Annotated in this window: 55 protein-coding genes (1 of these 55 running past the window's edge); 23 read left to right on the top strand and 32 right to left on the bottom strand. The window is 60.0% G+C overall.

From position 1 onward, the window contains the following. From ACTJLA_RS23020 to ACTJLA_RS23010, 3 genes are all read right to left on the bottom strand, one after another. A protein-coding gene (locus ACTJLA_RS23020; protein ID WP_314544014.1) for an efflux RND transporter permease subunit crosses the window boundary here: on the bottom strand, positions 1-1,152 show its start. Its footprint begins 2,025 nt before the window's first position; only the first 1,152 of its 3,177 coding nucleotides appear in the window; it begins with the start codon at positions 1,150-1,152; its stop codon lies off the left edge, out of view. After that, on the bottom strand, positions 1,149-2,315 hold the full coding sequence (locus ACTJLA_RS23015; RefSeq protein WP_314544017.1) for an efflux RND transporter periplasmic adaptor subunit: 1,167 nt from the start codon (positions 2,313-2,315) through the stop codon (positions 1,149-1,151). The genes ACTJLA_RS23020 and ACTJLA_RS23015 overlap by 4 nt, the downstream gene beginning before the upstream one ends. 317 nt (positions 2,316-2,632) lie before the next feature. Further along, positions 2,633-3,070: a DUF3995 domain-containing protein gene (locus ACTJLA_RS23010; RefSeq protein WP_034125683.1), complete on the bottom strand. Its 438-nt coding sequence runs from the start codon at positions 3,068-3,070 to the stop codon at positions 2,633-2,635. A gap of 93 nt (positions 3,071-3,163) precedes the next feature. On the opposite strand from ACTJLA_RS23010, the gene ACTJLA_RS23005 reads away from it, so the two are divergent. After that, on the top strand, positions 3,164-3,553 hold the full coding sequence (locus tag ACTJLA_RS23005; RefSeq protein ID WP_034125684.1) for a DUF2946 domain-containing protein: 390 nt from the start codon (positions 3,164-3,166) through the stop codon (positions 3,551-3,553). Positions 3,554-3,644: 91 nt separating this feature from the next. Next, a complete protein-coding gene (locus tag ACTJLA_RS23000; protein WP_314544024.1) occupies positions 3,645-5,771 on the top strand; it encodes a TonB-dependent receptor in 2,127 nt (708 codons plus the stop codon). A gap of 157 nt (positions 5,772-5,928) precedes the next feature. Here ACTJLA_RS23000 and ACTJLA_RS22995 read toward each other — a convergent pair whose 3' ends face one another. Further along, on the bottom strand, positions 5,929-6,936 hold the full coding sequence (locus tag ACTJLA_RS22995) for an ABC transporter substrate-binding protein (RefSeq protein WP_314544026.1): 1,008 nt from the start codon (positions 6,934-6,936) through the stop codon (positions 5,929-5,931). Between the two features lie 131 nt (positions 6,937-7,067). After that, positions 7,068-7,517 carry a hypothetical protein gene (locus ACTJLA_RS22990; RefSeq protein ID WP_052199932.1) on the bottom strand — a complete coding sequence of 150 codons (450 nt, stop codon included), beginning with the start codon at positions 7,515-7,517 and terminating at the stop codon, positions 7,068-7,070. A gap of 394 nt (positions 7,518-7,911) precedes the next feature. Between ACTJLA_RS22990 and ACTJLA_RS22985 the strand changes: the two genes are divergently transcribed. The 3 genes from ACTJLA_RS22985 to ACTJLA_RS22975 all read left to right on the top strand — a co-directional run bounded on the left by ACTJLA_RS22985 (position 7,912) and on the right by ACTJLA_RS22975 (position 8,839). Then, positions 7,912-8,187 carry a hypothetical protein gene (locus tag ACTJLA_RS22985; RefSeq protein WP_032872432.1) on the top strand — a complete coding sequence of 92 codons (276 nt, stop codon included), beginning with the start codon at positions 7,912-7,914 and terminating at the stop codon, positions 8,185-8,187. Positions 8,188-8,297: 110 nt separating this feature from the next. Further along, positions 8,298-8,528 (top strand): hypothetical protein, encoded by a 231-nt coding sequence (locus ACTJLA_RS22980; RefSeq protein WP_034125688.1) that lies wholly within the window; start codon positions 8,298-8,300, stop codon positions 8,526-8,528. 68 nt (positions 8,529-8,596) lie between these two features. Continuing rightward, positions 8,597-8,839, top strand: coding sequence for a DUF2789 domain-containing protein (locus ACTJLA_RS22975; RefSeq protein WP_034125689.1), 243 nt, complete (start codon positions 8,597-8,599; stop codon positions 8,837-8,839). Here ACTJLA_RS22975 and ACTJLA_RS22970 read toward each other — a convergent pair whose 3' ends face one another. The 13 genes from ACTJLA_RS22970 to ACTJLA_RS22910 all read right to left on the bottom strand — a co-directional run bounded on the left by ACTJLA_RS22970 (position 8,840) and on the right by ACTJLA_RS22910 (position 22,877). After that, complete coding sequence (locus tag ACTJLA_RS22970) at positions 8,840-9,043, bottom strand: hypothetical protein (RefSeq protein WP_034125690.1); 204 nt, start codon at positions 9,041-9,043, stop codon at positions 8,840-8,842. Between the two features lie 157 nt (positions 9,044-9,200). Continuing rightward, entirely contained in the window at positions 9,201-9,605 is a 405-nt protein-coding gene (locus tag ACTJLA_RS22965; RefSeq protein WP_003191666.1) for a TraR/DksA family transcriptional regulator, read from the bottom strand. A gap of 435 nt (positions 9,606-10,040) precedes the next feature. After that, a complete protein-coding gene (locus ACTJLA_RS22960) occupies positions 10,041-11,063 on the bottom strand; it encodes an ABC transporter permease (RefSeq protein ID WP_003191668.1) in 1,023 nt (340 codons plus the stop codon). A gap of 26 nt (positions 11,064-11,089) precedes the next feature. Beyond that, positions 11,090-12,643: a sugar ABC transporter ATP-binding protein gene (locus ACTJLA_RS22955; RefSeq protein ID WP_054897785.1), complete on the bottom strand. Its 1,554-nt coding sequence runs from the start codon at positions 12,641-12,643 to the stop codon at positions 11,090-11,092. 64 nt (positions 12,644-12,707) lie between these two features. Then, complete coding sequence (locus ACTJLA_RS22950; RefSeq protein ID WP_057977503.1) at positions 12,708-13,643, bottom strand: sugar ABC transporter substrate-binding protein; 936 nt, start codon at positions 13,641-13,643, stop codon at positions 12,708-12,710. Positions 13,644-13,692: 49 nt separating this feature from the next. Further along, a complete protein-coding gene (locus tag ACTJLA_RS22945) occupies positions 13,693-13,869 on the bottom strand; it encodes a hypothetical protein (RefSeq protein ID WP_177333557.1) in 177 nt (58 codons plus the stop codon). Between the two features lie 126 nt (positions 13,870-13,995). Beyond that, positions 13,996-15,024: a Gfo/Idh/MocA family protein gene (locus ACTJLA_RS22940; protein ID WP_054897784.1), complete on the bottom strand. Its 1,029-nt coding sequence runs from the start codon at positions 15,022-15,024 to the stop codon at positions 13,996-13,998. A 150-nt stretch (positions 15,025-15,174) separates the two neighbouring features. Then, a complete protein-coding gene (locus ACTJLA_RS22935; protein WP_054918515.1) occupies positions 15,175-16,185 on the bottom strand; it encodes a Gfo/Idh/MocA family protein in 1,011 nt (336 codons plus the stop codon). 19 nt (positions 16,186-16,204) lie between these two features. Next, positions 16,205-18,136: a 3D-(3,5/4)-trihydroxycyclohexane-1,2-dione acylhydrolase (decyclizing) gene (gene iolD / locus ACTJLA_RS22930; protein ID WP_440842189.1), complete on the bottom strand. Its 1,932-nt coding sequence runs from the start codon at positions 18,134-18,136 to the stop codon at positions 16,205-16,207. 143 nt (positions 18,137-18,279) lie between these two features. Beyond that, positions 18,280-19,101 carry a TIM barrel protein gene (locus ACTJLA_RS22925; RefSeq protein WP_314544044.1) on the bottom strand — a complete coding sequence of 274 codons (822 nt, stop codon included), beginning with the start codon at positions 19,099-19,101 and terminating at the stop codon, positions 18,280-18,282. 26 nt (positions 19,102-19,127) lie between these two features. Further along, positions 19,128-19,916, bottom strand: a complete 789-nt coding sequence (iolB, locus tag ACTJLA_RS22920; protein WP_054897780.1) for a 5-deoxy-glucuronate isomerase — start codon at positions 19,914-19,916, stop codon at positions 19,128-19,130. A 3-nt stretch (positions 19,917-19,919) separates the two neighbouring features. Next, on the bottom strand, positions 19,920-20,807 hold the full coding sequence (gene iolE, locus ACTJLA_RS22915) for a myo-inosose-2 dehydratase (protein ID WP_314544050.1): 888 nt from the start codon (positions 20,805-20,807) through the stop codon (positions 19,920-19,922). Between the two features lie 132 nt (positions 20,808-20,939). Beyond that, positions 20,940-22,877, bottom strand: a complete 1,938-nt coding sequence (locus ACTJLA_RS22910) for a bifunctional 5-dehydro-2-deoxygluconokinase/5-dehydro-2-deoxyphosphogluconate aldolase (RefSeq protein ID WP_314544052.1) — start codon at positions 22,875-22,877, stop codon at positions 20,940-20,942. A 284-nt stretch (positions 22,878-23,161) separates the two neighbouring features. Here ACTJLA_RS22910 and ACTJLA_RS22905 point away from each other — a divergent pair, with 284 nt between their 5' ends. Beyond that, positions 23,162-24,070 carry a MurR/RpiR family transcriptional regulator gene (locus tag ACTJLA_RS22905; RefSeq protein WP_005787722.1) on the top strand — a complete coding sequence of 303 codons (909 nt, stop codon included), beginning with the start codon at positions 23,162-23,164 and terminating at the stop codon, positions 24,068-24,070. Between the two features lie 192 nt (positions 24,071-24,262). On the opposite strand, the gene ACTJLA_RS22900 is transcribed toward ACTJLA_RS22905, so the two are convergent. Next, positions 24,263-25,168 (bottom strand): hypothetical protein, encoded by a 906-nt coding sequence (locus ACTJLA_RS22900; protein WP_314544058.1) that lies wholly within the window; start codon positions 25,166-25,168, stop codon positions 24,263-24,265. A gap of 360 nt (positions 25,169-25,528) precedes the next feature. Between ACTJLA_RS22900 and ACTJLA_RS22895 the strand changes: the two genes are divergently transcribed. Both ACTJLA_RS22895 and ACTJLA_RS22890 read left to right on the top strand, forming a co-directional pair. Continuing rightward, positions 25,529-26,212 (top strand): response regulator transcription factor, encoded by a 684-nt coding sequence (locus tag ACTJLA_RS22895; RefSeq protein ID WP_003191687.1) that lies wholly within the window; start codon positions 25,529-25,531, stop codon positions 26,210-26,212. Beyond that, positions 26,190-27,581: a sensor histidine kinase gene (locus tag ACTJLA_RS22890; RefSeq protein ID WP_034125702.1), complete on the top strand. Its 1,392-nt coding sequence runs from the start codon at positions 26,190-26,192 to the stop codon at positions 27,579-27,581. The genes ACTJLA_RS22895 and ACTJLA_RS22890 overlap by 23 nt, the downstream gene beginning before the upstream one ends. A 123-nt stretch (positions 27,582-27,704) precedes the next feature. Here the strand turns inward: ACTJLA_RS22890 and ACTJLA_RS22885 are convergent, their stop codons facing one another. Then, complete coding sequence (locus ACTJLA_RS22885) at positions 27,705-29,306, bottom strand: L,D-transpeptidase family protein (RefSeq protein WP_314544063.1); 1,602 nt, start codon at positions 29,304-29,306, stop codon at positions 27,705-27,707. A 39-nt stretch (positions 29,307-29,345) separates the two neighbouring features. Here ACTJLA_RS22885 and ACTJLA_RS22880 point away from each other — a divergent pair, with 39 nt between their 5' ends. Beyond that, positions 29,346-30,074, top strand: a complete 729-nt coding sequence (locus tag ACTJLA_RS22880) for a murein L,D-transpeptidase catalytic domain family protein (RefSeq protein ID WP_019817186.1) — start codon at positions 29,346-29,348, stop codon at positions 30,072-30,074. Positions 30,075-30,104: 30 nt separating this feature from the next. Continuing rightward, on the top strand, positions 30,105-30,851 hold the full coding sequence (locus ACTJLA_RS22875) for a creatininase family protein (protein ID WP_020301789.1): 747 nt from the start codon (positions 30,105-30,107) through the stop codon (positions 30,849-30,851). A gap of 171 nt (positions 30,852-31,022) precedes the next feature. Here the strand turns inward: ACTJLA_RS22875 and ACTJLA_RS22870 are convergent, their stop codons facing one another. Then, positions 31,023-31,364 (bottom strand): hypothetical protein, encoded by a 342-nt coding sequence (locus tag ACTJLA_RS22870; protein WP_034125705.1) that lies wholly within the window; start codon positions 31,362-31,364, stop codon positions 31,023-31,025. Between the two features lie 46 nt (positions 31,365-31,410). Further along, positions 31,411-32,055, bottom strand: a complete 645-nt coding sequence (locus ACTJLA_RS22865) for a hypothetical protein (protein ID WP_054897774.1) — start codon at positions 32,053-32,055, stop codon at positions 31,411-31,413. A gap of 138 nt (positions 32,056-32,193) precedes the next feature. Between ACTJLA_RS22865 and ACTJLA_RS22860 the strand changes: the two genes are divergently transcribed. Further along, complete coding sequence (locus ACTJLA_RS22860; protein ID WP_034125707.1) at positions 32,194-32,478, top strand: hypothetical protein; 285 nt, start codon at positions 32,194-32,196, stop codon at positions 32,476-32,478. Here ACTJLA_RS22860 and yfcF read toward each other — a convergent pair. After that, a complete protein-coding gene (gene yfcF / locus ACTJLA_RS22855) occupies positions 32,437-33,069 on the bottom strand; it encodes a glutathione transferase (protein WP_057977483.1) in 633 nt (210 codons plus the stop codon). The genes ACTJLA_RS22860 and yfcF overlap by 42 nt on opposite strands. 146 nt (positions 33,070-33,215) lie before the next feature. Between yfcF and ACTJLA_RS22850 the strand changes: the two genes are divergently transcribed. Next, positions 33,216-34,655 carry a hypothetical protein gene (locus ACTJLA_RS22850; RefSeq protein WP_314544082.1) on the top strand — a complete coding sequence of 480 codons (1,440 nt, stop codon included), beginning with the start codon at positions 33,216-33,218 and terminating at the stop codon, positions 34,653-34,655. Here the strand turns inward: ACTJLA_RS22850 and ACTJLA_RS22845 are convergent. Then, positions 34,652-35,194, bottom strand: a complete 543-nt coding sequence (locus ACTJLA_RS22845) for a DUF924 family protein (RefSeq protein ID WP_054897772.1) — start codon at positions 35,192-35,194, stop codon at positions 34,652-34,654. The genes ACTJLA_RS22850 and ACTJLA_RS22845 overlap by 4 nt on opposite strands. A 71-nt stretch (positions 35,195-35,265) precedes the next feature. Here ACTJLA_RS22845 and ACTJLA_RS22840 point away from each other — a divergent pair, with 71 nt between their 5' ends. Beyond that, entirely contained in the window at positions 35,266-36,420 is a 1,155-nt protein-coding gene (locus ACTJLA_RS22840; protein WP_054897771.1) for a DUF1624 domain-containing protein, read from the top strand. 77 nt (positions 36,421-36,497) lie between these two features. On the opposite strand, the gene metE is transcribed toward ACTJLA_RS22840, so the two are convergent. Then, on the bottom strand, positions 36,498-38,840 hold the full coding sequence (gene metE, locus ACTJLA_RS22835) for a 5-methyltetrahydropteroyltriglutamate--homocysteine S-methyltransferase (protein ID WP_181125026.1): 2,343 nt from the start codon (positions 38,838-38,840) through the stop codon (positions 36,498-36,500). A gap of 344 nt (positions 38,841-39,184) precedes the next feature. Between metE and ACTJLA_RS22830 the strand changes: the two genes are divergently transcribed. Continuing rightward, positions 39,185-40,282 carry a carboxynorspermidine decarboxylase gene (locus tag ACTJLA_RS22830; RefSeq protein WP_005787689.1) on the top strand — a complete coding sequence of 366 codons (1,098 nt, stop codon included), beginning with the start codon at positions 39,185-39,187 and terminating at the stop codon, positions 40,280-40,282. 28 nt (positions 40,283-40,310) lie between these two features. Then, on the top strand, positions 40,311-41,555 hold the full coding sequence (locus ACTJLA_RS22825) for a saccharopine dehydrogenase family protein (protein ID WP_032901677.1): 1,245 nt from the start codon (positions 40,311-40,313) through the stop codon (positions 41,553-41,555). 50 nt (positions 41,556-41,605) lie between these two features. On the opposite strand, the gene ACTJLA_RS22820 is transcribed toward ACTJLA_RS22825, so the two are convergent. Continuing rightward, positions 41,606-44,911, bottom strand: coding sequence for an ATP-binding protein (locus ACTJLA_RS22820; RefSeq protein WP_054897769.1), 3,306 nt, complete (start codon positions 44,909-44,911; stop codon positions 41,606-41,608). A gap of 214 nt (positions 44,912-45,125) precedes the next feature. Next, positions 45,126-45,905 (bottom strand): IclR family transcriptional regulator, encoded by a 780-nt coding sequence (locus ACTJLA_RS22815; protein WP_054897768.1) that lies wholly within the window; start codon positions 45,903-45,905, stop codon positions 45,126-45,128. Between the two features lie 215 nt (positions 45,906-46,120). Between ACTJLA_RS22815 and ACTJLA_RS22810 the strand changes: the two genes are divergently transcribed. The 5 genes from ACTJLA_RS22810 to mddA all read left to right on the top strand — a co-directional run bounded on the left by ACTJLA_RS22810 (position 46,121) and on the right by mddA (position 50,470). Next, a complete protein-coding gene (locus ACTJLA_RS22810; protein WP_054897767.1) occupies positions 46,121-46,903 on the top strand; it encodes an ABC transporter substrate-binding protein in 783 nt (260 codons plus the stop codon). After that, complete coding sequence (locus ACTJLA_RS22805; protein WP_003191710.1) at positions 46,900-47,568, top strand: amino acid ABC transporter permease; 669 nt, start codon at positions 46,900-46,902, stop codon at positions 47,566-47,568. The genes ACTJLA_RS22810 and ACTJLA_RS22805 overlap by 4 nt, the downstream gene beginning before the upstream one ends. Next, positions 47,565-48,317 carry an amino acid ABC transporter ATP-binding protein gene (locus tag ACTJLA_RS22800; RefSeq protein WP_314544106.1) on the top strand — a complete coding sequence of 251 codons (753 nt, stop codon included), beginning with the start codon at positions 47,565-47,567 and terminating at the stop codon, positions 48,315-48,317. Before ACTJLA_RS22805 ends, ACTJLA_RS22800 begins: the two co-directional genes overlap by 4 nt. Beyond that, entirely contained in the window at positions 48,314-49,582 is a 1,269-nt protein-coding gene (locus ACTJLA_RS22795) for an NAD(P)/FAD-dependent oxidoreductase (RefSeq protein WP_054897764.1), read from the top strand. Before ACTJLA_RS22800 ends, ACTJLA_RS22795 begins: the two co-directional genes overlap by 4 nt. A 120-nt stretch (positions 49,583-49,702) precedes the next feature. Next, on the top strand, positions 49,703-50,470 hold the full coding sequence (mddA, locus tag ACTJLA_RS22790; protein ID WP_198791077.1) for a methanethiol S-methyltransferase: 768 nt from the start codon (positions 49,703-49,705) through the stop codon (positions 50,468-50,470). Positions 50,471-50,661: 191 nt separating this feature from the next. On the opposite strand, the gene glsB is transcribed toward mddA, so the two are convergent. The 3 genes from glsB to ACTJLA_RS22775 form a co-directional block, all read right to left on the bottom strand. Next, positions 50,662-51,570: a glutaminase B gene (glsB, locus tag ACTJLA_RS22785; RefSeq protein WP_014718789.1), complete on the bottom strand. Its 909-nt coding sequence runs from the start codon at positions 51,568-51,570 to the stop codon at positions 50,662-50,664. A gap of 55 nt (positions 51,571-51,625) precedes the next feature. Further along, positions 51,626-51,970 (bottom strand): hypothetical protein, encoded by a 345-nt coding sequence (locus tag ACTJLA_RS22780; protein WP_314544110.1) that lies wholly within the window; start codon positions 51,968-51,970, stop codon positions 51,626-51,628. 73 nt (positions 51,971-52,043) lie between these two features. Further along, the gene (locus ACTJLA_RS22775) at positions 52,044-52,454 is read right to left on the bottom strand and encodes a hypothetical protein (RefSeq protein WP_034125714.1); all 411 of its coding nucleotides are present in this window, start codon (positions 52,452-52,454) and stop codon (positions 52,044-52,046) included. Positions 52,455-52,563: 109 nt separating this feature from the next. Between ACTJLA_RS22775 and ACTJLA_RS22770 the strand changes: the two genes are divergently transcribed. Continuing rightward, on the top strand, positions 52,564-53,409 hold the full coding sequence (locus tag ACTJLA_RS22770; protein WP_054897762.1) for an AraC family transcriptional regulator: 846 nt from the start codon (positions 52,564-52,566) through the stop codon (positions 53,407-53,409). Between the two features lie 124 nt (positions 53,410-53,533). Here the strand turns inward: ACTJLA_RS22770 and ACTJLA_RS22765 are convergent, their stop codons facing one another. Together ACTJLA_RS22765 and ACTJLA_RS22760 are read right to left on the bottom strand one after the other, a co-directional pair. After that, on the bottom strand, positions 53,534-54,328 hold the full coding sequence (locus ACTJLA_RS22765) for a class II aldolase/adducin family protein (protein WP_054918541.1): 795 nt from the start codon (positions 54,326-54,328) through the stop codon (positions 53,534-53,536). A gap of 177 nt (positions 54,329-54,505) precedes the next feature. Continuing rightward, positions 54,506-54,715 (bottom strand): hypothetical protein, encoded by a 210-nt coding sequence (locus ACTJLA_RS22760; RefSeq protein ID WP_054897760.1) that lies wholly within the window; start codon positions 54,713-54,715, stop codon positions 54,506-54,508. 196 nt (positions 54,716-54,911) lie between these two features. Between ACTJLA_RS22760 and ACTJLA_RS22755 the strand changes: the two genes are divergently transcribed. Both ACTJLA_RS22755 and ACTJLA_RS22750 read left to right on the top strand, forming a co-directional pair. Continuing rightward, positions 54,912-55,415, top strand: a complete 504-nt coding sequence (locus ACTJLA_RS22755; protein ID WP_020303039.1) for a DUF4142 domain-containing protein — start codon at positions 54,912-54,914, stop codon at positions 55,413-55,415. Positions 55,416-55,445: 30 nt separating this feature from the next. Beyond that, the gene (locus tag ACTJLA_RS22750; RefSeq protein WP_314544123.1) at positions 55,446-56,006 is read left to right on the top strand and encodes a type 1 glutamine amidotransferase domain-containing protein; all 561 of its coding nucleotides are present in this window, start codon (positions 55,446-55,448) and stop codon (positions 56,004-56,006) included. The last annotated feature ends 96 nt before the right edge of the window (positions 56,007-56,102 follow it).

The following is a 56,102-nucleotide window of genomic DNA, read 5'->3' as shown; positions in this document are numbered from 1 at the left end:
GACCGCAAAGGTGCCGATGATCGATACCGGCACGGCCATCAAGGGAATCAGCGACGCGCGCCAGTTGCGCAGGAACACCACCACCACGATCACCACCAGCAGGATCGCTTCCATCAGCGTGATGGCCACCGACTCCAGCGAAGCGCGCACAAACACGGTGGGGTCATAGGCAATCCGCGACACCAACCCCTCGGGGAAGTTGGTTTGCAGACGCTGCATGGTATCGCGCACCGACTGCGCCACATCCAGCGCGTTTGCCCCCGGGCTCTGGATGATTTGCAAGGCCACCGCAGGCTCGCCGTCCAACAGGCTGCGCAGCGCGTAGGCATCGGCCCCCATCTCGATACGTGCCACATCGCGCAAGCGCGTGACCTGGCCGTTATCGCCGGTGCGAATAATGATATCGCCGAACTGCTCTTCATCCGTCAGGCGCCCGAGGGTATTGACCGTGACTTGGAACGCCGCAGTGGAATCCGGTGCCTGGCCGACCGAGCCGGCCGCCACTTGCACGTTCTGCTCGCGCACGGCGGTGATGACATCGCCGGCGGTCAAGCCACGGGCGGCGATCAGGTCCGGGTCGAGCCACAGGCGCATGCTGTATTCACCCGCGCCCCACACCAGCACATCGTTGATCCCCGGCAGGCGCGACAACTCATCGCGCACCTGCAGGTAGGCATAGTTGGAGATATAGAGCGGGTCATAACGTTGGTCGGGGGACAGCAGGTGGACCACCATGAGGATGTCCGGCGAGGTTTTCTGCGTGACCACGCCCAGGCGCTGCACCTCTTCGGGCAAGCGCGGCAAAGCCCGCGAAACACGGTTCTGCACCTGGATTTGCGCCATGTCCGCATTGGTGCCCTGGGCGAACGTTGCGGTCAGGATCATGCGGCCATCGGTGGCCGACTGCGAGGTCATGTAAAGCATGCCTTCCACCCCGGTGATCACCTGTTCCAGCGGCGCCGCCACCGTCTCGGCAATTACCTGCGGGTTGGCCCCCGGATACGACGCCGTCACTTGCACCGTGGGCGGCGTGACGGCGGGATATTCGCTCAACGGTAAATGGAAGAAGGCCACGATGCCGCCGATCATCATCAACACCGACAGAACAATGGCGAAGATCGGTCGGTCAATGAAAAAGCGTGGGAAGCTCATTGCACGCCCCCCACCGCCAGCGGTGCTTCAAGCGGCTTGCCCTCAATACTGGCAGCCAGCGGTGTCACCTGCATGCCGGGGCGCACCAGCCCTTTGACGACAATGCGCTCGCCCGGTTGCAGCCCCTGTTCGATGACCCGCAGGCCGTCGACCACTGGGCCCAGTTCCACCGGGCGGTATTCGGTTTTATCACCTTCACCGACTACCAGCACATAGCGACGGCCCTGGTCGGTGCCGATGGATTGGTCGGCAATCAACACCCGGGGTTGCGCCGCGCCGGTATCCAGCTTGACCTTGGCGAACAGCCCCGGCGTCAAGCGCCCATCCGGGTTCTCCACTACCGCACGCACGCGCACCGTGCCAGTCTTGCGGTCAGCCGAGTTGGCCAGAAAATCCACGCGACCGGCCCGTGCATAGGTGGTGTCGTTGAGCATCGCCACCATGACCTTGGCGGCTTGGTCGCCCTTGGACCCGGCGTGTTGCCGCGTCGCTGCCAACGAATGCAGGTAGGTGCGTTCATCCACATCGAAATACACATGCAAGGGGTCGATGGAAACAATCGTGGTCAGCGCTGTTTCCCCACGGGTGACATAGTTGCCTTCCGTCACCAGGGCGCGGTCGATACGCCCGCTGATAGGTGCGGTGACGCGGGTGTAACTCAGGTCCAGTTGGGCCGTATCCAGCGCAGCCCTGGCGGCCTCCACCTGCGCTCTGCCGGCGTTCAACGAAGCAATAGCGGTGTCGAGACGATCACGTGCCACCACCTTCTTGGCATATAACTGCTCGGCACGGCCATGCTCGGCCTGGGCCAGCAACGCATTGGCTTCGGCCTCGCGCAGACGTGCCTTGGCTGCGTTCACTGCCGCCTGGAACATGCGCGGATCGATCACAAACAGTGGACTGCCCTTGGCCACGAACTGCCCTTCGGGCACGCTGACACTTTGCAGATAGCCACTGACTCGCGGGCGCAATTGAACCTGGTCGATGGCGGTCAACGAACCGGTGTACTCCACAAACGGCGTCACCGCACGCGCCACCACCTGGGCGACCGGCACGCCGGGTGGCTTGGCTGCTGCAGCTGGCGGCGCATTGTCCGAGCATCCGCCGAGCATCAATGCTACGGCCAACGCCCCGGTAATGAGGCTTACTGGTTTGGTGCACATCGTTCACCCTCCTTGGAATTTTCAAGACAAACCGACACGTGGGTTTTTTATCCGGCTTGCCATACTGGGAAGGTCAAGCGCTATAAAACCGGGGGGTGTGTTTTTGTCTGGGAAATATTTGGAGGTGAATCAAATGGCGGCCAGAGGGGCTTGGTGGCGCTCGGGGTTACCTGTCGAGCGTGGTTGAAGGTGGGAGCTGGCTTGCCTGCGAAGGGATCAACCCGGTTTGGCTGGTAGACCGAGGTGTCTGCATCGCAGGCAAGCCAGCCCCCACATTTGGATTGCGCGGTGTCAGCCAGGTATATGTGGGCTCAGGCTCAGCTCCACGCCACCACCAGCAAGCCGGCGCCCAACACCAGGCACAACGGCGAATAGAAATAGGTATCCAGGCGAGCAAACCTCGACCCGCCGACCTTCTTGAAAAACCCCACCAGCTCCGAATCCCCAATCGCTCGGGCAAACATCAGCACGGCAATCGCGCTGATACCCCACTGCAACGCCCCGTGGGACACCGGCGAGAAATACAGCCCGGCGCGCAGACACACGAGCAAGGCAATCGCCACCAGCCCCATCGCCACCAGAAAAGTACCCAGCGCCGACGGCTTGAACGCCGGTCGCGGCCCGCTGGCAAACTCTCCGGGCAGTTGCGGGATAGCGGCCAGGCTGCCGAGCTTGCCACCCGCAGCCCAATACAGGTGCACCATGCTGATGAAGGTAAATACCCCGACGATCCACCGCGCAATCACAAAGCTCATGGTCGGCGCTCCACAAAAATGTGCGAATGAGGATAGCCGCCCTGAGTTTTTTTGCAGGCATTTCGTCGGTCGCTGATGATAAAGTGCCGCCCCATGAAACTCGCCCGTGCCGACCGCTCACTCATTGCCTGGACGCTCTACTGCTGCGTCCTGTTCAATGTGTTCGCCTGCAGCATTGGTCATGGGCAGATGGTGGGGATGCAGCTCAACGGCATCAGCGGCCAGTTCTGTACGGTGGACCCACGTACCCAGGCGCCCCTGCCCAGCAATTCTACGGATGAGAGCCTGCCAACGCTGTCGAAGGCGTTTGGTTGCCCGCTGTGCTCTACCGGCGGCATGGGCCCGGCGCTCAACTCCCACCTGAATGTGGCAGTCCTGCCGCAACCCCATGCGCCGCCCGCAGCGGTGGTGCTCGCCGCCGACATTCCCGCCCGCTTCACCTGGCCTGCGGCTAATCCGCGCGCGCCACCTGCCTTCGCCTGATCCCTGCGCGTTCTGATCTGCACCGCTTCGTTTCCGTAAGGAGTACGGGGAGCAGTGCGTTGTTTTCGAGCCAAGTTTTCAGGATTCAACCATGAAACATTTACCCCTGTTGGCGGGCCTGTTCGGCTGCCTGCCTGTATGCGCCTCGGCCCTTGAGTTGGCGCCAACCACCATTGACGGCGAGCAAAGTGCCGAGCCTGGGCTGGCCCTGGACCAATCCAGCGGCATGGCCTCGCGCCTGGGCCTGAGCGTGCGGGAAACGCCGGCGTCGGTGGCCATTGCTAACCGCAACGATATCGAGCGCCACGGCGCCAAGACCTTCCGTGATGCGGCCAATACCCTGCCCGGCGTCAACGCCAGCGCGCCGCCTGGGTTTGGCGGGTTTGTCTCGTACCGAGGGTTTACCAGCAGCCAGATCACCCAGATGTTCAACGGCATCAATGTCGCCTCGGGCCTGGCGCGACCGGTGGATGCGTGGATCTATGACCGCGTCGAACTGGTAGGCGGCCCCTCCTCCCTGATCAACGGCGCAGGCTCAGTGGGTGGCTCGCTGAACTACGTGACCAAGCTGGCAAGCCGCGAGGAACAGGCCATCGAGGGCCAACTGAGCTATGGCAGTTACGACACCGCCGGTATGGCGTTCGGCCTCAACCATGCGCTGACCGAACCCGGCGCCGAGGTGCAGCACTACGCCCGGCTGGATGTGAGCCGCAACACCAATCACAGCTACATCGACCGCGACCAGCGCGATGCCTGGAGCGTGGCGTTTTCCCTGCTCAGCGACCTCACCCCGAACCTGTCCCACACCCTGGCCCTGGAGTATCAGGACGAACATGAAGACAGCCCGTACTGGGGCACGCCGGTGCTCAACCCCAAGGCCGGTGAGCTGAAGATCGACAAGCACAACCGCTTCAATAACTACAACGTAGCCGACGGCCGTTATGAGCAACGCACGATCTGGGCACGCTCGATCATCGACTACCGGATCAACGACAGCACCACACTGAAAAATACCCTCTACCACCTCGACAGCCAGCGCGACTACCGCAACCTGGAGACCTACCAATACAACGCCGACAACAGCGCGGTGAACCGCTCGACGGCCTATCAGGTGCGGCATCAGGGCGAGCAGAACGGCAACCAGTTCGAACTGCGCCATGACACGAGCGTCTTCGGCCTCGCCACCACTTGGTCCGGCGGTTTTGAGTACAAGATCAACAGCACCACTAACAGCCCGTTGAACGTGCCGGGCAAAAGTACCGTAGACCCGAACCACTACGACCCGGGGCACTTCTATGATATTCCCGGTACCCGGCCAGGTTTCGTCAAGGACAAGACCAACCAGGTGACGACCAAGGCACTGTTCGTGGAAAACCGTCTGGGACTGACGGATAAGCTCTCGCTGCTGACTGGCCTGCGCTATGACGCCATCGATCTGGACGTGACCAACCATCGTACGATCACCGCCACCAACCCGCGACACTTCAAGCGCAGTTGGGAGCCGGTAACGGGCCGGGTGGGCCTGACCTATCAGTTCATCCCCTCCGCCAACGTCTATGTGCAATACAGCACCGCCGTCGAACAGCCCAACACCACTACCCAGGTGTTCGACGTGTCCACCGGCAAGCAATGGGAAATCGGCAGCAAGTTCGATTACCTGGAAGGCCGCGGTTCCGCCACGGTCGCCGCGTACAAGATCGAGCGCAAGGACTTCGCCGTCACCGACCCGCTGGACCCGACCAGCAGCATCCCGGTGGGCGCGCAGTCGTCCAAGGGCATCGAACTGGCCAGTTCGTTGCGCATCACGCCGAGGCTATTGGCCGAAGGCAACTTCGCCTGGGTGGACGCGCAGTACGATGAGTTCAACGAGAAAATCGCCAGCGGCGCCGTGGTGTCGCGCAAGGGCAATACGCCAACCAACGTGCCCAAGCGCGTGGGCAACCTGTGGTTGACCTATGACTTTGCCGAGAATTGGCAAGGCGGGGTGGATGCGCGTTATGTCGCTCAGGTGTATGCGGACAATGCCAACACCCAGACCGTACCGGCCTATACGCTGTTCGGCACCTTCCTGCGCTATAAGGTGGATGCGCATACCTCGGTAACCGGGCGCGTACGTAACCTGACTAACGAGGTGTATGCCGAGTTTGCCCATGTGTCGCCGGCGTACTATCTGGGATCACCGAGGACCTTTGAGCTGGCCGTACAGACCAAGTTCTAACGCTGCAACGACCGTTGACTTGAAATGCAATTGAATGTGGGAGCTGGCTTGCCTGCGATAGCGGTGGGTCAGCATAAAAATATGTTGTCTGACACTCAGTCATCGCAGGCAAGCCAGCTCCCACATCTTGATCTTCACTCGATACAAAGACCGCCGGTTACTGGAGGCTCGCCTCGACCTTCTGCGCCACATCTTCCGTCAACCAGGCCTTCCACACCTGCGGATGTTCCTTGAGAAACGCCTGGGCCACCTCCCGAGGCGCCGTGTGGTGCTCGCTCATCGTCGCCAAGGCTTTGTTAAGCGGCTCGATGGGAAACTCGACCTTCTCGAAGAACTGGGCAATCTGTGGATGTTCCTGCTGGAACGGCGTCGACACGCCAATGCTCAGCTTGGAAGCCAATGAGCGTGTCGGCTTCGGGTTCGGGTTGTCTGCGTCAGTCAGGGTCTTCCACGCAGCTGCATCAAATGGCGGTTCTTCCAGCTGGATCAATTTATAGCGCCCCATCAACGGGGTCGGCGACCAGTAATAGAACAGCACGGGCTTGCCCCGGCGAATCGACGAGGCAATCTCCGCATCCAGCGCCGCCCCCGAACCGCTGCGGAAGTTCACATAGCTGTCGTCCAGGCCATAAGCCTTGAGCTTCTGTTTGTTGACCACTTCGGAGGTCCAGCCAATGGGGCTGTTCAGAAAACGCCCCTTGCCCGGAGATTCAGGGTCCTTGAACACGTCCTTGTAGCGCGCCAGGTCCTGCACGCTTTTCAGATCTGGAGCCAGGGGTTTTAGCCCTTTGGAGGGGTCACCCTTGACCACGTATTCCGGCACCCACCAGCCTTCGGTCGCGCCTTTGACGGTATCGCCAAGGCCCGCCACCTTGCCTTCGGCTTCAGCCTTGACCCATACCGGGCTGCGGCCTGCCCATTCCTCGCCGATCACCTGGATGTCATTCTTGGCCAGGGCGGTTTCCAGGGTAATGGTGGTACCAGGCAAGGTGTCAGTGGGCAGGTCATAGCCCTTCTCGACGATAAAACGCAGTACTTCAGTGATCAGGCTGCCGCTTTCCCAGTTCAGGTCGGCAAAATGCACCGGTGCCTGGGCAGCCGATACCGGCAATGACAGACTCAGGGTCGTCAGGCCCGCCGCCAGCAGTGACTTCAATCCTTTCATGCCTGTGCACCTCGCGTTTTCGCAGTCATGGCGAACGGCTTTGCTGCGAATGCGCGAAGCCTCTGAATAGTTAAGTCAACTCAACTGTAGTAGAGGTTCCAAAAGACAAAGATGCACAGCGTATTTATCGCCTACTCGCTGGCCTTGAAGGTCACCAGTTCACCCTTGCGCCATTTGGCGGCTTTGCCAGTCACGGCCTTCAGGGTCTTGGTCAACCCTTCCTGCAATTGCTCATGGGCGGCGAATACCAGCATCACGCTGTGGCCTTCCTTGAACACAATACCCTGGCCTTCGTTCGACGACACAAAGGCATAGTCGCCGAGGCCGTAGACGGTCAACTTGATATCGCGAAACCTCAATTCGAACTTGCCACCTTCGCGGCTGGGTAATACCGCTGCGCGAAAATGGTCACCTACTTTGAGTTCCAGACGTGGCTTGTCGTCCACGACCAGCGCCGTTTCGGTATCGATTTCGGCGATATAAATACCTTCCGGCGTCTGTTCAGTGACGTAGACAAACCGAGATTGAAACTGCTTGACCAACTTTGCGCGCAAATCACCCAGCACGAATAACGCGTGCATATCCAGATTACTGACTGCCAAGGAAACGCCCCCACATCAAAAAAGCACTGACCGCCAAAGCGAACAGCACAAAAAATGGCCGTTACGACACGATACAGAGTCATTAAAAAACTGAAGAGAACTCGTAAGGCTAGTACAAACCTCAACGGCGGACCTCATGGGAAGTCAACCGCGATACAGCAAATCACAGGTTCAACGACCCGAGAATACGGGTCTGCCGACTTCAGAGAATAACCCAATTAAAAATGCAGTTTTCCGACACCCCAACACAAAAAAACATCTGGGCATGGAACCAGTCACGAACTACCGACGACAATACTAGAACAGCAACCAGGGTGAAAACCACCCGAAACAACGCAGACAAGCTATCAGGATCGATCGACAGGAGCTGAGCATGCAACGACGTCAACACGACGCTACGTCTTTCCACACTCGTTCACCATGTCCCGACGAACAGCAATACTACTGCCTGCTGAACCTGAATGGGTACTCCAATTCGGTGCTTTACCAAGTTGTACCCGCAGGAAAGAACTTTTTTCATATTCTTGAAGTGCCCAGCGGCAAGATCAAGGGGTTTCGCAGCGATCACATCAAAGCCTGCGAACTGGCCAAGTCCCTTGAAGCCAAGCTATACGCCTCAGGCGGCGGAATCGTTTCGTCGCCTGGATGACTTTACCGCGCCACTGCCCCTCAACAACTGCCATACTGGCCTGTCCATGGAAGTTTGCCCCCCGCGGGTCAGGTTTCATCAACGCAGTTACCTTGAAGGGAAAGCCATACGTGACGGAATTTGATATTGGCGAATTTATTATCCACGGCGATGCGAGGGAAGTAGACGGTGAGTTTCAAGCGGTCATCATCATGCGAGCCAAACCACCGCTGAACAAGGTCACCGCGCACCAGGTGGAGAAAGACCGCTGGTTCAAAACCGCCGACGCAGCGGCCGTGGCTGGCAAAGAGGCGGCCAAGGCACTGAAAACCGCCGTGGATTGCGGCGCGCTCAATACCTGACAATCCGATAGAACTCTGGCGTGCCCTGCCCCTCACATGCATGACGATAAGCCCGCATGGAGAAAGCTATGGACACCACCACCCCAACCCTTGAAACCCTGTTCGAACAACTGGGGCTGGATTCCAGCCAGGAAGCCATCGAACGTTTTACCGCCGAACATCGACTGCCCGATGATGTAAAACTCATCGACGCGCCATTCTGGAGCGAACAGCAGGCGAACTTCCTCAGGGAACAATTGCAGGTCGACGCAGAATGGGCTCCCGCAGTGGATGACCTCAATGCGTTGCTGCATGAGCCTCCCCGCGCTTGATCAATGCAGGCTGTCTGACGCTTCCCTGCGCAATAGCGCTTGCCAGGCAGCCTGGCATTCCTGCGCCTCGTCCCGGCTGGCGAATGCAGTGCCGCGCTGCTCACCGTTGAGCAACACCACCCAGCAAGCTCGCTGGCCCAGGGCTCGCAGGGTTTGGGGTACGCCACTGCCGATCATTACGGCCACATCGACTTTGTTTTGCATGGAGCTTCTCCGCAGCATTAGTTAGCTGGCTAACAATGTTGGCCATGCTACGGCTTTATTCCAGTTGGAAAAAGCTATCCACGGAATAGCTTCATTGCATAAACAGCAACAATGCCGATCCAGGGCGGCCAGCTAGAGAGCCGCCCCCTTCACCGCATCAGGCTTGACGCTGGTGCTTGTCGATCTGCTCGTGGCGCTCTTGCGCTTCGATGCAGTACTTGGTGGTAGGACTGATCAGCAGGCGCTTGAGGCCGATAGGCTCGCCGCTGTCGTCACACCAGCCAAAGGAATCTTCCTTGATGCGTTCCAGAGCACGCTCAAGTTGCGGCAGCATGCGCTGGTCGCGGTCAATGGCGTTTACCAGCCAGGTGCGCTCTTCTTCGACAGAAGCCGCGTCAGCCGGGTCGGCCGGGGTGTCCAGGCTCTCAATGGCGATACGGTTCTGCTCAATGCGCTCGTGGTGCTCCACCTTCATGTCTTGCAGCAACTTCTCGAAAAAAGCGTGCTGTTCGGCATTCATGTAGTCATCCGCCGGCATGGCCAGCAACTTTTCCTTTGTCATTGATTTCTCTATAAAAAATACGTGCATTAAGGCGAATTAGGGAGCGTTCCGGCCGACCTGTGCAGGTCTCGGAAGGGCGCCATCCATTCCAAGCGCCACCCGGCACTCAATTTACGAGGGGCGGCAGTCTAAGGCCGACTTGAGGGCGCAGCAACTGAAAAGACAGGCATTTTTTCCCGATCAACCCCCAAAAGCACCAGGACGGGCTTGGCGAACGGTCATCGGAGTGCGTTTATAGCAAGAAATTCAGTGTTGTGGAGCTATATAGAAGACAAACGGTTGAAAGTGCCTGATCCCCTGTAGGCGCGAGCTTGCTGTGGCGAGGGAGCTTGCTCCCGCCGACTGCGCAGCAGTCTCCGGCTTTTATTGGGGGTGCTTCGCCCCCCGCAAGCAAGCTTGCTCGCCACACAAGCTCGCGCCTACAAGGGCAGGTACTCAGCGCTTGAGCTTGCGCTTGTTGCGGTATTGATCGATCACCACCGCCACCACGATGATCAGGCCCTTGATGATGTCCTGGATATACGCATCCACCCCGACAAAGGTAAACCCGCTGGCCATGACGCCAAGGATCAGCGCGCCGATCACCGTGCCGGTGATGCGCCCTACTCCACCGGCCAGGCTGGTACCGCCGATCACTGCGGCGGCAATCGCGTCCAGCTCGTAGGACATACCCATGCCGGCCTGCCCCGTCGCTGCACGTGCCGAGGCCACCACGCCGGCCAGGCCCGCCAGGAGACCGGCGATGCTATAGACGATGATCAGGTGACGCTTGACGTTAATCCCCGAAGTACGCGCCGCCTGCATATTGCCGCCGATGGCATAGGTGTACTTGCCATACTTGGTGTAACGCAGGGCAATGTGGAAGATTACCGCCACCACCAGGAAGATAATCACCGGCATCGCGCCATGGCCGATCGCTGTGTAGGAGTCCGAGAGCATGCTCACCGGCTGGCCTTCGGTGTAATAGCGTGCCAGGCCACGGGCCGAGACCATCATGCCCAGGGTTGCGATAAACGGCGGGATGCCGGTGACCGCGATAATGCTGCCGTTGATTGCCCCCGCTAAAAGCCCTACGCCCAAACCCATCGCCACCGGGATCCACACCGGCAAGTCGGTGAGGGACGGAAACACCGCCCGGGAAAAGTCGGAGGTCTGCGCCAGGCTGGCGGCGATCATCGCTGACAAGGCCAGCACCGAGCCGGACGACAAGTCGATGCCCGTGGTGATGATCACCTGGGTCACACCGATGGCCAGCAGGCCGATGATCGACACCTGCAGGATCATCAGCACCAGACGCTGGGAGTTCATCAGAAAGCTCTGGTCGCGCACGATCCAGCCGAACAATTCAAACACCAGGCCGATACCGATCAGCACCAGGAAGATACTCAGCTCGGTGGGCATGCGTCGACGGTTCTTGACCGGCGCGGTTGCCGGCTTGTTGTCTGTTATTGCGTTCATAACCCATCACCTTCTTATTCTGTAGATCAGTGGACTGCGGTCATCCCGGAAGCCAACTGCATGACTTTTTCCTGGGTCGCCTCGGCGCGATCCAGAGTGCCCATCAGTTCACCTTCGTGCATCACCATCACCCGGTCGCTCATGCCGAGCACTTCGGGCAGTTCGGAAGAAATCATGATCACCGCCATGCCCTCGCTGGCGAGGAAGGCGATCAAGCGATAGATCTCAGCCTTGGCGCCCACATCGATACCACGCGTCGGCTCATCCAGGATCAGCAAGCGTGGGTTGGTCATCAGCCAGCGCGCCAGCAAGGCCTTTTGCTGATTACCGCCGGACAAGGTGTCGATGCATTGCTCCAGTGACGGGGTTTTCACCCGCAGCTTCTTGCACATGTCTTCACACAGGGCACGCAAGGCTTTCTGCTGGATAAAACCGTTGCCCGAATAGTGCGGCAACACCGCCATCTCCATGTTCTCCAGCACCGACAGGCACGGGAACAGGCCGCTGAGCTTGCGGTCTTCGGTCAACAGCGCAAAGCCTTTCTCAATGGCCATATGCGGGTCGGTAATGCGCACCGCCTTGCCGTCCAGGGTGATTTGCCCGCTGGAACTTGGGGTGATACCAAAAATGGTTTCCGCCACGTTGGTGCGCCCGGAGCCCATCAGCCCGGCGATACCGAGGATCTCGCCGGCGTGCAGGTCGAACGATACATCCTTGAATACGCCGTCCAGGCTCAGGTCGCGCACCGACAGTAACAGCTCACCAATAGGCGTTTCGCGCACCGGGAACAGCTGGCTCAATTCACGCCCGACCATCATCGAGATGAGGCTGTCGCTGTTCATGCTGTCGGCCCGTTGCAAGCCGATGTATTGGCCGTCGCGGAACACCGCCACTTCATCGGCGATGGCGAACACTTCGTTCATCTTGTGGGTGATATAGACGATGCCTTTGCCCTGGGACTTGAGGTCGGCAATGATCGAAAACAGGTGGGCCACTTCCTTGTCGGTAATGGCCGAGGTGGGTTCATCCATGATCAGGATGTCGGAGTCGTAGGACACTGCCTTGGCAATCTCGACCATCTGCCGTTCGGCAATGCTCAGGTTGCCGACCTGTTCTTCGGGGTCGAGGTTGATGCGCAGGCGCGCCAGCAACTCGGCGGTGCAGCGGTGCATTTCGCGGTGGTTGACCATGTGCAGGCTGTTGAGCTGTTCGCGGCCTATCCAGATGTTCTCGGCGATGCTCATATGGGGCATCAGGTTGAGTTCCTGGTGGATCATCGCGATCCCGGCCTTTTGCGCGGCCAGCGGCGTTTCAAAGGTGATCGGCTTGCCACGCAGGCGAATTTCGCCGGCGTCGGGCTGGTAGATGCCGGCGATGATCTTCATCAGCGTCGACTTGCCCGCACCGTTCTCGCCCATCAACGCCAGCACCGTGCCGGGGCGCACCCGCAGCTGCACATCGTCCAGGGCCACGACACCGGGAAAGCCTTTGCTGATGTTGAGGATTTCCAGCAGGTAGGGTTCGTCCAGCGCCAGCGCCGGGTGGGCGGCGGGCTGAGACGTGGCGGCTTGAGCAGGCATAGGGAGGTACTCCATCTGCAGGGCGGCCGTGACCGCCCTGCCAGCTTTTGTTGTTATGTCGGGGCTACTTGAAGTCTTTGACGTTGTCCGGGGTGATCAACTGGAACGGGATCACCACGTTCTGCTCGACCGGCTCCTTCTTGGCCATCTTGCGCGCTGCCTCCACCGAACCTACCGCCTGGCCCTTGGCGTCCTGGAAGGCCGACACGGTCATGTCGCCCTTGGTGATCGCGTTCAAGCCATCGGGCGTGCCGTCGACACCGGCAATCAACACGCTGCCTTTTTCCTTGCCGGCCGATCTCAGGGCCATGGACGCCCCGATCGCCATCTCATCGTTGTTGGCCAGCACCGCATTGAACTCCCGGCCCTGGGTCAGCCAGTCGTTGACCAGGGTCATGCCCCTGTCACGCAACCAAATGCCGGTCTGTTCCTGCTCGATCTTGATGTCCGGGTACTTGGCCAGCACTTCCTTCACGCCCTTGGTGCGATTGGTGGTGGAGTTGTTCGCCAGGTCACCCAAAAGGATCACGACCTTGCCCTTGCCACCGAGTTTTTCGGCGATGTATTGCATTTGCAGGCGGCCGGCCTCGACGTCATCGGAGGTCACGGCCACCACGTCCTTGGGCAAGTCTTTCTGGTCGGGGCGGCGGTTGACGAACACCAGCGGTATACCCGCCTTGGTGGCGGCACTGATGATGTTCTTGGTCGACGCGGTATCGACCGGGTTGACGATAATCGCGTCGACCTTCTGGCTGATGAAGTTCTCGACCTGGCTCAATTGCTTGACCACATCGGCGCGGGCATCTTCGAATTGCAGCTGCACGCCATCACCTTTTGGATAGGACTTGGCTTGCTTATCCATATCCTCGCGCAGGTAGGTGAGGAAGGTGTCATCGAACGCGGACATCGTCACGCCCACCTTGAGATCGGCGGCGCCGACAACGCCACTGGCCAGCAGCATGGACAAGGCCAGGGCGGTAAAACGGATCGGGGTCTTCATGAACGGTCTGTCTCCACTTTCTTGTTGGTTTTTTTCGACGTTGCGTTGATCAGGACTCGGCTGTCAGTCGCACCACCGGCGCGCCTGGAATGCAGCACACCAGCGCGCCCTGGTTTTCGACGCACAGCACATTCAGGAAGGAGAAGTAGAACGGCCGGGCGCGGGGCAGTCCGCTTGGCGCTTGGAGGGGGCGTAAAACTCGCAGTACAGCGTTGAAGATTTTCATCTGACGGTACCTGGTTGTTTTTGATCTTGTTTTTGTTGAGTCGCCCGTAGGTTCCGGGACGTACTTTATGCAACCTGGAAAAGACTGTATTAGAAAATAATTTCCATATCAACCTGTTTTAGAATTTTATTCTATTTTCGTCGAAACCACCTGCTGGCGCTCGGCACTCAGGCGCGCGGCGTCCAATATACGGGTGGTTTCCAGGGCGTCATAGGCATTGACCGGCAGCGGCCCCTGCCCCACCACGGCCGCTTGCAACTGCCGATAGAATTGGGGCCAGCAGCCCTTCTCCGACGGCACCCGCTCACGCTCCGGCCCTTGCTCAAACCAGCCCCAGCGTCGATGCTCCTCGGCGCCCCAGTGTTCACCTTCGGTTTTCGGTGACTTGCCGGCCAGCAGCGCTTCTTCCTGGCCATCCAATCCGTCGACGGTGTAGCAGCCCAGGCTGCCACTGACGCGAAATCGCGGCGCCTGGCTGTTCTGCAACGCGTTGCCCCACAGGTGCGAAATCACGCCATTGGCATGGGTGAGGGAGACAAAGAAGCCGTGGTCCACCGTGGGATGTTCTGGTGTGTAGTGCAATTGAGCGAACACCCGCTCCACCGGGCCGAACAGTTGCAACGCCTGGTCCACCAGATGGCTGCCCAGGTCACGCAGCCAGCCGCCACCGCTGGCATTGCCCACGGCCTGCGGACTGTAACGTTCCACGCGGGATTCAAAGCGGGTGATGGTGCCCAGGGCGCCAGCGTCGATCAGTTTGCGCAGGGTCAGGTAATCCGAATCCCAGCGCCGATTCTGGTAGACGCTGAGCAGCGAGCCCTGGCGCTCGGCAGCGGTAATCAGGGCCTGGGCTTGTTCGGCATTGGCGGCAAAGGGTTTATCGCTGACCACCGCTACCCCGTGCTCGATGGCTTCCAGCACCAGGGCCGGGCGACCTTTGAGGGTGGTGGAAATCACCAGGGCATCGACGCCGGCTTCGACGATCTGGCCGATGGAGTCGAAGGCTTTGACACCCGGAAGGTCAGTACTCAGTTGCTTGCGACGTTCGGGTGAACGCGTCACCACGCCGACAAAGGTGGCGCCAGGCAGGGTGGCAATCAACGGCGCATGAAAAAAGCGCCCGCCGTGGCCGTAGCCCACTAGTCCGATTCGCATGCTCAACTCCAGAATTGATTTGGAAACCCAATCAACTGTGGGAGCTGGCTTGCCTGCGATAGCAGTGAGTCAGGCAATCAATCTGTCACTGATAGACCGCTATCGCAGGCAAGCCAGCTCCCACAGTGTCAACCACTTTTCTGCAGTGAGTTAGCCGTAGAAGCGCGGGCGATCCGGCAGGCTGACTTTCACAATCTGCCCACTGCCCTGGGCTTCAATACACGCATCCGCCGCCACCGCCGCCGCAAACCCATCCCAGGCCGACGGCCCGCCGACCTGCCCGGCCAGCACGCTGTCGATAAACGCCTGCAACTCCACGTCATAGGCACCGATAAACCTATCCTTCCAATCCATCAGGATTGCGTTGGACAGCTTCGCGTCGCTGCGCAGTTGCACCTGAGATGGTTCCGGCAACCTGGCGATGCCGCTCTCCCCTACCACTTCGCACTGGATGTCGTAGCCGTATTGGCAGTTCACAAACACTTCCACGTCGATACGCGTGCCTTTGGCAGTTTCCAGCAGCACGATCTGCGGGTCGCGCAGGTGCGCCAGCGCCTTGCTGGTCTTGCGCGGGAACACCACCTGCACGGACACATAGTCGTCGTTGAGCAGCCAACGCAGCACGTCCAACTCATGGATCAGGGTGTCGGTGATCGCCATGCCGGTGTTGTAGTTCTCGCCCACCGTGGGGTTACGGTGCGCGCAGTGCAGCATTAACGGCTCGCCAATCTGGCCGCTGTCGATCACCGACTTGAGGGCACGATAGCCTTGGTCGTACGGGCGCATGAAACCCACCTGGACCAGGCGCTTACCGTGTGCCACTTCGGCCTCGACAATGTTGCGGCAGCCCTGGGCCGTCACCGCCAGCGGTTTTTCACAGAACACCGGTTTGCCGGCAGCAATCGCGGCCAGCACAAACTCTTCGTGGCTCGGCCCCCAGGACGTCACCAGTACCGCTTCGACCTCTGGCGCGTTGATCAATGCATGGCCGTCCGGGTACACCTCGGCGTCCAGCTTCAAGTCCGCCACCACCTGGGCCGCCTGCTCAAGGTTGATATCGGTGACGGCCACCACCTGGCTGTTGAGCAAGGCCTGGCTGCAACGACGAATATGGTCCCGGCCAATGGCGCCCGTACCAATCACTCCAAGTTTCAAAGACATGCAAACACTCCTCTTGTTGTTAGTACTGCCGGGCCTGGGCCAGGTGTTCATTGAGTTTTTTTGCCGCTGCATTCGTACGTTCACTGGTGGACACTTGGGCCACACCCACCCGCCACCACGACAGGTAGCCGTGGATCATGGTCTTGGGCAGCACCTTGATATCGATCAGCGTGGAGACGCTTTGCGTGCGGGCATCCGCCAACGCCGCTTCCAGCTGTTCCAGCGTGCTGACCTTGTAGGTCTTGCAACCGTAGGCCGCTGCGCTCATGGCGAAGTCCACCGGCACCAGGCCACCGTCGAGCTTGCCGCTCTCGGGGTTGCGGTAGCGGAACTCGGTGCCGAAGCTGTCCATGCCATTGCCAATCTGCAGGTTGTTGATGCAACCGAACGCCATGTTGTCCAACAGCACCACGTTGATCTTGCGACGCTCCTGGATCGAGGTGGCCAGCTCCGAGTGCAGCATCATGTAGGAGCCATCGCCGACCAGGGCGTACACCTCCTTGCTCGGCTCGGCCAGCTTCACACCCAGGGCGGCGTTGATCTCGTAGCCCATGCATGAATAGCCATACTCGACGTGGTAGGTGTTGACGCCCTTGCTGCGCCAGGCACGCTGCAAATCGCCGGGCAGGCTGCCGGCGGCGGCCACGATGATTGCGTCATCGGCCAGGCGTGCATTGAGCAAGCCGAGCACAGCGCTCTGGGTCAGGCACGAACCGGTCAGCTCGATGAATTCCCGCAGCACGGCACGGTCCAGGTGGTCGTCGACTTCGGGGACAAACTCATCGCCCTGGTAGTGCACCTGATGCACGCGGTCCACTTCAGCGTCGAATTGCGCCTTGGCGTCGGCGATCTGCTCGCCCCAGCCCGAACGGTAATCGCCCAGGGCATCGGCCAGTGCTTCAAGCGCAACTTTCGCATCGGCCAGCACTTGCACACCGTCCAGCTTCAACGCATCGCAGGGGCTGATATTGAGGTTGAGAAACTTCACCTCGGGGTGCTTGAACAGCGATTTTGACGAGGTGGTGAAGTCGGTATAACGAGTGCCGATGCCAATAATCAGGTCGGCCTCAGGCGCCAGCAGGTTAGCCGCCAGGCAGCCGGTTTCGCCGATGCCGCCGACGTTCAGCGGATGGCTGGACACCACGGCGCTCTTGCCCGCCTGGGTTTCCGCGAAAGGAATATCGAAACGCTCGGCAAAGGCTTGCAGTGCCTGGTTGGCGCCGGAGTATTTGACCCCGCCGCCGCAAATGATCAGCGGCTTGCGCTTGCCGCGAAACGCAGCCAGCGCATCGCCGATCATGGCGCTGGTGGCCGGGCGTCGGTCGATGCGGTGCACGCGTTTTTGCAGGAAATAGTCGGGGTAGTCCCAGGCTTCGGCTTGTACATCCTGGGGCAAGGCCAGGGTCACCGCGCCGGTTTCAGCCGGGTCGGTCAGCACGCGCATGGCATGGATCGCCGCGGTCATCAGTTGCTCGGGGCGGTTGATGCGGTCCCAGTATTTGCTCACGGAGCGGAAGGCGTCGTTGGTGCTGATGCTCAGGTCGTGGAACTGCTCGATCTGCTGCAACACCGGGTCGGGCTGACGGCTGGCATAGACATCGCCGGGCAAGAGCAGCAACGGGATGCGGTTGGCGGTGGCAGTCGCTGCGGCGGTGATCATATTGGCCGCACCCGGCCCGACCGAGGCCGTGCACGCATAGATCTTGCGGCGCAGGTGCTGCTTGGCGAACCCGATAGCAGCGTGGGCCATGCCTTGCTCATTGCGGCCCTGATGCACCACCAGGTCGCCGCTGTCCTGCTCCAGAGCCTGACCGAGGCCCAACACATTGCCATGCCCGAAAATAGTGAAGACCCCGGCGACAAACTTGCTCTGTACGCCGTCGACTTCGATGTATTGGTTGTCCAGGAACTTCACCAGGGCCTGGGCCATGGTCAATCTTGTTGTGGTCATCACTTGCACCTTGTATGAATGCAATTGGAATGTTCAACACCGATCCACTGTGGGAGCTGGCTTGCCTGCGATAGCGGTCTATCAATTGCACAGGTATNCACACCGCTATCGCAGGCAAGCCAGCTCCCACATTTTTGATCGCGTTATGGCAAGGGCTTTTGCAAATACGCCATGCTGCTGCCCAACGCCTGCCGGATATCCGCCAACCCGTGCACGCTTTCGGCAAACGGTTCGAACGACAGATAGCCGCTGTAGCCGGTGCTCAGCAAGGTGTCGATCTGCGCCGCATTCCCGAGGATATCGTCCTCGCCCACCAGCACGCGGTGGCCGTCGCGGATCGAGTCCAGCGGCGCCTCGCGGTCTTCCACCCCGGAGATGTGCACCAGCCCGGTCAGTTCCGGGAAGAACTCATGCTCGCCGGCCAGGTGATGGTGAAAGGTGTCGTGCACCACCCGGAATACATCCAGGCCGCCGATGGCCTTGATTGCATCCACTGCTACGCGCTTGCGGCGCAGGGCGGATACGGTGAAGCCCAGGGGCTCGATAAAACCCAGAATCCCGTACTCGCGCAGGATCAACGCCAGCTCGCTCAACGCCGTGCGCAAACCAGCCGCGCGCTGCGCGTCGTTGCGCGTATCGCCAGGCTGATTGAACGGGCACATCACCAAGCCTTCGGCCCCGCACCCACGGGCGTAGGTGGCCAGTTCGATTGCCTGGGCACGGCGTTCGTCATTCCACACATCAAAGGGGTACAGCGCGTTGATCGACAGCACCTTGATGCCCTGCGCTGCGCACAATTCACGCACGCGGCTGGCGGGTGTGCCGTATTCGATTTCACGGTTCTTGAGGTCGTTGCGGATCTCAATGGCCTCGCAGTTGAGAGCCGCCGCCAACTGGATGAAATCTGGCAGGGACAGGTTGGGGGCGACCATGCGGTTAAGGGCAAAACGTAGCGGCGACTTCATTGTTTTTGTTCTCCGTGCAACACCGTTTACAGGTCCAGCAGCCAGCTGTGCTGCGGGTCGTTATGGAAATGCCAGGCACGCTTGGGGCCGGCCATCACGTTCAGGTAATAAGACTCGTAGCCATACGGCACGCTGACCGGGTGATAGCCCTTGGGCACCACCACCAGGTCACTGTTTTCCACGGCCATCGCCTGGTCGATGCTGCGATCGTCGGTGTACACGCGCTGGAACACGAAGCCCTGAGGCGGGTTGACTTGGTGGTAGTAGGTCTCTTCCAGAAAGCTCTGGTGCGGCAGGTCGTCGGTGTCGTGCTTGTGCGGCGGGTAGCTGGAAGAATGCCCCGACGGCGTGCGCACTTCCACCACCAGCAGCGAATGAGCCGGCTCGCTGTCGGGCAGGATGTCGCACACGTAACGGGTATTGGCGCCTTTGCCGCGCACACTGCGCTTGCACTGCTCGGGGCGGATCAAGCGCGGGGCAAAACCCGTAGCACCCGGCGCTGCGCAGACGGCAATCTGCACGTCGCTCAGGGCCGTGACTCGGGCGTCAGTGCCCGGCGGCAAATAGGCGGCGAACGGTGACTTGTCTTCGAACACCGACTGGCGATCACCGAGGTTCTGCCAACTGAAACCCGAGCCTTCGATCGTCACCCGACCGCTGAGCAGCACCAGGCACAGTTCCTGATCGCCCGCACTGACCGGCAGGGTTTCACCCAGGCTCAGGCGGTACGCGGCAAAGCCTACGTACTCCAGGCGACCCGCCTCCAGGGCAACCATGGTTTGCCCGCGTTTGCTGCTTTTGACCAACAAGCTCATCACTCAAGTCCTCTGGTTGAGAAGCGCACGCAGGGTGTCGTAACCCTTCTTCGCGTAGATATAGCTGGGCGCCACGGCCGGGTCCTGCTCGGCTTCCACCACCAGCCAGCCCTTGTAGTTCGCCGCGAGCAACACATCCAGCAACGGTGCGAAGTCGATATCACCATCGCCGGGCACGGTAAAAGTGCCGTTGACGATGCAGTCCGGGAAGCTCCACATCTGGTTACGCGCCAGTTGCACCACGGGTTTGCGTACATCCTTGAAATGCACATGGCAGACGCGGTCGATATGCTTGCGCAGCACCTCGATGGGTTCGCCGCCGCCCATGTAGCAGTGGCCCGAATCGAACAGCAAGCCGACTTCCGGGCCCGTGCGTTTCATCAACTGGTCGATGTCCTCGGGGGATTCGACGTACGCGCCCATATGGTGGTGATAGGCCAGGCGCACGCCCTGGGACAGGGTGAAACGCGCCAGCTCGGTAAGCTTGTCGGCGTAAGCCTGCCAAGCCTGTTCACTGTGAAAACGCGGGCGCTCGATCAGGCGGATGCGCGAGCCCTGGATCGAGTCAGCCACTTCGCCGTATACCAGTACCGAGGCGCCGTTGTGTTTGAGTAGTTCGACATGGGCGGCAATCGCCTCGATTTCTTCAGCCACCGAACGGTGGGCCAGACGGCTGGAGTACCAACCGGACACCAGCGCCAGGTCATAAGGACGCAGCACGTCAGCGACGCCCTTGGCATCCTTGGGGAATTTGCCGTTGAGTTCAAAACCTTCGTAGCCGATGTCCTTGCCTTCGCTCAGGGCCGTGCTCAGCGGGGTCTCACCGCCGAGGGCCGGGAGGTCGTCGTTGCTCCAGGAGATCGGGTTGACGCCAATTCGGATTGCGGGCATGGCTGCACCTTTTGTTTTTATCTTCAGAATTCACTGGGATCTGCTTTGTGTGGGAGCTGGCTTGCCTGCGATAGCAGTGTGTCAGGNATAGATTGCTATCGCAGGCAAGCCAGCTCCCACATTTGATCGTATTTACTGTCGGGCGCTGAGCCAGGCATTGATGAGCTGTTCGAAGGTCGCCTGCACCTGCTGGATCAGCGTTTCATCATCAATCTCCCCCGCCATCCACGCCCGGCTCGGCTCGTGGAAGATCGTGCGGCCCACGGCAAACCCACGGCATGTGCTGCTCTGGCTGGCTTGCTTGAAGCCATCGGCGAGAAACTCGGGGGAAGCATTCAGGCCCAGCAACACCACGCCACGGCAGTAGGGGTCGCGCTCCTGGATCAGTTCGTCGAGCTTTTTCCAGTCTGCCGCCGATTGGGTTTCGATCTTCCACCAGGCCGGGTAAATGCCCAGGTTGTACAGGCGCTTGAGGCTGCGGTAGAGCACGTCCGGGTAGGTGGACGGGTGATCCTTGGGTGGGATGACTTCCAGCAGCAGTTCGTGGCCACTGACCAGCGACGCCTCGTACACCGCCTTGAGTTGCGCTTCCTGTTCCAGGCGCAGCATCGGCTCGTCATCGGGGTGAAATTGCACCAGGCACTTGATGATCTGTTCCTGGGGCCAGGCAATCAGGTTGCTGCCGATCGAACGCCCGTGCTCGAACGCGAGGGGCCGCGAGTTCTGCACTTCCACCGGGCGAGCGATCCACCAGCCGCGACCGCTGGCGGCGTTGAGTGCATCCTGGCCAAAGCGTTGGTCGGCGAGCAGGCCCACATCCGCCTCGACGCCCTGCTCGGTGAGTTTTCGCTCGACGCGTTCGATGGCCTGGATAAACAACTGCTTGATGTCGCTGATACGCTCAGGGGCCTGGCCGCCTTTTTGCGCCAGCTCCACCAATTGCCAGCGGTGGTCGAAGGCAAAGACGAACAGTTGCTTCCAGGCTTTGCGCGGCACCGTGACACGGTGCAGGCGTTGCAGGGTCACGTCCTGGTCCGGCCGGGTGATGGGCACGGGGCTGTTGAACAGGTAATCGAGTTCGGCGGGGGTCGGCATCGCTGGCGCACAGGCGTGGCGCGATACCACCAGGCCGCCACAGGCATTGGCCAACTGGCTGCAACGCTCATCGCTGGCGTCATTGATCCAGCCGCTGAGAAAGCCCGACATAAAAGCATCGCCTGCGCCCAGCACGTTGAGCACTTCAACCCGCACGCCAGGATAGATGGCCCCGTCTTCCAGGCGCGCCGGGATTGCGCCGTGGATCACCGTGCAGCCCTGGGGGCCGAGCTTGACCACCAGGGTGGCCGGGGTCAGTTCACGCACGGTGCGCAGGGCGGTGAGCAGGTCTTCACCGCCGCCGGCAATCAGGAATTCCTCTTCGGTGCCGACGATCAGGTCGAAACGCGGCAGGATCTTCTGCACATGCTGGCTGACATTCTGGTCGGCGACGAAACGGGTTTCGCCATCGGCCTTGCCGGCCAGGCCCCACAACACGGGGCGGTAGTCGATGTCCAGCACGCGCTTGACGTTGTGCCTGGCCGCGTAATCCAGGGCCTGGAGGCTGGCCTTGTACACGCCGTCGGTGGAGAAATGCGTACCGGTGATCAACAACGCTTTGCTGGAGGCGATAAAGGCTTCGCTGATGTCTTCGGCGCGCAAGGCCATGTCGGCGCAGTTTTCGCGGTAGAACACCAGGGGGAAGGTTTCGCGGTCCTTGAGGCCCAGCAGGACCAGGGCGGTGAGGCGCTCAGGGTCGACCTTGATGCCACTGACATCACAGCCTTCGCGGGCCAGGGATTCCACCAGGAAACGGCCCATGTGGTCATCGCCGACCCGGCTCAGCATCGCCGACTTCAGCCCCAGCCTGGCGGTGCCGAAAGCGATGTTGGCGGAAGATCCGCCCAGATACTTGGCGAAGCTGGACACATCCTCAAGCCGCGCACCGACTTGCTGCGCATAGAGATCGACGCCCAGGCGCCCGAGGCAAATCAGATCCAATTGACGCCCACTGGCAAAACGAGTCTGGCCCATGCTGGCTCCTGTTATTTTTATCAGCCTGCGTTGTGCCGCCGTGGCGACGGCAAACGCTCTTGGTGGGAGCAGACTAGAACGTCCGCTGGCAGCAATCAATATTTATTCCATAATTATTTTTAGTGGAATATTTTTTCCAATACCTCAGGATAGCGGCACTCCAGCGCCCATGCATCGTTTCAGCAGGCCACGCGGGCCGTGATGCCGGGGTATTTTTTTGCGCCTACCCTGTAGACTTGCGCCACCTATCAGCGCATCAGACGAACACGCCAGAAGGATTGCCCATGTCCCGCACCGATCCCGAGACCACCCTGGAAGAAACTGTCGCCAGCCCTCCGATCAATGCCGAACGCCTGTTGCAGCTGATCACCGACGAATACGAGAGCCTGCCGCGCCAGCTCAAGCGTATCGCCAGCTACATGAGTCAGCAGAGTGACCGGATCATGGTCGACCGGATCAGCGACATCGCCCGGGAATGCGAAGTGCACCCTTCGGCCATCGTGCGGTTTTCCCAGCGCTTCGGTTTCAGCGGGTTCAGTGAGATGCAGGCGCTGTTTCGCGAGGCGTATACGCACAAGACCACGCCGGTGCAAAACTACCAGCAGCGCATTCGCAGCATGATCGCCAACAAGTCCCAGAAGGCCAGCGGCGGCGACCTGGCGCGCGAGTGCGTCAACGCCACCCTGTCGGGCATCGAACGCTTGGGGCTGGAGTTGGACGACGCTGCCTTCGAGAAAGCCGTGGACCTGGTAGTCAATGCCGACAACATCTACGTGGTCGGCGTGCGCCGCTCCTTTGCGGTGGCCGACTACCTGGTCTACAACCTGCAGCACACCAACAAGCGCATCCACCTGATCTCGGGGCTAGGCGGCAGTTATCGCGAGCAGATGCGCAGCGTGCGCGCCAATGACCTGGTGATAGCCATCAGCTTCACGCCCTACGGCAAAGAGACCCAGCACTGCCTGCGCATCGCGCAGCATCACCAGGCCAAGACCCTGATCATCACCGACAGCAACCTGTCGCCCCTGGCCAAGCGGGCGAATGCGGTGTTGTTGGTCAATGAAGGTTCCTCGTTTGCTTTCCGCTCGCTGAGCGCCACGCTGTGCCTGTGCCAGGCGCTGTTTATTGCGGTGGCGTATCGGTTGGAACTCAAGGTGGATGAGATTCACGAACAGGTTGGGTTCGACGACTGAACCTCCAACTGTAGGAGCGAGCTTGCTCGCGAAAAACGCAAGAACGCCGCGGCCATNAACGCGGCGCCCAGCAGTTCTTCGCGAGCAAGCTCGCTCCTACAATTAGTGCATGAAAATCGCGATCAGGATGATCACCGGAATCGGCACGCCGAGGAACCACAGCAGTAATGAGCGCATCATGTTCTCCTTGAATTAACGAACGTAGTTTTCGGTTTCGACATACACCACGGCATCCCGGCGGCGACCGCCGAAGGTGGCGGCGAAGCTGGCGAAGAACGCACCGATGAGCAGGGCCACGAAGGTCCACAGCGAGGTGTAGGCCGCTACTTTCGCAGCGGTGTCAGCGGCTTGTTTGGCTTTGAGCTTGGCGTCTTCAACGGCCTTGCGCGCGTCGCCATAGACCTTGTCGATACGGGCTTCGGCATCGGCCTGGCTAAGGTTGGTGCGCTGGCTGATCAGTTGGGCCAGGTAGGCGCGATCTTCCGCTGCCAGTTGGCCGTCGTTGCTCAACGTACGCGTCAGGATACGACCGACCACGGCGTGGGCTGCATCATCGCTGACCGCCGCTGGGCGATCATCGCGGAACAGGCTGTCGACGTAATAACCGAAGTCACCACTGTCGGCACCTTTTGACGCGCTGCCAGCAGCTTGGGTGAGGCCGCTGGCGGCGCCCGATGCCACGCTGGCGCCAGCTTTCACGCCGCCGCTGACCACACTGCTGACCGAGCCGACCACCAGCATCGCCGTGATCAATGTGGCCACTGCCCACGCCAGGAAGCCATGGGCGGTGTCGCGAAAGTACACCTCGTCCCCGTGCATATTGGCCCACTTCACCCGCAAACGACCGGCGATGTAACCGCCCAGGCCCGAAGCAACGATCTGGGTGAACGCTAGCCAGACAATTGTGGAAATGCCAAGGCCCTTGGCGCTGATACCGCTGTCAGCCCAAGGCGACACCGCCGAAAAGCCCAGGCCGAAGCCCAGCAATACCAAGATCAATGACAGTGCAGCCGCCGCAGCGGCACCGGCGAAAATCGCCCCCCAGGAAACCCCGGAGAGCGTGCTTGACTCTTGCAGCGTGGTTGAGGATGTGATCATTGTTGTTTTGCTCCAGGCACGAAAAATGATGTTACAAGTCTCAAAACGGACAGTGCAGGCAGCGTGCCAGCGGCGATTAAAATTAAATTCCTTTAATTTCAATGATTTATTTAAATTGAACTTAGCCAGATCATGCAGGTTGCAATAAACGGCGATATTAGGCGGGCGTAATGCACTCCCCTGTGGGAGCTGGCTTGCCTGCGATAGCGGCATGACNAGCAGGTAAGCCGCCATCGCAGGCAAGCCAGCTCCCACAGGGCGATGTCGGTTTGAAGAAGATGAAGTTTTATTTAGGAAACATTCAGCAACTTCTTGGCAAAATGTCGTCACTTCTAGTGTGAACGCTCACCAGGTAATCCTATGACCCGCATTTTGACCATCGAGGATGACGCCGTAACGGCCCGCGAGATTGTCGCCGAGCTGAGTAGCCATGGACTGGACGTAGATTGGGTGGACAACGGCCGCGAGGGCCTGGTCCGTGCCGTGAGTGGGGATTACGACCTGATCACCCTCGACCGCATGCTGCCCGAGCTGGATGGCCTGGCCATCGTCACCACGTTGCGCACCATTGGGGTGTCTACGCCGATCCTGATGATCAGCGCCCTCTCCGATGTCGACGAGCGCGTGCGCGGCCTGCGTGCCGGCGGTGATGACTACCTGACCAAGCCGTTCGCCTCGGATGAAATGGCCGCCCGTGTCGAGGTGCTGCTGCGGCGTAAAAGCACCGTTCAGGAATTCGAAACCGCTCTGCGCGTGGCCGACCTGGAACTGAACCTGATCAGCCGCGAAGCCAGCCGGGCCGACCAGCCGCTGACCCTGCTGCCCACTGAATACAAACTGCTTGAATTCCTGATGCGCAACACCGGGCAGATCCTGTCGCGGATGATGATTTTCGAGGAAGTCTGGGGTTATCACTTCGACCCCGGCACCAACCTGATCGACGTGCACATCGGCCGTCTGCGCAAGAAAATCGACCCACCGGGCCTCACGCCGCTGATCCGCACGGTACGAGGCTCGGGCTATGTCATTGCTGAACCCCTCTAAAGGCTGGCGCTCTTCCAGCAGCCGCTTGCTGGCGCTGTACAGTTCGTTGTTCGTGGCGTGGAGTTGCATCCTCATGGGGGTGCTGTACTACGAGGTCTCAGGCTACCTCAGCGACTTGTCGCGCCATTCCCTGTTGCAGCGCCAGCATCTTTTCCAGCGTTTCGACGGCGAAGAACTGGTGGAAGCGCTGACCACCAGCATGACCTTCGACATGAAGGGCGTGGACGCCTATGGCCTGTTCGATGAGCAATTTCGCCCCTTGAGCGGGCCGATCCGTGCCGTACCACCCGACTTGCCGCTGGATGGCAAGATCTACGCTCTGACCAATTGCGTGCAATCCGATGACCCCAAACTGCCCAAGGACAGCTGCGACGCCGTGGCCACCCACACCGAAGACGGCCGCTGGCTGGTGTTGGTACGCGCCAACGGCTCGTTGTTCGGGGTAACGCGGATTATCTGGCACGCCCTGCTGTGGGCGCTGTCCTTGACCATCATTCCTGGCGCTGCCGGCTGGCACCTGCTGCGCCGCCGCCCGTTGCGGCGCATTCGCGGGATCCAGGCCAGCGCCGAGGCCATCGTCGCCGGCGACCTGACGCACCGGTTGCCGCTGTCCAACCGGCGCGACGAGCTGGACATGCTCGCCGCCATCGTCAATGCCATGCTCGACCGCATCGAAAAACTGATGAACGAGGTCAAGGGCGTGTGCGACAACATCGCCCACGACCTGCGCACCCCGCTCACCCGCTTGCGCGCCCAGCTTTACCGCATCAAGCAACAAGCCGAGGAAGACTCGGCCCACGCGGTAAAGCTCGATGACGCCATCGCCGAAACCGACACGCTGATGGCGCGTTTTCGCGGGCTGCTGCGCATCTCGGAACTGGAAGACCACCAGCGTCGCTCAGGCTTCCTGGTGCTGGACCCGCTGCCGCTGCTACGCGAACTGCATGATTTCTACCTGCCCCTGGCCGAAGAAGGCGAACTGGAGTTGGTGTTGCAGGCGCCTGACTCACTGCCGTGGATTACTGGTGACCGTGCGCTGTTGTTTGAAGCCCTGGCCAACCTGCTGAGTAACTCGATCAAGTTCACCCCGCCCAATGGCAAGGTGATCCTACGAGCAGTCAACGACCTTGGGAGTACGCGCATCGAAGTGCTCGACTCCGGGCCAGGCATTCCGGCTGCCGAGCGCGCGTCGGTGTTCCAGCGTTTCTATCGGGTCGATGAGAGTGATCAGCAAGGCGGCTTTGGGCTGGGCCTGTCGATTGTGGCGGCGATCATCAACTTGCATGGCTTCAAGCTGGAGGTCGGCACCAGTGAGTTGGGCGGCGCCCGCCTGGTGCTGGAATGCCGCCAGCAACTGATGCCGGAATAGAACGTAGGAGCGAGCTTGCTCGCGAAAAACTCACAGACGCCGCGTTCATTCAGGAAGCACGCGTTATCGTTGGCGTTTTTCGCGAGCAAGCTCGCTCCTACATTCATATCAAGCCATCTGACGCTATAACACGCTGCCCATGGCCTTGATCAACACCGGGTCACGCGCATAAATATCCGGCGCGTACACCAACTCGCCCTGGCGATCCACTTCTACCGTCCAATACCCCAACAGCACCGGTACCGGCGTGGCGAGCCTGAATTCATGGGTTTCGCCGGTCGCCAGCAGCTCATCGGTGCGGGTGCGTTCGGCGGGCGTTACGAGCAGATCGCGCAATAACAACGGTTGCTCGACCCGCACGCATCCCGAACTGAACGCCCGTGGGCCCTTGGTGAACAAGGGCTGGCTGGGGGTGTCATGCAGGTACACCGAATACGGATTGGGAAAGCGCATCACAATCTTGCCCAGCGGATTACGCGGGCCGGCCTGCTGGCGCAGCAGGATATTGCCGGGGCGTGCCCAGTCGACTTGGTCGGGGGTCAATGGGTGACCTTCGGCGTCGAGCACTTGCAGGTTTTGCTGGCGCAGGTATTCAGGGTTGAGGCGGATGGCGGGCAGTTTGTCCTCGCGCATGATGGTCGGCGGGATGGTCCAGGTGGGGTTGAGGGTCAGCCGGGTGATGCGCGACTTGAGCAATGGCGTCTGGCGTTCGGCCCGGCCCACTTGCAGGCGGGTTTGCCACACCGGGATGCCGCTCTGATACACGCTCAGCTGCGCGGCGGCCACATTGACCACGACGCCTTCAGGCTCCAGGTCCTGGGCCAGCCAGCGGAAGCGCTCCAGGTTGATGCGCAGCTGTTCACGACGCACCGCCGGGCTGATATTGAGTTCGGCCACGGTGCCGGCGCCGACCACGCCGTCGGCCTGCAACGAGTGGCTGAGCTGAAACGCTTTCACCGCTTTGACCAGTTCGCCCTGGTATTGCTTGCCGTTGCCACTGGGCAACTGGGCCAGGTAGCCACCGCTGTGCAGGCGCCGCGCCAGTTCCGGCACGCGGGGGTCGTTCATCCCCGGGCGCAACAACGCGCCCTCGGCGACCGGGTCCCAATGGGGCAGCGGTTGCTGGCGCACGCCGGCGTAGGCATTGCGCAGGCTGCGATACAAATCAGCGCTGGGCCGCGCCTGATCGAAGGCTTGGGCCATGTCTTGCAGGCCGGTGGCGGCGAACGCCAGTAGCTCGGCATTAGGATCGCCACTGGGCGGCTGTGAATGCCATAGAGGCTCAAAGCGCGATTGCTGCAGGCGCCCGTAATGCAAATCCTGCAGGGCTTGCAGGTACTGCTGGCTGTTGGCGATATCGCTGCACAGCACGTTGGCCGTGGCATCCGCCGCAGGCAAGCTATAGTGGGTGGGGTCCAGGCCATCGTCGGCAAGCATCAGCAACTGGCTGTGCAAGGCTTGCCGGCGTTCGTCAGCCGACCATAGCGGGGCATCGCCCTGCTGCAGGTAAAAGGCTTGCAGGCGCACCAACGCGGCGGCATCGATACGCGGCGCAAGATGCGGGCAGACACTGGTCAACTGCGCCAACGCCTGTTGCAGTGGCGCCAGCGCGACCGGTGCAGGGGTGGTGACGGGCAATGGCTCCACCGGCAGCGTTTCGGCTGTAGCGACCAATGGTGCAACGAGCAGGCAAATGCTCAAGTAACATGCGTGTTTTTTGAACAATTGACTTAGCTCCACTCCACAGCGGGGACTCGACTGTAGATGCTGACTTTTATACGCCTGCTCAGGCTAACCAGCCTGGGCTTGATCACTGGGTGCCTGGCTTTATTGAGCAATGTTGCGCTCGCCGCCAATGGCACCTCTCCTTCCCTGTATAGCAGCCTGGCGCGCTCGGCTCCAGAACTCAATCCCACCGTGCTGAAAAGCGCCCTGAGCGCCGTACAGTGCGCGGTCAATAACGGCGAGGAACGTTCCGATCGCCTAGCGGTTATTGACTACTCCCAGCCCTCGACCGCCCGTCGCCTGTGGATCTTCGACCTGCGCAAAAAGACCCTGGTATTGCGCGACCTGGTGGCCCACGGCGCCAAGTCCGGGGAAAACTTCGCTACCCAGTTCTCCAACCTCGAGGGCAGCCACCAGTCGAGCCTGGGGTTGTTCCGCACCCAGGAAAGCTACCTGGGCGCCCATGGCTACTCGCTGCGCATGGACGGTCTGGAACCCGGCTTCAATGACCAGGCCCGCGACCGCGCCATCGTGATTCATGCCGCCGACTACGTCAGCCCCTTATGGAGCAAGCGCGAAGGCCGCATCGGCCGCAGCCAGGGTTGCCCGGCCGTGCGCCCGCAAGTTGCCCGTCAAGTGGTGGACAAGCTCAAGGACGGGCAGTTCATGTTTTCGTGGTACCCCGACCAGCGCTGGCTGAAGTCGTCGACCTACCTCAATTGCAAACCCCAACAGGTGGCGAGTAGTCGTACAATCCGTGGCGGATAGCCTGTCCCCATAGATAAAAGAGAGCGTCGCATGCTTCTACACACCTCCACCTGGATCGAAATCGGGCAGTTCCTGGAACGCAGCCGCACGGTGGTGATTCCCATCGGTTCCAACGAGCAACATGGCCCCACCGGCCTGTTGGGCACTGACTGGATGTGCCCGGAAATCATCGCCCACCACGCCCAGAAGCACGCCGATATCCTGGTCGGCCCGACCTTCAATATCGGTATGGCCCAACACCACCTGGGCTTTCCCGGCACCATCTCCCTGCGCCCTTCCACCTTTATCGCCGCAATTGGCGACTGGGTGCGCTCGTTGGCCGGGCATGGTTTCGAAAAGATCCTGTTCCTGAACGGCCACGGCGGCAACATCGCCACGATTGAAGCGGCGTTCTCCGAGCTGTACGCCGAAGCTAGCTTCGCCCGCCGCCCGGCCGGGTTCGCGCTGAAGCTGGTGAACTGGTGGGACCTGGAAGGCGTCACTGACCTGGCCCAGCGTCAATTCCCGGTCGGGCATGGCAGCCACGCCACGCCGTCGGAAATTGCCGTGACGCAGTGGGCGTATCCGGACGCGATCAAGTCTGCCGACTACTCACCACGAATTGCCAACACCGGCCCGATCCGCGAGGCCCTGGACTTCCGGGCGCGCTTCCCTGACGGCCGCATGGGCTCGGACCCGGCGTTGGCTACTGTGGAGAAAGGCGGTGAGTTGGTGGCATTGGCGGCGCAGGGATTGGTCAAGACTGTCGACAGCTTCAGCAACGAAGCCAAACCCTGATCCAAATGGGGCCAATACCCTGTAGGAGCGAGCTTGCTCGCGAAAAAATCATAGGCGCCGCGTTTATTCAGGGGGCGCGCGTTACCGTTGACGTCTTTCGCGAGCAAGCTCGCTCCTACAGGGTGTCAGAAGTTGCCCCCGCCCACCTTTGGATTTGCGTTGTGCCTGGGTTTATCTGCAATCCTGTGCGGCCTGCTCCAGCCGCGATGGCTTGATCGCCGAAGCCAGCGGCTTGCGCTCGTACAGGAAGACCTTGGTGCCGTCCTGGGACTTGTAGGCCTCCAGCACATCATCGGCGGCAATCTTGCTGGTCAGCAGCACCTTGGCGTGGCGCGAGTTCTGGGTGACGGTCGAGGTGATGCCGTGCTTTTCCAGCTTGGGCAACACGCATTGCACATAGCCGTCGGGGGTCTTGTTGGTTTGCAGGGTCAGTGATGGGGCATTTGGCGCCGTGATACAGCCGGTCAACAATAACGAAGCACAAGCCAGGGCCGGGGCGAAGAAAGAGCGCATAAACATTCCTGAAAATAACCAAATAGGGTTCACAACCATTCGCGGGTCAACCTGCGCGAACCAGGGCCTTGAGCGACGCATCGAACTGCTTCAGGGCATCTTGCTGTACATCGCGTTGTTGCTCGATCAGTGCAGCAATCTCCGGCGCCGCCTTGTCGTGCACCCACACTGACGGCACGTGCTTGTCCACCGAGCCTTCGGCCTTGGCGATAAACTGCAGGTTCGCGTCGTAGAAGCGTGCGACAAAGCGTGCTTCGACCCGGTCATTACGCTGGGTCAGCAATTGGTTATGGGTATCGAGCACCACCACCACATCCGGGTGCGCCTGCACCAGGGCATCCAGGCTGCTATAAACCGTCACCGAGAAAAAAGTGCCCTGCAACGAGTGCATCAACCAGTCGATCGCCAGTTCCGGGTCGGAGCTGTTGACGAACGCCTCGCGAATCCGCCCATCCAAGGCATCCTTGGCGCCGTTCAGCGCCATGGCGTGGTAGCGTTCAAGGTAGCTGAGGTTGTCGCGGGTGTTTTCGCTGAACAACACCCCCACCGACTGGGCACGCTGCAGAGAGTCTACGCTACCCACCAGTGGCAGCAAATGGCCTGTACGCACGTCATCGGCCATCGCCGGGGTGGTCATGACCGCGGTGCCCAGCATCAGGGCCATCAAAGCCAACTGGATAATCGTCCTCATCGCGCATTTTCCTTGGGCTGCGTCTCGATGTACAGATTCTGCGCGTTTGGCGAAAAAACAGAACTTGTGATCCTTGATGGTGACTATCATTTGAACCGATAGTGTCAGGCCGCCCATAAAATCTATAAGGACCCCGCCATGAAGCCCTACCAGAAAATCTTCGATCGTATCCGCGAGGCAGTCCTGCCAGAGTTTCGCGAGCGAGTCGCCGACTACCTGGTCGAGTACGAAACCGTGCTGCTGGACTCACACGCCGACGCCGCAAAAGGGAGCGCCAGCGCCGAGCAACTGCGCGGCTACTTGCGTGGTTTGAACACCATGCGCGTGTTGGGCATGGCCGATTGGGAAGACCTCGACCGGCGCGTTGCCCAGCAGGCAGAGCTAGAGCGCGGGCCGTCGCAGCTCGACCCACTCGCGCACTGACGGCCGCTGCCACTGGCGTTGCGCGTAGGCCACCAGTTGCGCTGGCACCGGGTCGCCATTGAGGATCAGGCGATTGAGCATCACCGCCAGGTCCACATCGGCAATCGACCACTGCCCGCACAGGTACTCACGGTTATCCGCCAGCAAGGCTTGCGCCGCGCTGATCAACTTGGTCGCGGCGGCTTGAGCCTCTGCTGACAACGGCGGCCTCTTCTGCCCGCAGAACACCACCAGCGTCGAGCGCTCCTGGCGAATCGGCAGCAGGTCGCTGCGCAACCACGCTTGAACCTGTCGCGCCCTCGCCCGCGGCTGCACATCCGCCGGGTACACGCGGGTCTCGGGGTAGGCCTGGTCCAGGTACTCGGTGATGGCCGAAGACTCCGACAGCGCAAAATCACCGTCTACCAGGGTCGGCACTCGCTGGGTCAGGGAGCGTTGGACGTAATCTGCCGCCTGGTTCTGCCCGGCATCGAGGTCCAGGGTGAGGGTCTCGAACGCCAGGCCTTTTTCGCGCAAGGCGACAAACACCGACATGGCATAGGGGCTGGTGAACAGCGAATCAACGTAGAGGTGCAGCGGGCCTTGGCTCATGGGCAATCTCCTGGTGTGAGCCATCACGCTACGAGATCCGGGCCGATAAAGACAATGCAGGGTTTTTATGGGGGCATTCCTGGCAGGAATAGCGCGGCTAGTGGCAATATTATGGCTCCCGCTGATTTTCAAGGAAGGAACAGCACATGAAACAAGCAGTTGTGGTTATCCACGGCATCGGCGAACAGCGCCCAATGGACACCTTGCGCGGCTTTGTCGAAGCGATGATCCCTACGGACACCCCCGATGGCACACCTCTGTACTGGAGCAAGCCGGATCGGCTGTCGCGCAACTTCGACCTGCGCGTACTGAAGGCCTCGGGCCGTACCTCGACGGATTTCTATGAGTACTACTGGGCCCACAAGATGCAGGGCACCAAGTTCGGCCATCTGCTGGGCTGGCTGTGGGACATCTTCAAGCGCCCGCGTCGCGACATTCCCGAGGCCATCGTGCCGATCTGGCGCAGCACGCGCTGGACGGTGCTGGTGTTATTGCTGCTGGTTGCCAGCGGTACATTGGCCACGGCCTGGGGCCAATTGCCCCTTAGCGACAACCCCTTCGCGCTGATTCCCCTGCTGCTCGCGGCAATGGGACTGGCGCTGCGCTATTCGGCGCTGGCCTACCTGGGAGACGCCGCACGCTACCTCAGCCCCAACCCGCAAAACGTGATGGTGCGCGAGCAGATCCGTGCTGATGGTGTCGACCTGCTGCGCGCTCTGCACAATCAGGGTGACTACGAGCGCATCATCGTCGTCGGCCACAGTTTGGGCAGCGTGATTGCCTACGACATCGTCGGCTACCTCTGGCATGAGTACCACGACAAACTGACCCAACTGACCCCCAGCAACCGTGAGCTGGCAGCCCGTTATGCCAACCGCGAACCGCTGCAACCGGTGGTCAAGGATGCCCTGCCGGCCGCCGGCGCCTTGCTGGACGGCAGCCTAAGCAACCTGTTGAATTTTCGTCAGCAACAGACCGAAGCTTTTGCCGAACAGCGCGGCCTGGGCAACCCCTGGCGCATCACCGACCTAGTCACGGTCGGCAGCCCGATGGCCCACGCCAGCCTGTTGCTGGGCCGCAGCGTCAGTGATTTCAAACAGCGCATGGAACGCCGCGAAGCCCCGGCCTGCCCGCCGACCGAAGACACCCAAGGCTACGGCTACAACGCCCGCCAACCGCTGATGCTCGGCCAAAAGCCCTTCACCCCGCACTACCTGCACCACGCCGCAGCCTTTGCCGTCACGCGCTGGACCAACCTGTACTTCCCTGCCCCCTTCGGCCTGTTCGGCGACATCGTCAGCGGCCCGGTCAAGCCCGTGATGGGCGGCGGCGTGCTGGACTTGCCGGTGACCGTGGGCAACGGCAAAGGCTGGCTGGCCAAGTCCTGGCTCAGCCATACTCACTATTGGAGCGAACGCGGCGGTGCCCAGGGTTACCTCGACGCACTGGGCCAGGATGAACAGGCGATCACCCAAGGCCCGCGTCCTTCAGCCACTGAAGCGTTGCGGTGGGCGATAGACCTCAAGGGCGTGCGGCGGTTTCGCCGTGTCGCCACCCAGCAGAGCCTGGCGCCAGAACACGCCTAACCGGCGAAGCCACCGGCCTTGAGGAAGGCGAGTTCTTCATCGGTGCTCGCCCTGCCCAACACCCCATTACGATGGGGAAACCGCCCGAACCGCTCGATGATGTCGGCATGCTCCTTGGCCCAGTGGTAGGTGCTGGCATCCAACTGCTGGTTCAGGGCCAGGGAGCGTTGCTGGTCCTGCGGGTCTTCCGAATGTTCAAAAGGCAAATAGCAGAACGCGCGCAACTGAGGTTCAACCTGTTGATCCAATCCCGCGTCCACCATCTTTCGCGCATAAAACCGCGCCAGCGGGTCGGTGGCGAACATATGCGCCGTGCCGCGAAAGGCGTTGCGCGGGTACTGATCCAGCAGGATCAATAACGCCAGCGCGCCATCCGCCGTGGTCAACCAACCTTCGAGTTCACGCCGTGCAGCCTGCATATGAGCCGCGTTGAATCTATCGCGAAAGTCCCTATCGAACCCCTCGTCCTTGGCGAACCAACGCTTGGGCCCCGCCTGTTTCCAGAACGCGATTACAGCTTCGGCCGAGTGTGGGGTCATGCTTGTCATCAGCGCCTCGCTTAATGTTATAGAATAACGTCAATATTTTGCCTGCGTGTGATCCTTAACTTATGACTGACGCTATGACTTTACGCAAACGCCTGCTGTCCATCGACGCCCTGCGCGGCCTGGTGATCCTGTTCATGTTGCTGGACCACGTGCGTGAAACCTTCCTGCTGCACCGCCAGGTCAGCGACCCCATGAGCATAGACAGCACCGAGCCTGCGTTGTTTTTCAGCCGCACCCTGGCTCACTTGTGTGCGCCGGTGTTTGTGCTGCTCACCGGTTTGTCGGCTTGGCTGTACGGTCAGAAATATCAAGGTCGTCGCGACGTGTCGGCATTCTTGTTCAAGCGCGGGCTGTTCCTGGTGGTGCTGGAATTCACCCTGGTCAACTTCGCGTGGACCTTCCAACTGCCGCCCAGCGTGATCTACATGCAAGTGATCTGGGCCATCGGCATCAGCATGATCGCCCTCGCCGCGTTGGTCTGGCTACCGCGTGCCTGGCTGATCGGCTTGGCGCTGGTGATTATCGCCGGGCACAACCTGCTCGATGGGCTGCACTTCGCAGCGGGTTCGATGTTGCATGTGCCGTGGGCCATCCTGCATGAACGCACCTGGATTGAAGTCTCTGAAAACCTGCGCCTGCGCACCACCTACCCGGTGCTGCCATGGATCGGTGTGATTGCCCTGGGTTACGGCCTCGGGCCATGGTTTGCCAATGCCACGCTGCCGGCTGTGCGTCAGCGTTATTTACTGGTCGCAGGGGTGGGCGCGTTGGTGGGCTTTGGGTTGTTGCGAGCGCTCAACGGCTATGGCGAGCAGCCTTGGCAGGCGTATGACAGCAGCGTGCTGACGCTGATGAGCTTTTTCAATATCACCAAGTACCCGCCTTCGCTGTTGTTCCTGGCGTTGACCCTGGGGATTGGCTTGCTGTTGCTGCTGGCGTTTGAACGCGCCGGGCATAAGCGCTGGATCGGCGTGCTGGCGGTGTTCGGCGCGGCGCCGATGTTCTTTTATCTGTTGCACCTCTATGTATTGAAAATCCTCTATGTAGCCTGCGTTGCGCTGTTTGGCCTCAACCATGGCACTTACTTTGGCTTCGACGATATCGGTGCGGTGTGGTTGGCAGCGCTGCTGTTGCCGATTGCCCTGTACTTGCCCGTGCGTTGGTTCGCCGGCCTGAAAGCACGGCGGCGGGACCTGGCGTGGCTCAAATACCTCTGACCTGATGCAGGGGGCGAATATTGCCCCCTCCCCTTGTAGGAGCGAGCTTGCTCGCGAAAAACTCACAGGCGCCACGTTCATTCAGAAGCTACGCGTAATCGTTGGCGTTTTTCGCGAGCAAGCTCGCTCCTACAGTTTGACTCAGCACGCAGTTGCCGAGCGGCGGTGACCATATGAATGAGCGCCGCCTCGGTCTCCGGCCAGCCCCGCGTCTTCAAGCCGCAATCGGGGTTCACCCATAAGCGCTCTGCCGGAATCCGCTTGGCGGCCTTGCGCAGTAAGTTGGCCATTTCCGAGGCATCCGGCACCCGTGGCGAGTGGATGTCGTAGACCCCCGGGCCGATCTCATTCGGGTAGGCGAAGGCTTCGAACGCGTCGAGCAGCTCCATGTCCGAGCGTGAGGTTTCGATGGTGATCACGTCGGCATCCATGGCGGCGATAGACTCGATCACATCGTTGAACTCGCTGTAGCACATGTGGGTATGGATCTGGGTTTCATCGCCCACGCCGCTCGCGCACAAACGAAACACTTCAGTCGCCCAGTCCAGGTAGTGCTGCCACTGCGCCTGGCGCAACGGCAAGCCCTCACGAAAAGCCGCTTCGTCGATCTGCACGATCTTGATGCCGGCCGCTTCCAGGTCCACCACTTCGTCACGAATCGCCAGGGCCAGTTGCCGGGCCTGCACTTCGCGGCTCAGGTCTTCCCGTGGGAACGACCACATCAACATGGTCACCGGGCCTGTGAGCATGCCCTTCATCACCTTGTCGGTGAGGCCTTGGGCATAGCGAATCCACTCCACGGTCATGGCGTTCGGGCGGCTCAGGTCACCGACAATCACTGCGGGTTTCACACAGCGCGAACCATAGCTCTGCACCCAGCCGAACCGGGTGAACGCGTAGCCATCCAGTTGTTCGGCGAAGTACTCGACCATGTCGTTACGCTCGGCTTCACCGTGCACCAACACATCCAGGCCGAGATTTTCCTGCACCTCGACAGCGTGCTTGATCTCACTGTGCATGGCTTCGACGTATTCGGCGTGGCTCAACTTGCCCGCCCTGTACGACTGACGCGCCAGGCGGATCGACGCGGTCTGTGGGAACGAGCCGATGGTGGTGGTCGGGAACAGCGGCAAGTTAAGGCCGGCCCGTTGCTTTTCGATGCGCTGGGCAAACGGCGACTGGCGCTGGCTGTCCCGTGCAGTGATGGCCGCTACACGAGCTTGAACGGCAGGCTTGTGAATGCGTGGCGATGCAGCACGAGCTGCCTGCACCGCGCGGCTCGCAGCCAGGGCGGTGAGTACGCCAGGGGCTTGGGGCTGATCGACGGCCTTGGCCAGTAGCGCCACTTCCGCGCACTTCTGCACGGCGAAGGCCAGCCAGCTTTTCAGTTCGGCACCCAACTGATCTTCCCGCTCCAGGTCCACCGGGCTGTGCAGCAGCGAGCAGGACGGCGCGACCCACAGGCGATCGCCCAACTTCTCATGGGCATGCTGCAAGGTGGCCAGGGCTTTTTCCAGGTCGCAACGCCACACGTTTCGGCCGTTGACCACGCCCAGGGACAGCACCTTGTACGCTGGCAGGCGGTCGAGAATGGTCGGGTACTGGTCCGGCGCACGCACCAGGTCGATATGCAGGCCATCCACCGGAAGGTTGGCAGCCAGGCCAAGGTTTTCTTCCAGGCCGCCGAAGTAAGTGGCCACCAATTTTTTCAGCGGGTCGCGCTGGATCAGGTTATAGGCGCGCTCGAAAGCGTTCTTCCAATCCTGAGGCAGATCGAGCGCCAGGATTGGCTCGTCGATCTGCACCCACTCAACGCCCAATTCGGCCAGGCGCTGGAATATCTGGCCATACAGCGGCAGCAGTCGCTCGAGCAGGTCGAGCTTGTCGAAGTCAGCGCCCTTGGCCTTGCCCAGCCACAAATAGGTCAGCGGGCCGATCACCACGGGCTTGACGCTGTGCCCCAGGTCGAGGGCTTCCTGGACCTCTTCGAAGAGTTGGTCCCACGCCAGGTGGAATTGCTGATCGACGCTGAACTCCGGCACCAGGTAGTGATAGTTGGTGTCGAACCACTTGGTCATCTCCTGGGCATGGGCACCGCCGCAGCAGCTGTCACTGACGCCACGGGCCATGGCGAACAAGGTATGCAACGTGGCCTGGCCATCCGCCGGGCGGAACCGCTCAGGGACCACACCGAACATCAACGAATGGGTCAGCACCTGGTCGTACCAGGCGAAATCACCGACCGGCAACAGGTCGATACCGGCTTGCTGTTGCAGCGCCCAGTGGGTGCTGCGCAAATCACGGCCAACGGCGCGCAGGCCGGCTTCGTCGAGCTCACCCTTCCAGAACGCTTCCTGCGCTTTTTTCAGTTCACGATCGCGTCCAATGCGTGGAAACCCGAGGGAATGAGCGACTGCCATGACTTACAACTCCGATGGTGTGATTGATGGCGGTCATTGTCGACAGAGGGGTGTCTTGAGACAAACTCATTCTGTTCTAGATCATCACAAGATTTACTCATGTTCAGGTAAGCAGGATATTCGCGGCGCTATTGTTGATGTGTGGGGTGCCAGGACGGCCGTCATCGCGGCCTCGCTTAGGCTCGAGCGCTCCCACAGGAGGCGGCATGATTCTTATGAACGGTCATACTTACGCCCTATGCTTAACGTGGCGCGCAAAATCCGCCGGCTAACCTTTCGATCTGTTCCAAGTGCGGGCACAATGCGTGTCCTTTTTTGGCAGGCACCGCCGCAGGCTCTCAAAAATGATCAAAACGCCGTACTACCTCATCGATAAACAGAAGCTTCTGGTCAACATGCAGAAGATTGCCTACGTGCGCGAACAGTCCGGCGCCAAGGCTCTGCTGGCGCTCAAGTGCTTTGCCACCTGGTCGGTATTCGACTTGATGCAGCAATACATGGACGGCACCACCTCGTCGTCGCTGTATGAGCTCAAGCTCGGTCGCCAGAAGTTCGAAGGCGAAGCGCACGCCTACAGCGTGGCCTGGGCCGACGATGAAATCGAAGAGATGCTGGAGAACTGCGACAAGATCATCTTCAACTCCATCAGCCAGCTGCAGCGTTTTGCCGAACGCAGCGAAGGCAAGACCCGCGGCCTGCGTGTGAACCCGCAGGTGAGCAGCTCTGACTACCTGCTGGCCGACCCGGCGCGCCCGTTCAGCCGCCTGGGCGAGTGGGACCCGGTGAAGATCGATGGCGTGATCGATCAGATCTCCGGTTTCATGTTCCACAACAACTGCGAGAACGGTGACTTCAGCCTGTTCGACAAGATGCTCGGCACCATCGAGGAACGCTTCGGTGAACTGCTGCACAAGGTCAAGTGGGTCAGCCTCGGCGGCGGCATCCATTTCACCGGTGAAGGCTATGCACTGGATGCATTCTGCGCACGGCTCAAAGCGTTCTCCGAGAAGTACGGCGTGCAGGTCTACCTGGAACCCGGCGAAGCGGCGATCACCAACAGCGCCTCCCTGGAAGTCACCGTGCTCGACACTCTCTACAACGGCAAGAACCTCGCCGTGGTCGACAGCTCCATCGAAGCCCACCTGCTGGACCTGCTGATCTACCGCCTCAACGCCAAACTGGCGCCGAGCGAGGGTGAACACACCTACATGGTGTGCGGCAAATCCTGCCTGGCCGGGGACATCTTCGGCGAGTATCAATTTGATCGTCCGCTGGCCATCGGCGATCGGCTGTCGTTCATCGACACCGCAGGCTACACCATGGTCAAGAAAAACTGGTTCAACGGCCTGAAAATGCCGTCCATCGTAGTGAAACAACTCGACGGTACAGTCGAGGTGGTTCGTGAATTTGGTTACGACGACTACCTGTCCAGCCTGTCCTGAGCTGGCGGATAAAGGAGAGATAAAGCAATTGAAAAAGAACGTTCTTATCATTGGTGCAGGAGGTGTCGCCAAGGTGGTGGCCCACAAGTGCGCGCAGCACAACGACGAACTCGGTCGTATTGCTATCGCGTCGCGCAACATCTCCAAATGCCAGGCCATCATCGACAGCGTCAAGGCCAAGGGTAGCCTCAAGGTTCCCGCCGATATCCAAGCCTTCGCGCTGAACGCCCTGGACGTGGAAGCGACCAAGGCCTTGATCCGCGAGACTGATTCGCAGATCGTCATCAACGTCGGCTCCGCCTTCCTCAACATGTCGGTACTGCGTGCCTGCATCGACACGGGCGTGGCTTACCTCGACACCGCCATCCACGAAGAGCCGGGCAAGGTCTGCGAGACCCCGCCGTGGTACGGCAACTACGAGTGGAACCACCTGCAAGAGTGCAAACAGAAGAACATCACCGCCATCCTTGGCGTGGGCTTCGACCCAGGTGTCGTCAACGCGTATGCCGCGCTGGCGCAGCAACAGCATTTCGACCGCATTGATTCGATCGACATTCTCGACGTCAATGCCGGCTCCCATGGCAAATACTTCGCCACCAATTTCGATCCGGAAATCAACTTCCGCGAATTCACCGGGCAGGTGTGGAGCTGGCAGAACAGCCAGTGGACCAGCAACACCATGTTCGAAGTCAAACGCACCGACGACCTGCCGGTAGTCGGTTCGCAGAACCTCTACCTCACCGGCCACGATGAAGTGCACTCGCTGTCGAAAAACCTCGACGTGCCCAACGTGCGTTTCTGGATGAGCTTCGGCGAACACTACATCAACGTGTTCACCGTGCTGAAAAACCTCGGCCTGCTTTCCGAACAGCCGGTCAAGACCGCCGAAGGCCTGGAAGTGGTGCCGTTGAAAGTGGTCAAGGCCGTGCTGCCCGACCCGTCCTCGCTCGCCCCGGGCTACACCGGCAAGACCTGCATCGGTGACCTGGTCAAAGGCACCAAGGATGGCCAACCGCGTGAGATGTTCATCTACAACGTGGCTGATCACGAAGAGGCCTATGCCGAGACCGACAGCCAGGGCATCTCCTACACCGCAGGCGTACCACCGGTAGCCGCTGCGCTGCTGGTGGCGCGTGGCGAGTGGGATGTGAAGCACATGGCCAACGTCGAGGAACTACCGGCCGAGCCGTTCCTCAAGGCGCTGGATGTGATGGGCTTGCCGACTCGGATCAAAGACGAGAACGGTGATCGGGCCTGGGATGCGACGGCCTGATAGGCCATAGCTGACCGAGCAAAAAATGCGCCCTCAGGGGCGCATTTTTTTCATGCTGTCACGGGTCGACCGACAGACTCTCTCCACTGTCGGATTGAGTTCTCCAAATGCTCAATGGCTTGTAATGCGTATACCCTGTCATGCTCAGGGCATTCATCGCTTTGCGCATGCCCACGTGCCTGCTCGAGAACGTTGGTGAGAGAGCCCCTCATGAAAAATGCTGCTGACTTAATCCCTTTGTAGCGTTCAAGCACCTGTGCAAGCCATTGAAGCCAGCGAACAATAAGCTGCAGATGCTCTACGCCAAGCCCCCCCACAGCCAGAAGCACGGCTCCAGCAGGGTGGAAGTCTCGTGTCTCGTAGCTTAGCCCGGCAAGTGTCTGCTCAATAACTTTCGGCAACGTGTGGTGTGCATGCTGGTGCAAACATTTCAGCAAAGCTGAACGTACGTTGGTGTCATCAGAGTGACGAGTCAGCCATTCGGAATACTCACTGAAAATAAACGCCTGTTTCTCTTCGCTGAACTTGTGTACATGACTTAGAAAAGCGGCGCGCACATTCGTATCTTCAGGATGGTCGGCCAGCCATTCCCAATAAGCATCAAGCACCAATATCTGCTCCGCAACACTGAGCTTGTCGATGTGCTTGAGAAAACCATTACGTACATTTGAATCGTTAGGGTGAACGGCAAGCCAGCTCACGTAGTCGTCTAGAATGGCAGCCTGGTCGATCTCACTGAATTTGCCAAGATGGGCCAGAAAACTATTGCGTACATCCATATCCTCGGGGTGTTCGGCTAACCATCGACGCAAATCATTGAGCGTCGCAGTGCAATCAGCCGGAGTGAGTCGCTTAAGGTGCATCATAAAGGCGACACGCACGTGAGTGTCGTCAGGGTGTTGTGCGATCCAAGCACGAATGACGTCTTTGCGTGAGACAACCGACCAGGCGCCACCATGAATCATCATCCAGTTGAGAAAATTGCTGCTGATTCTCGCGCCTTTGGTGTCGTCGAAAGCACACCAGATGTGATCCAGCAACCTTGCCTGCAGCGTAGGCTGATCTACAAGTGCGCTGCACAGAGCCATTGCGCGACTCTGCTCGATAAAAAAATCGGCTGAGTCCAGCACGTCCCGATAGGGCAACGCATGGGACAAACTGCGTACCTGTGTCGTGGAGCCCAGATAAAGGACGTGGTAAGCCGCCAACCAACTCTGCTCATCATTCAACGCTATTCGGTGCAGTAACGCCCCATTGATACAGGGCGGCATTGGCACCGCACTACGTTTCCATATCCAACAAAGCTCACACAGGTAACGCGTTTCCAGCGTGACTACATCGGCGGCACACCAGGCATTGGCCACTGCGGTGAGCAACGGTTTAGCCTCCGCCGCAGAAAACTCATGAAGTGCTACCAGCGCTTGCGCCAGAGGCCGTGCCGCCATTGGAAAACGCAAGCTGGCCTTCGCGATAGACTCGGTCACCGACCAACTGGCGGCAGGTCGCCGATCCCAGGCAGCTTGTGCAACCAGTGTATGCATGGTACGAACCACACCGCCTTGGGAGGCGAAACTCGCAGGTGATTCCTCGATCTGAAACACCCCCCAACCGTGAGCACTTTTCATTTGTGCCAGCCGCTCACCCACTTCTTCGTCATCACGAAACCACGGAGCCAGAAATGCCTTAAGTAGAAGTAGCGGGCACGCACCGTAGGCGCGATTAAAGAACACCACCAGCCAAAGTGCTGCTACTTGCCACGGTAGCTCACGCCCCAGGACTGTCCGTGGCAATCGAGCACCTTCTGCCAAGTTGTCCCATAGCCCATCGATGATCTCATCGAACGGGGTATTAGTGGCGGCTAGCATCGTTAACACCAGCAGTTCCTCATTACCCGATGATAGCTCCGTCATATCCGACTTTGGATAAAAGCGGGCCAGCGTTAGACGCTCGGAGCAGTCAGGGCGCTCCACTCGCCTGGGAGGCAATAAGCGCAAACTGCTTAGTTGCTGACTATATCGATCCAGCAAAAACTCAGGTGTCGCGGCCAACACCACCATTCTCGGTCGCAACTTGGACAATTTGTCCAGCACACGTGGCCAAAGGCTGGCAACACCTAGCGGGTCATCCAGCACCAGCAACAAGGCCCGCTTGGGATCCTGCCGCCCTTGCAACGTAGCGACCACCGCAAGGACTTCTTCTTCGTCATTCACTGCAAAACGAGCGTCGATAGCAGTACAGACGCCTTCGTCTACCAACTGTGCCGCTGCACGTATAGCCAGCGTGCTTTTGCCGCTACCTGGCGCACCGACCAGCAACTGCAAGCGCAGTTTCTCTTGAGACTGGAGGCAATCGTTCAATGCGTTGCGCAGACCATCAACAACATCGGATGTAATGCTGCGCTCAAAAAAACCTATGGTAGCGTCACTACCGTGCACCACATCCTTCCATTCCGGCCGACGTGCGACATATCGCTTCTGGGGGAGTTTTCGCAATTGCTGCAGCGCGGTGCGGTCAATCAATGGCAGGAACAAGCTTGAGCTCACATGTTCTCGACGGAAAGGGTCGAGCCGATCGTTAACATCAATCGGCCTGATGCCCAGCGGAGTGGTAGTCAATCGGTCAATCTGCCCGCCGAGACCGGTGTTCGAAGGCGCAAGTCCCAGCAATGCATGCAAGCAGTGAATAACGTCCTGGGGGTTTTGATCCGGTGCCAGCCAGTGCGCCCTGGCCAATGCATTCACAGCATCATCTTCGGCTGGCCACAGTGCTGCCGTACTCGCGGCTGCTTCATCGGGCACAAACAGAACCTGCGTTGCTGACCACATCTCATTGAACAATTTTCTAAGGCCGAACGCTTGAGCCTCATCTTGCCACTGCGCAAGATCGCTGCCCTTTCCGGCAGTCTCCCGAACAGCGTTCAAAAAATGCGCATACACTTCAGTCTTTTTTTTCAATGCTCCTGGCAAGTCGCGAAACTCAGCGTAGGCAACGTCGTTGGTCACAAGGCGCAGATTCAGGCGCTCGCGCTGCGTGTCCGCTGTCCATAACCACTTAGGCGCAAAACCGGAAAAAACTTTGGCCAATTTTGCGGGTTCGGTCCAATCGTTACCTTGCTTGCATTGCCACAAGGTGACACCACCATTGGTGTCCAACTCGTCGATATCTTCCGCCCACTCATAACGTATCCACGCCGGAATTTGCGTACTAGATCCTTTGACGACGTGACCAATCAGCATGGATACCATTCGTAATGTCGCAAAGGCACGCTGATACTCGAACCCGGCCAACGCTACACGCCCACCCCGGGTGGCGGCCAAGCCCTTGAGACGATCAAGGTCGATAGGAAATCCTTTCAAACAAGCCTCCAAGGCGTACAACAAAAAAGGTCTTGCATGATCGAGACGTGACAAACGCCGAGAATTCTACTTGATTAGTCAGGATATGAAAGACTACCAGTTGGCAAAAGGCTATCAATGCAAAATCACTTGCAGGAACGTCTTGGACTCTGTTGACCAAAGGTGGCTTGCGCAAAAACAGGGGCGATAAAACACAGGTCAGCCCAGACTTTTGTTATTCGAGATTACGCGCAGAGTTACTCAATGCTCTGGAGCACTGCAAAAGCGCAGGCGCCAACTGTTGCTCAGAATCCGCCCTGCTCCAGCGACTGGTCGGCGCCACTACATGCACTGCGGCCACGGGCCGGCCATTGCCACCCAGCACTGGCGCGCCGATGGTCATGTCGCCGAGGAACAGTTCCTGAGTGTTCACCGCATAGCCCTGCGCCCTCACCTGCTCCAAGGAGGCCATGATCGCCTCGACGTCAGTCAGGGTGCGGCTGGTATGCGCCACTCGCTGGCTGTTCTCGATCAACGCCAACGCCTCCTCCTGCGGCAACGCACTCAAATACGCCCGCCCCGACGCCGTGCAATACATCGGCACCCGTGAGCCAATCGGCATGTGCACCGGCACGAACCCTGCGCTGACAAAGCGCGCGATGTACGTCATGTCGTAGCCCGCCGGCTCGGTAAGGCACGACGTCTCGCCGGTCAATCGGGTCAACTCGGACAAGAACGGGTTGGCCACTTCAATCAACGAATGCGCATCCAGGTAACTGAAGCCCAACTCCAATACCCGAGGGGTGAGTTGGTAATGGCGTGTGCGCGAGTGTTTCCGAAGGTAACCCAGGCTTTCGAGGGTAAACACCATGCGCTGGGCCGAGCTTTTGGTCATGCCAGCGGCCTCTGCCACCTCTGCAAGGCTCATGCTACGGCGCTGTGCGCTGAAAGCCTTGAGCACAGACAGGCCTTTTTCTAGGGATTGGTTGTGCAAACTGTTGCGGTCTTCGGGCATGGCGAACTCGCGGGCAGGTGGCTCAGGCGTGGTGATATTTCTACCTTAAAACTAGATTAATGACCATTAAATATCGTATATCGATACGACCGGTTCATTTTCCAATATTTTTATCATCGTTTGCGATTTATTTGATTCGAAATGGCATAGAGCTTGCGATTTTATCGACAGCCGCTTGCGGTACTGGCTTTCCGTTTTCCGTCTGGAGTAACCCGATGAACAGTCTTTCGCCCTTGTTCCGCCGCCTTGCCTTCGGCCTGTGCGCCACGCTCTGCATCAGTGTCGCGCACGCAGGCAGTGCGTCCTCGTACAAAGTCGGTGCAACCGCCAGTGGTTCGCCGTTTACCTTCCTGGATATCAAGAGCAACAGCATCCAGGGCGTGATGGTCGACGTGACCGAAGCCGTCGGCAAGGCCGGCGGGTTCAGCAGCCAGATCGAGCAGACCAACTTTGCCGCGCTGATCCCGTCCCTGACGTCCGGCAAGCTGGACTTTATTTCCGCCGGCATGCTCAAGACCCCGGAGCGTACCCAAGTGGTCGACTTCAGCGCCCCGGTTTACGCCTATGGTGAAGGGCTGATCATCAGCGCCGACGACGATGCCGCCTACCCTGACCTGATGCCGCTCAAAGGCCAGGTCGTCGGCGTGCAAGCCGGCACAATCTTCTACGACCAACTGAACAAGCTGGGCATCTTCAAGGAGATCCGCACCTACGACTCCATCGGTGAGATGGTTCGCGACCTGTCCCTGGGCCGCATCAAGGCCGCCGTGGGTGACCAGCCGGTGGTGGCCTACCAGATCCGTCAAAAGCTGTTCAAAGGCGTGAAACTGGCGCCTGACTACAAGCCCACTAACGTCGGCGAAGTGTGCCTGGTGGTGCGCAAGGGCGATGCCGCAACCCTTGAGCGCCTGAACACCGCCATCGCCAGTATCAAGGCCGACGGCACGCTGGACAGCATCCTCAAGAAATGGGGGCTGGACGCCCAGGAGCGCCCATGAACCTGGCTGAGTTCCTGCAGAACGCCCAGGACTTCCTGCCGATCCTGCTGCAAGGCGCCTGGGTGACGATCCAGATCACCGTGCTGTCGTTCCTGCTCAGCAGCGCCCTCGGCTTGGTGCTGGCACTGCTCAAGCTGTCGCCGATTCGCGCGCTGTCCTGGACCGCCAGCACCATCATCAACGTAATCCGGGGGCTGCCGATTATCGTGCAGCTGTTCTACATCTACTTCGTGCTGCCAGACATGGGCATCCATCTCACCGCGTTTTATGCCGGAGTGATCGGTATGGGCATCGCCTACTCGGCGTACCAGGCGGAGAACTTCCGCACCGGCATCATCGCCGTCGAACAAGGCCAACGTGAAGCCGCCGAAGCCTTAGGGATGCGCACGGGGCTGATGATGCGCCGTGTGATTCTGCCCCAGGCCTTTCGCATCGCCCTGCCGCCCTACGGCAACACCCTGGTGATGATGCTCAAGGACTCGTCACTGGTGTCGACCATCACCGTCGCCGAGATGACGCGCCAGGGCCAACTGATCGCCTCGTCGACCTTCCAGAACATGACCGTCTACACCCTGGTCGCCCTGCTCTACCTGTTGATGAGCCTGCCACTGGTGTATGGCCTGCGTCGCATGGAGCAGTACCTGGGCCGGAGGAAAAAAGCATGATCGAGATTCGCCAGTTGCAAAAACACTACGGTGATCACCGCGTCCTGCACGGCGTCGACCTTGACGTGGCCAAGGGCGAAGTGGTGTGCCTGATCGGCCCCTCCGGGTCGGGCAAATCCACCCTGCTGCGCTGCATCAACGCCTTGGAAGCCTACGACGGCGGGCATATCAACGTGTTCGGCGAAACCGTACAACGTGGCAGCAAGACCGTACACGCTCTGCGCAGCCGCATGGGCATGGTGTTCCAGCGCTTCAACTTGTTCCCCCATCGCACGGTGCTGGAAAACGTAATGGAAGGCCCGGTGTACGTCAAAGGCGAACCGCCCCGCCAAGTCCACGAAGAAGCCCTTGTGCTGTTGGAAAAAGTCGGCCTGAGCGCCAAGGCCGACGCCTACCCCGAACAACTTTCCGGCGGCCAGCAGCAACGCGTTGCCATCGCCCGCGCCCTGGCGATGAAACCCGACGCCATGTTGTTCGACGAACCCACCTCGGCCCTCGACCCGGAACTGGTCGGCGATGTGCTGGCGGTAATGCGCACCCTGGCCGATGAAGGCATGACCATGATCGTGGTCACCCACGAAATGGGCTTTGCCCGCGAAGTGGCCGACCGCGTGTGCTTCCTGCACGGCGGTTACATAGTCGAAAGCGGCCCCGCCGAACAGGTGCTGGGCAACCCGCAGCATGCGCGTACCCAGGACTTCCTGCGGCGCGTGCTGCACCCCAAAGGCAACACGCGGAGCCTGCCATGAAGTCGTTGTGGTCGGCGACTGCGCCGTCAGTGGTGCCAACACCGGCATTGAACGAGTCGGTGAAGGTCGACGTGGCGATTGTCGGAGCCGGCTATACCGGTTTATCGACGGCGCTGCACTTGGCAGAGCGTGGCGTGTGCGTGTGTGTGCTGGAGGCTCATGAGCCAGGCTGGGGCGCCTCGGGGCGCAACGGTGGGCAGGTCAACCCCACGCTCAAATATGACCCGCAGCAGCTGGTACAGAAGTACGGGCCGGAACGCGCCGAGCCGTTGATCGCCACGGTGTCGAAGTCAGCGGACCTGGTGTTCAAGCTGATCGAACGCCATGGCATCGATTGCGCGCCGGTGCGCAAGGGTTGGATGCAGGTGTCGTACAGTGAAAAGGCGGTGGCCGGGTTACATGCACGGGCCGAACAATGGGCCCGACGCGGCGTGCCAGTACGGCGCCTGGACGCCACTGCGGTGGCGTCACGCATGGGCAGCTCGGCGTTTGCCGGCGGCTGGCTGGATGGACGTGCCGGGGCCATTCAACCCTTGGCGTATGCCCGCGGGTTGGTGGCAGCGGCGTTGGCGGCCGGCGCACGGGTGCATGGCCACAGTGCGGTGACAGGCTTGCAGCGCCAGGGCTCGGTTTGGCAATTGCAGACAGCCGGCGGCGCGCAGGTCACGGCAGATCAAGTGGTGCTGGCCACCAATGGCTACAGCGATCACTTATGGCCAGGCATGGCCCAGAGCATTCTCGCGGCCAATAGTTTTATCGTCGCCACCAAGCCATTGAGTGGCCGCGCAGCCGAAAGCATTTTGCCAGGGCAGGAGACCGTGTCGACCGCGCAACGCTTGCTACTGTATTTTCGCAAAGACGCGTATGGACGCCTGCTGATGGGCGGCCGCGGTCTGTTCAACGACCCCACCGGGCCGGCCGATTTTGCCCACCTGGAGCGCTCCCTGGCACTGCTGTTTCCGCAACTGGGGCCATTGGAATTCGACTACCGCTGGGCCGGCCGCATCGCGATCACGCGGGACTTCATGCCCCATGTCCACGAACCGGCGCCGGGGCTCACCTTGGCGTTGGGTTGCAATGGGCGCGGGATCGCGTTGTGTACCAGCCTGGGTCAGCAATTGGCTGGGCGGCTATGCGACAGCACGGCCGACTTCGCCTACCCGATAACGCCCTTGCAGCGCTTGCCATTGCATCGCTTGCAGCGGTTCTACATTGGCGCAGGCGTGGCCTGGTATAGCTTGTTGGATCGGTTGAACGTCGGTTAATCGCCAATCGCTCTTGCAACTGTCAATTCCAACAGGTTACTGCCTACTTGAATGCCGTTAGTCTGAGCGAGCCAGCCATCGACTGGCTCACCCATTCACCATGTGCGAAAGGAATCGTCCATGAAACGGCAGACCTCTTCAAACACCCTCACGGCACGCTTGGCTGGCCTGGCCTATAGCACCTGCTGCTACCTGGTTTTCTTATTCACCTTGCTTTACATGATGGGCTTCGTGGGGGCTGTGGTCGTACCCAAACACATCGACTCCAGCGCGCGCATCGACTGGGCGCAGGCACTCCTGATCAACGCGTCACTGATCATGGTGTTCGGCATCCCGCACAGCGCCATGGCACGTAAACGCTTCAAGCGCTGGCTGGCAATCTTCGCCCCGGCAGCGGTAGAGCGCTCCACCTATGTGTTGCTCTCCAGCCTGATGCTCGCGCTGCTGTTCTGGCAGTGGCGGCCCATTACACAGACCGTTTGGGAGGTTGACGCCGCCTGGGCCAAGGCAATGCTGACCGGCCTGTTCTGGCTGGGCTGGGGCATCGTGGTGCTGGCAACCTGCTTGATCAGTCACTTCGAGTTGTTCGGGCTGAAACAGGCCATTGATCGCTGGCGCAACGCCCCACAATCGGGCCCGACATTCAGGACGCCGATGCTCTACAAAGTCGTGCGTCATCCGCTGTACCTGGGCTTCCTGATCGCCTTTTGGGCAACGCCGCATATGACCGTGGGGCATCTGCTGTTTGCGCTGGGGATGTCGGTGTATCTGTTCATTGGCGCCCGTTTCGAAGAGCGGGATTTAGTGGCGCTGTTTGGTGAACGGTATCGGCGCTATCAGAGTGAGGTGGGCATGATCGTGCCGCGTCTCAACAGGCCCCGCGACTGACCTACTGTAGGAGCGAGCTTGCTCGCGAAGATCGTCAACGATGACGCGGGCAACCTGGATGACCGCAGAGCCTGGGCGTTTTTCGCGAGCAAGCTCGCTCCTACAGTGATCGATGGCGCTGTGTCAGCCAGCACATCCAGCACTGAAAAACCGCTATCGCAGGCAAGCCAGCTCCCACAGGGAGAACGATCTCAAAACACCGACCACCCAATCCGCTCACTCAACAATTCCAACGCCTTCATCCCCGCCAGCGAATTACCCGCTGCGTTCAGCTCCGGCGACCATACGCACACCGTGAACTGCCCCGGCACCACCGCGACGATCCCGCCGCCGACCCCGCTCTTGCCCGGCAGGCCCACGCGGTATGCAAAATTGCCCGCCTCGTCATACAGCCCGCTGGTGGCCATGATCGAGTTCACTTGCTTGGTCTGGCGCGCCGTCAGCACCTGCTCGCCACTGTGGGCACTCACGCCTTCATTGGCCAGGAAGCTGAACGCTCGGGCCAGGTCCAGGCAGCTCATCTGCAACGCGCAATAGTTGAAGTAGCTGTGCAGCACCGCGTCCACATCGTTATGAAAGTTGCCGAACGACTTCATCAGGTAGGCCATGGCCGCATTGCGCGCACCATGCTGGGCTTCAGATTCGGCCACGACGCTGTTGACCAGGATCTGCGGATTGCCCGACAGGCGCCGTACAAAGTCGCGCATCGACAGAATCGGCACGGCGAAGCGTGACTGGTTGATGTCGCAGATCACCAGCGCGCCAGCGTTGATAAAGGGGTTGCGCGGGCGGCCACGCTCGAATTCCAGCTGCACCATGGAGTTGAACGGCTGCCCCGAGGGCTCGTGGCCCAAGCGCTCCCAGATGGATTCGCCGCCATGGTCGATGGCCTGCACCAGGCTGAAGACCTTGGAAATGCTTTGCACCGAAAACAGCGTGTCTGCATCTCCAGCGCAGTAGGCCGTGCCGTCGTTGCCGTATACCGCGATGCCGAGTTGGTTGGCGGGCACGTCGGCCAGCGCGGGAATGTAATCGGCGACTTTGCCGAGGCCGATCAAGGGGCGCACTTCGTCGAGGATCGACTCCAGCAGCGCCTGCATAGCTTGTCCTGTCATCTTTGTTCGAATCAGTGGTAAACGAGGCGCGGAGGATACGTCAATGGGCGCGCAACACCCACACAATCTCTACCACCCGCTCGGCAATCACCACGTAGATCAGGATCAACCACAGTTGCAACGCCAAGTGATAACGCAACTTGGCCAGGCGGCGGATGCCGTCGCTGACGTTCAACAGCATCAGCACCGTGGACAGCACAATCAAGCCCCAGCCCGCGACGCTGGAGGCGAAGATACCGATCAGCAACTCGTGCGGTCCCACCAGCGCGTTGGTCCCCGCCGCAAACAACAACGCGCAGACCAACAGGTTTTTAACATTGTCGAAAATCTGCGTGCTCAGGTCGTTTTCCAGCAACGCCAGGTACCGCGTCCATAAAGTGCGCATGCTTGAGTACCGAGTGGGAAGGCTCGTCAATCAAGGTAGTTCAATTGTGGACGCTGTCGAGCTTTGGCCAGGCTCAGAAATACGCCACATCCGACACTTCTGCATCCAGCACATCCTGGGCCAACGCCCAGGCGCGATCCTTGGACTCCACCACCAGCAGCGGGTAACCCCAGGCCTTGCCGAACGTCACGGCAAAGGGCTTGAGGGCCAGGCGCTTGGCAGCGCTGGGCTCCACCTGGATCATGCCTTTGACGTAAGCGCGCAAGGCAGCCTTGTTTTTCTTCATCCAGATAGAAGCGCGCTTGCGCTCTTCGTGGGCGTGTTCGTGATTGTTCTCATCCACGGCCTTTTCGTGCAGCAGCAAGAAGGGCTGCTCACGCGCCAGCAGACGTTCGAATGTCAGGAAGGCGTCTTCCGGCGCTCCCTCGCTAGGCGCGTCGAAAAAGATTTTCACCACCGGGAAAGTTGAACTGTCGAGTCGCATGGCAAAGCTCCTTTGATGAGATTGGTTCTCATCATAGGGCGCATGACGCTGGACAGCATTGCATAGAATAGCCAGAATATTTCGCAATCCAGCCAAGGCAGTTATCAGCATGGTTCATCACCGCCTCGACCAATACGACCCCTGCCGGGTCCGGGACGCCGCCGCGATCCCTCGCTCGATTGTTGCAGTGGGCGCCTCGAGTACGTCCGAACGCTGGGAACATATCCCTCACCACCATCAACACGGGCAATTGATCTACACCTTGCGCGGCGTGGTGCATTGTGTGATCGAGGCGGGTATCTGGATCGTGCCGCCGCAATGCGCATTGTGGATTCCCGGCGGTGTGACCCACGCGGCCCGTGGCGCTGGCGAAGCAGATGTATATTGCCTGTTGATCAGCCCGGACGCCGCCAGCGCCCTGCCCCGGCAATGTTGCACGCTGTCGGTGTCGCCATTGCTGCACGAATTGATCGGCAAGGCGGTCAGCTTCCCGCAGCTCTACGACGAAGACGGCGCCCCGGGCCGGCTGGTGGCGACGTTACTCGACGAGTTGGCCTTGGCCCCCCTCGAGGCCCTGCATTTGCCCATGCCCCAGGACCCTCGCTTGCATCGGCTGGCCACCAGCTTATTGGCCAACCCCGGCGACAAATCGACCCTGGGCGAATGGGCCGTGCGCATCGGCATGAGCGAACGCAGCATGACCCGCCTGCTGCTGGAAGAGATCGGCCTGAGCTTCGGTCGCTGGCGCCGGCAGTTGCATGTAATCCTTTCACTGCAGCGCCTGGCTAACGGCGAGAGTGTGCAGAGCGTGGCGCTGGACCTGGGTTATGAAAATGCCAGCGGGTTTATCACCATGTTCCGCAAGGCCATGGGCCAACCGCCGGCGCGTTACCTGGCAGACCGAGCCAGTACCGTCGGGCCGCACAGCAACGTGTCAACTATCGCCTTGACGTGAGGTTTTGATGATCGTTCCCACGCTCTGCGTGGGAATGCCTCGTGTGCCGCTCCGCGTCACGCTTAGGGACGCAGAGCATCCTGGGCTGTGTTCCCACGCAGAGCGTGGGAACAATCCACCCGACTCAGTTCTTGTAGTCGGTATCGGTACGCTCAAGCTGGCGCACCAGCGCATTCCAATGCCGCGCCACGCCCGGGCCTTCGCCATTGCTGAACACCTTGGCCTGCTGCTCGACCTTGGCCACCACGTCAGCCGGTGGGAAGATCAACTCGGCATTCCCCGCTGCCTGTGCCGCAATCTGGATGTTGCAGGCCCGCTCCAGGCTTTGTAGTTGCTGGAAGGCATGCTCGACGCTGACGCCGCCCGTCAACAAGCCGTGGTTACGCAGGATCATCACACTCTTGTCGCCCAAATCCGCCACCAGCCGTTCACGCTCGTCCAGGTCCAGCGCCACGCCTTCGTAACCGTGGTAAGCCACACGCCCCGAGAATGCTATAGCGTGCTGGGAGATCGGCAACAACCCTTGCTTCTGCGCCGACACCGCAATACCGTCGCGGGTGTGGGTGTGCAGCACCGCTTGCAAATCATGGCGTGCGCCGTGGATGGCGCTGTGGATCACATAGCCGGCGTAGTTGATCCCCAGGCCCGTAGGGTCATCAACAAGGGTGCCGTCCAGATCGACCTTGACCAGGTTGGAGGCGCTGATTTCGTCGAACAATAGCCCGAAAGCATTGATCAGGAAATGCGCCTCGGGCCCTGGCACCCGCGCTGAGAAATGCGTGTAGATATGATCGGTCCACTTGTACAACGCCGCCAGTCGGTAGGCCGCGGCCAACTTGACCCGCACCTCCCACTCTTGCGGTGTGACCCGCTGGCGCACATTGCTCAAGACACTGGAAATCGGCGTGACGCTACTCATGGCAAATCTTCCTGGATGACCTAAGGGACTTCCAGGCAAGACTAGGGGATGGTCATAAATAATAAAAAGCACATTTTAATCTAAGCTAATTATTATATTTTTTTATAAAAAATAGCAGTGGCAGCTTTCAGGCCGCCACAGGATCTCGTTCCTTTTCCACCGATCAACTCAGCAGGTTCAACGCCCGTTGTTGAGTTTCTCGTTGATTGCATCCGTTTGCCGTTCAATGTCCTTGATCGAGGTCGGCGTCACGACTTTGTCGATGGTTTCAGTCTTGGGGTTCGCAGGTTCAAGCGTCTGCCCTTTTGTGGTCTCGGCATTACCTTTTTGCGCGTCTTCAGAGCTGACGGGGTCGGGGGTTTTATCGGCGGTTTTACGATCAGTCACAGTGCAATCCTCCTGGCAGTGGCAGGCCCCTGAGATGGCGGCCCTATGCAGCAGAACCCTGCGAATCCGGATTGGTTCAAGTCAATTGCCTCGCCTCACCACTGGGCAAAAAAGCGCAAAAAAATTTAAACCTTTTACCCGCCTCTCGATTCAACAGTCAGGTAACGGCATCCCGCCATTTCCAAGGAGAGACACCATGAAAACTCGACTGATGAAACCGATGGGCCTTACCTTCATGCTGATTGCAGGCTCGATTTCCACCGCGATGGCGGCGACCTCCAACGACTTTGTCGACAACGCCGCCGAGGGCGGTATCACCGAGGTGGAAGCGGGCAAACTGGCCCTGGAAAAAAGCAGCTCGGCGGACGTAAAGACCTTCGCCCAGCATATGGTCACAGACCACACCAAGGCCAATCAGGAACTGATGGCCCTGGCGAAAAAACTCGATATCGAAGTACCCGATGATGCCGCGCTCACCGACCAGGCGAAGAAAGCCATCCTGGAAATGCGCGATGAATCCTTCGACAAGGCCTATGCCAACAACCAGGTAGCGGCCCATGAAAAAACCGTCGAACTGTTCAAGAAAGAAGCGGCCTCCTCGGACAATCCCGAGCTGAAAGCCTTCGCCACCAAGACCCTGCCCACCCTTGAAGCCCACCTGAAAATGGCCAAGGAACTGCAAACCAAATACGCCCATTAATCCATCCATGACCCAAGGAGACACTCGACCATGAGCTCGCAACTCAACGGCAAGCACATCCTCGTCATCACCTCCAACACCGGCATCGAGCGCGACGAGTTGCTCAAGCCTCTGGAGACACTGCGTGGCTACGGCGCGACCGTGACGCACGCCTCCAGCAAAGGCGGCACAACCCAGACATTTGTCGGCGACACGGAAAAGGACCAGACCGTGGAATCAGACGTGCAACTGTCGGATGTTGTCAGCGCCGACTTCCATGCGCTGGTCATCCCGGGCGGTACAGTGAATGCCGATACACTGCGCCAGGATGCCGCCGCGCTGCGCTTGATCAATGAGTTCGTGCAGGCCGGCAAGACCATCGCGGCGATCTGCCACGGGCCATGGACCCTGATCGACGCTGGCGTGGTCAAGGGCAAAACCCTGACCGCCTATAAAAGCGTGCGCATCGACCTTGAAAACGCCGGCGCTGCCGGCGTGGTGGATGCCGAGGTTAAAGAGTGCCAGGCCAATGGCTGGACCTTGATCACCTCGCGTACGCCGGACGATCTACCGGCGTTCAATGAGGCGATTGCCAAGGCCGTCGGCGGCTGATCGGTTGACCGCAATGAAAACAGGCGCCCCATGGACTAATGCCAGTCAGTTAAGAGCTCGAGCAGACAACCAGTGACTTGTGGCGAGGGAGCTTGC

Source organism: Pseudomonas sp. 22072, assembly GCF_052046095.1.
Classification (GTDB): Bacteria; Pseudomonadota; Gammaproteobacteria; order Pseudomonadales; family Pseudomonadaceae; genus Aquipseudomonas; species Aquipseudomonas paracarnis.
Note: the sequence above shows the minus strand (reverse complement) of the source record. Positions and strands in the feature narration are given on the sequence as shown.

Bases quoted from the DNA above. Each gene is read 5' to 3' on its own strand.
- ACTJLA_RS22990 (WP_052199932.1), bottom strand. From the start codon at position 7,517: ATGCACGCGTTATTCGTGCTGGGTGATTTGCGCGCAAAGTTGGTCAAG.
- ACTJLA_RS22815 (WP_054897768.1), bottom strand. From the start codon at position 45,905: ATGCCCGAAGACCGCAACAGTTTGCACAACCAATCCCTAGAAAAAGGC.
- iolE (WP_314544050.1), bottom strand. From the start codon at position 20,807: ATGCCCGCAATCCGAATTGGCGTCAACCCGATCTCCTGGAGCAACGAC.
- ACTJLA_RS22830 (WP_005787689.1), top strand. From the start codon at position 39,185: ATGATCAAAACGCCGTACTACCTCATCGATAAACAGAAGCTTCTGGTC.
- ACTJLA_RS22940 (WP_054897784.1), bottom strand. From the start codon at position 15,024: ATGCGAATCGGACTAGTGGGCTACGGCCACGGCGGGCGCTTTTTTCAT.
- ACTJLA_RS22795 (WP_054897764.1), top strand. From the start codon at position 48,314: ATGAAGTCGTTGTGGTCGGCGACTGCGCCGTCAGTGGTGCCAACACCG.
- ACTJLA_RS22900 (WP_314544058.1), bottom strand. From the start codon at position 25,168: ATGATCACATCCTCAACCACGCTGCAAGAGTCAAGCACGCTCTCCGGG.
- ACTJLA_RS22945 (WP_177333557.1), bottom strand. From the start codon at position 13,869: ATGAAAATCTTCAACGCTGTACTGCGAGTTTTACGCCCCCTCCAAGCG.
- ACTJLA_RS22975 (WP_034125689.1), top strand. From the start codon at position 8,597: ATGGACACCACCACCCCAACCCTTGAAACCCTGTTCGAACAACTGGGG.
- ACTJLA_RS22965 (WP_003191666.1), bottom strand. From the start codon at position 9,605: ATGACAAAGGAAAAGTTGCTGGCCATGCCGGCGGATGACTACATGAAT.
- ACTJLA_RS22925 (WP_314544044.1), bottom strand. From the start codon at position 19,101: ATGAAGTCGCCGCTACGTTTTGCCCTTAACCGCATGGTCGCCCCCAAC.
- ACTJLA_RS22890 (WP_034125702.1), top strand. From the start codon at position 26,190: ATGTCATTGCTGAACCCCTCTAAAGGCTGGCGCTCTTCCAGCAGCCGC.
- ACTJLA_RS22905 (WP_005787722.1), top strand. From the start codon at position 23,162: ATGTCCCGCACCGATCCCGAGACCACCCTGGAAGAAACTGTCGCCAGC.
- ACTJLA_RS22845 (WP_054897772.1), bottom strand. From the start codon at position 35,194: ATGACCCCACACTCGGCCGAAGCTGTAATCGCGTTCTGGAAACAGGCG.
- ACTJLA_RS22875 (WP_020301789.1), top strand. From the start codon at position 30,105: ATGCTTCTACACACCTCCACCTGGATCGAAATCGGGCAGTTCCTGGAA.
- ACTJLA_RS22935 (WP_054918515.1), bottom strand. From the start codon at position 16,185: ATGTCTTTGAAACTTGGAGTGATTGGTACGGGCGCCATTGGCCGGGAC.
- ACTJLA_RS22985 (WP_032872432.1), top strand. From the start codon at position 7,912: ATGCAACGACGTCAACACGACGCTACGTCTTTCCACACTCGTTCACCA.
- iolB (WP_054897780.1), bottom strand. From the start codon at position 19,916: ATGAGCTTGTTGGTCAAAAGCAGCAAACGCGGGCAAACCATGGTTGCC.
- ACTJLA_RS22805 (WP_003191710.1), top strand. From the start codon at position 46,900: ATGAACCTGGCTGAGTTCCTGCAGAACGCCCAGGACTTCCTGCCGATC.
- ACTJLA_RS22850 (WP_314544082.1), top strand. From the start codon at position 33,216: ATGAAACAAGCAGTTGTGGTTATCCACGGCATCGGCGAACAGCGCCCA.
- ACTJLA_RS22950 (WP_057977503.1), bottom strand. From the start codon at position 13,643: ATGAAGACCCCGATCCGTTTTACCGCCCTGGCCTTGTCCATGCTGCTG.
- ACTJLA_RS22960 (WP_003191668.1), bottom strand. From the start codon at position 11,063: ATGAACGCAATAACAGACAACAAGCCGGCAACCGCGCCGGTCAAGAAC.
- ACTJLA_RS23005 (WP_034125684.1), top strand. From the start codon at position 3,164: ATGAAACTCGCCCGTGCCGACCGCTCACTCATTGCCTGGACGCTCTAC.
- ACTJLA_RS22910 (WP_314544052.1), bottom strand. From the start codon at position 22,877: ATGGGCCAGACTCGTTTTGCCAGTGGGCGTCAATTGGATCTGATTTGC.
- ACTJLA_RS22870 (WP_034125705.1), bottom strand. From the start codon at position 31,364: ATGCGCTCTTTCTTCGCCCCGGCCCTGGCTTGTGCTTCGTTATTGTTG.
- ACTJLA_RS22970 (WP_034125690.1), bottom strand. From the start codon at position 9,043: ATGCAAAACAAAGTCGATGTGGCCGTAATGATCGGCAGTGGCGTACCC.
- ACTJLA_RS23000 (WP_314544024.1), top strand. From the start codon at position 3,645: ATGAAACATTTACCCCTGTTGGCGGGCCTGTTCGGCTGCCTGCCTGTA.
- ACTJLA_RS22770 (WP_054897762.1), top strand. From the start codon at position 52,564: ATGGTTCATCACCGCCTCGACCAATACGACCCCTGCCGGGTCCGGGAC.
- ACTJLA_RS23010 (WP_034125683.1), bottom strand. From the start codon at position 3,070: ATGAGCTTTGTGATTGCGCGGTGGATCGTCGGGGTATTTACCTTCATC.
- ACTJLA_RS22800 (WP_314544106.1), top strand. From the start codon at position 47,565: ATGATCGAGATTCGCCAGTTGCAAAAACACTACGGTGATCACCGCGTC.
- metE (WP_181125026.1), bottom strand. From the start codon at position 38,840: ATGGCAGTCGCTCATTCCCTCGGGTTTCCACGCATTGGACGCGATCGT.
- mddA (WP_198791077.1), top strand. From the start codon at position 49,703: ATGAAACGGCAGACCTCTTCAAACACCCTCACGGCACGCTTGGCTGGC.
- glsB (WP_014718789.1), bottom strand. From the start codon at position 51,570: ATGCAGGCGCTGCTGGAGTCGATCCTCGACGAAGTGCGCCCCTTGATC.
- ACTJLA_RS22895 (WP_003191687.1), top strand. From the start codon at position 25,529: ATGACCCGCATTTTGACCATCGAGGATGACGCCGTAACGGCCCGCGAG.
- ACTJLA_RS22840 (WP_054897771.1), top strand. From the start codon at position 35,266: ATGACTGACGCTATGACTTTACGCAAACGCCTGCTGTCCATCGACGCC.
- ACTJLA_RS23015 (WP_314544017.1), bottom strand. From the start codon at position 2,315: ATGTGCACCAAACCAGTAAGCCTCATTACCGGGGCGTTGGCCGTAGCA.
- ACTJLA_RS22755 (WP_020303039.1), top strand. From the start codon at position 54,912: ATGAAAACTCGACTGATGAAACCGATGGGCCTTACCTTCATGCTGATT.
- ACTJLA_RS22750 (WP_314544123.1), top strand. From the start codon at position 55,446: ATGAGCTCGCAACTCAACGGCAAGCACATCCTCGTCATCACCTCCAAC.
- ACTJLA_RS22955 (WP_054897785.1), bottom strand. From the start codon at position 12,643: ATGCCTGCTCAAGCCGCCACGTCTCAGCCCGCCGCCCACCCGGCGCTG.
- ACTJLA_RS22865 (WP_054897774.1), bottom strand. From the start codon at position 32,055: ATGAGGACGATTATCCAGTTGGCTTTGATGGCCCTGATGCTGGGCACC.
- ACTJLA_RS22775 (WP_034125714.1), bottom strand. From the start codon at position 52,454: ATGCGACTCGACAGTTCAACTTTCCCGGTGGTGAAAATCTTTTTCGAC.
- ACTJLA_RS22995 (WP_314544026.1), bottom strand. From the start codon at position 6,936: ATGAAAGGATTGAAGTCACTGCTGGCGGCGGGCCTGACGACCCTGAGT.
- ACTJLA_RS22860 (WP_034125707.1), top strand. From the start codon at position 32,194: ATGAAGCCCTACCAGAAAATCTTCGATCGTATCCGCGAGGCAGTCCTG.
- iolD (WP_440842189.1), bottom strand. From the start codon at position 18,136: ATGACCACAACAAGATTGACCATGGCCCAGGCCCTGGTGAAGTTCCTG.
- ACTJLA_RS22810 (WP_054897767.1), top strand. From the start codon at position 46,121: ATGAACAGTCTTTCGCCCTTGTTCCGCCGCCTTGCCTTCGGCCTGTGC.
- ACTJLA_RS22765 (WP_054918541.1), bottom strand. From the start codon at position 54,328: ATGAGTAGCGTCACGCCGATTTCCAGTGTCTTGAGCAATGTGCGCCAG.
- ACTJLA_RS22880 (WP_019817186.1), top strand. From the start codon at position 29,346: ATGCTGACTTTTATACGCCTGCTCAGGCTAACCAGCCTGGGCTTGATC.
- ACTJLA_RS22780 (WP_314544110.1), bottom strand. From the start codon at position 51,970: ATGCGCACTTTATGGACGCGGTACCTGGCGTTGCTGGAAAACGACCTG.
- yfcF (WP_057977483.1), bottom strand. From the start codon at position 33,069: ATGAGCCAAGGCCCGCTGCACCTCTACGTTGATTCGCTGTTCACCAGC.